This is a genomic window from Mycobacterium colombiense (genome assembly GCF_003284935.1).
Classification (GTDB): domain Bacteria; phylum Actinomycetota; class Actinomycetes; order Mycobacteriales; family Mycobacteriaceae; genus Mycobacterium; species Mycobacterium arosiense_A.
The window spans coordinates 1-49,055 of the sequence record NZ_QMEV01000041.1; the positions used below are offsets into that span (position 1 = coordinate 1).

The 49,055-nt window shown below is 65.5% G+C and carries 41 protein-coding genes and 3 pseudogenes; 18 read left to right on the forward strand and 26 right to left on the reverse strand.

Annotated features, from left to right (window positions below):
• Positions 1-455 precede the first annotated feature (455 nt).
• Genes DQP57_RS17610 through DQP57_RS17635 form a run of 6 tightly spaced genes read right to left on the reverse strand, consistent with a single transcriptional unit; the run spans position 456 to position 7,509 of the window.
• Positions 456-2,066: a hypothetical protein gene (locus DQP57_RS17610; RefSeq protein ID WP_231119560.1), complete on the reverse strand. Its 1,611-nt coding sequence runs from the start codon at positions 2,064-2,066 to the stop codon at positions 456-458.
• Positions 2,047-3,426 (reverse strand): type VII secretion-associated serine protease mycosin, encoded by a 1,380-nt coding sequence (gene mycP / locus DQP57_RS17615; RefSeq protein WP_064893214.1) that lies wholly within the window; start codon positions 3,424-3,426, stop codon positions 2,047-2,049. Before mycP ends, DQP57_RS17610 begins: the two co-directional genes overlap by 20 nt.
• Positions 3,426-4,841, reverse strand: a complete 1,416-nt coding sequence (gene eccD / locus DQP57_RS17620) for a type VII secretion integral membrane protein EccD (protein ID WP_064893125.1) — start codon at positions 4,839-4,841, stop codon at positions 3,426-3,428. Before eccD ends, mycP begins: the two co-directional genes overlap by 1 nt.
• A 3-nt stretch (positions 4,842-4,844) precedes the next feature.
• Entirely contained in the window at positions 4,845-6,422 is a 1,578-nt protein-coding gene (locus DQP57_RS17625; RefSeq protein ID WP_064893127.1) for a MinD/ParA family ATP-binding protein, read from the reverse strand.
• A 33-nt stretch (positions 6,423-6,455) separates the two neighbouring features.
• Complete coding sequence (locus DQP57_RS17630) at positions 6,456-7,304, reverse strand: ESX secretion-associated protein EspG (protein ID WP_225337319.1); 849 nt, start codon at positions 7,302-7,304, stop codon at positions 6,456-6,458.
• On the reverse strand, positions 7,279-7,509 hold the full coding sequence (locus DQP57_RS17635) for a hypothetical protein (RefSeq protein WP_081284089.1): 231 nt from the start codon (positions 7,507-7,509) through the stop codon (positions 7,279-7,281). The genes DQP57_RS17630 and DQP57_RS17635 overlap by 26 nt, the downstream gene beginning before the upstream one ends.
• 575 nt (positions 7,510-8,084) lie before the next feature.
• Between DQP57_RS17635 and DQP57_RS17640 the strand changes: the two genes are divergently transcribed.
• The 4 genes from DQP57_RS17640 to DQP57_RS17655 all read left to right on the forward strand — a co-directional run bounded on the left by DQP57_RS17640 (position 8,085) and on the right by DQP57_RS17655 (position 12,613).
• The gene (locus tag DQP57_RS17640; RefSeq protein ID WP_064893218.1) at positions 8,085-9,725 is read left to right on the forward strand and encodes a ParB/RepB/Spo0J family partition protein; all 1,641 of its coding nucleotides are present in this window, start codon (positions 8,085-8,087) and stop codon (positions 9,723-9,725) included.
• 78 nt (positions 9,726-9,803) lie between these two features.
• Positions 9,804-10,682 (forward strand): ParA family protein, encoded by an 879-nt coding sequence (locus DQP57_RS17645; protein WP_064893129.1) that lies wholly within the window; start codon positions 9,804-9,806, stop codon positions 10,680-10,682.
• A gap of 4 nt (positions 10,683-10,686) precedes the next feature.
• Positions 10,687-10,920: a hypothetical protein gene (locus tag DQP57_RS17650; RefSeq protein ID WP_051641681.1), complete on the forward strand. Its 234-nt coding sequence runs from the start codon at positions 10,687-10,689 to the stop codon at positions 10,918-10,920.
• 760 nt (positions 10,921-11,680) lie between these two features.
• Positions 11,681-12,613, forward strand: coding sequence for a ParA family protein (locus DQP57_RS17655; protein WP_036473497.1), 933 nt, complete (start codon positions 11,681-11,683; stop codon positions 12,611-12,613).
• A 945-nt stretch (positions 12,614-13,558) separates the two neighbouring features.
• Here DQP57_RS17655 and DQP57_RS17665 read toward each other — a convergent pair.
• A complete protein-coding gene (locus tag DQP57_RS17665) occupies positions 13,559-14,143 on the reverse strand; it encodes a hypothetical protein (RefSeq protein WP_112634088.1) in 585 nt (194 codons plus the stop codon).
• A 287-nt stretch (positions 14,144-14,430) separates the two neighbouring features.
• Between DQP57_RS17665 and DQP57_RS17670 the strand changes: the two genes are divergently transcribed.
• On the forward strand, positions 14,431-14,790 hold the full coding sequence (locus tag DQP57_RS17670) for a hypothetical protein (protein WP_051641682.1): 360 nt from the start codon (positions 14,431-14,433) through the stop codon (positions 14,788-14,790).
• A gap of 736 nt (positions 14,791-15,526) precedes the next feature.
• On the opposite strand, the gene DQP57_RS17675 is transcribed toward DQP57_RS17670, so the two are convergent.
• A protein-coding gene (locus tag DQP57_RS17675; protein WP_112634089.1) for an IS3 family transposase occupies positions 15,527-16,692 on the reverse strand; the annotation gives its coding sequence in 2 pieces (ribosomal slippage) (positions 15,527-16,405 and positions 16,408-16,692; 1,164 coding nt in all).
• 162 nt (positions 16,693-16,854) lie between these two features.
• Here DQP57_RS17675 and DQP57_RS17680 point away from each other — a divergent pair.
• The 4 genes from DQP57_RS17680 to DQP57_RS17695 all read left to right on the forward strand — a co-directional run bounded on the left by DQP57_RS17680 (position 16,855) and on the right by DQP57_RS17695 (position 21,846).
• Entirely contained in the window at positions 16,855-17,247 is a 393-nt protein-coding gene (locus DQP57_RS17680; protein ID WP_036473501.1) for a hypothetical protein, read from the forward strand.
• Positions 17,244-20,450 carry a hypothetical protein gene (locus tag DQP57_RS17685; protein ID WP_064893132.1) on the forward strand — a complete coding sequence of 1,069 codons (3,207 nt, stop codon included), beginning with the start codon at positions 17,244-17,246 and terminating at the stop codon, positions 20,448-20,450. Before DQP57_RS17680 ends, DQP57_RS17685 begins: the two co-directional genes overlap by 4 nt.
• A 233-nt stretch (positions 20,451-20,683) precedes the next feature.
• Positions 20,684-21,169, forward strand: coding sequence for a terminal protein (locus DQP57_RS17690; protein ID WP_231119562.1), 486 nt, complete (start codon positions 20,684-20,686; stop codon positions 21,167-21,169).
• A gap of 65 nt (positions 21,170-21,234) precedes the next feature.
• The gene (locus DQP57_RS17695; RefSeq protein WP_231119563.1) at positions 21,235-21,846 is read left to right on the forward strand and encodes a hypothetical protein; all 612 of its coding nucleotides are present in this window, start codon (positions 21,235-21,237) and stop codon (positions 21,844-21,846) included.
• Between the two features lie 420 nt (positions 21,847-22,266).
• Here the strand turns inward: DQP57_RS17695 and DQP57_RS26665 are convergent, their stop codons facing one another.
• Positions 22,267-22,722: a hypothetical protein gene (locus DQP57_RS26665; protein ID WP_133259260.1), complete on the reverse strand. Its 456-nt coding sequence runs from the start codon at positions 22,720-22,722 to the stop codon at positions 22,267-22,269.
• Positions 22,723-22,883: 161 nt separating this feature from the next.
• Between DQP57_RS26665 and DQP57_RS26895 the strand changes: the two genes are divergently transcribed.
• Positions 22,884-23,024 (forward strand): hypothetical protein, encoded by a 141-nt coding sequence (locus DQP57_RS26895; RefSeq protein ID WP_156035685.1) that lies wholly within the window; start codon positions 22,884-22,886, stop codon positions 23,022-23,024.
• A 1,131-nt stretch (positions 23,025-24,155) separates the two neighbouring features.
• On the opposite strand, the gene DQP57_RS17700 is transcribed toward DQP57_RS26895, so the two are convergent.
• Complete coding sequence (locus tag DQP57_RS17700) at positions 24,156-24,626, reverse strand: DIP1984 family protein (RefSeq protein ID WP_064893138.1); 471 nt, start codon at positions 24,624-24,626, stop codon at positions 24,156-24,158.
• Between the two features lie 45 nt (positions 24,627-24,671).
• Positions 24,672-26,232, reverse strand: a pseudogene (locus DQP57_RS17705) (hypothetical protein).
• A gap of 121 nt (positions 26,233-26,353) precedes the next feature.
• Between DQP57_RS17705 and DQP57_RS17710 the strand changes: the two are divergent.
• The 3 genes and pseudogenes from DQP57_RS17710 to DQP57_RS17720 all read left to right on the forward strand — a co-directional run.
• Positions 26,354-26,836, forward strand: coding sequence for a hypothetical protein (locus DQP57_RS17710; RefSeq protein ID WP_064893140.1), 483 nt, complete (start codon positions 26,354-26,356; stop codon positions 26,834-26,836).
• Positions 26,837-27,024: 188 nt separating this feature from the next.
• A pseudogene (locus tag DQP57_RS17715) lies at positions 27,025-28,098 on the forward strand (serine/threonine-protein kinase); the annotation flags it as partial.
• 357 nt (positions 28,099-28,455) lie between these two features.
• Positions 28,456-29,109, forward strand: a pseudogene (locus DQP57_RS17720) (sensor domain-containing protein); the annotation flags it as partial.
• A 102-nt stretch (positions 29,110-29,211) separates the two neighbouring features.
• Here the strand turns inward: DQP57_RS17720 and DQP57_RS17725 are convergent.
• Entirely contained in the window at positions 29,212-29,619 is a 408-nt protein-coding gene (locus tag DQP57_RS17725) for a hypothetical protein (protein ID WP_133259261.1), read from the reverse strand.
• Positions 29,620-29,864: 245 nt separating this feature from the next.
• Between DQP57_RS17725 and DQP57_RS17730 the strand changes: the two genes are divergently transcribed.
• Entirely contained in the window at positions 29,865-30,785 is a 921-nt protein-coding gene (locus DQP57_RS17730; RefSeq protein ID WP_231119564.1) for a DUF4333 domain-containing protein, read from the forward strand.
• Positions 30,786-31,181: 396 nt separating this feature from the next.
• Here DQP57_RS17730 and DQP57_RS17735 read toward each other — a convergent pair whose 3' ends face one another.
• The 3 genes from DQP57_RS17735 to DQP57_RS17745 are packed head-to-tail and all read right to left on the reverse strand — an operon-like array spanning position 31,182 to position 34,257.
• The gene (locus DQP57_RS17735; protein WP_064893148.1) at positions 31,182-33,038 is read right to left on the reverse strand and encodes a hypothetical protein; all 1,857 of its coding nucleotides are present in this window, start codon (positions 33,036-33,038) and stop codon (positions 31,182-31,184) included.
• A gap of 2 nt (positions 33,039-33,040) precedes the next feature.
• A complete protein-coding gene (locus DQP57_RS17740; protein WP_064893150.1) occupies positions 33,041-33,673 on the reverse strand; it encodes an RES family NAD+ phosphorylase in 633 nt (210 codons plus the stop codon).
• Positions 33,670-34,257 carry a helix-turn-helix domain-containing protein gene (locus DQP57_RS17745; RefSeq protein WP_064893152.1) on the reverse strand — a complete coding sequence of 196 codons (588 nt, stop codon included), beginning with the start codon at positions 34,255-34,257 and terminating at the stop codon, positions 33,670-33,672. Before DQP57_RS17745 ends, DQP57_RS17740 begins: the two co-directional genes overlap by 4 nt.
• Before the next feature lie 153 nt (positions 34,258-34,410).
• On the opposite strand from DQP57_RS17745, the gene DQP57_RS17750 reads away from it, so the two are divergent.
• On the forward strand, positions 34,411-35,832 hold the full coding sequence (locus tag DQP57_RS17750) for a peptidase (protein WP_196771086.1): 1,422 nt from the start codon (positions 34,411-34,413) through the stop codon (positions 35,830-35,832).
• A gap of 316 nt (positions 35,833-36,148) precedes the next feature.
• Here the strand turns inward: DQP57_RS17750 and DQP57_RS27255 are convergent, their stop codons facing one another.
• Positions 36,149-36,415, reverse strand: a complete 267-nt coding sequence (locus DQP57_RS27255; RefSeq protein ID WP_036473540.1) for a hypothetical protein — start codon at positions 36,413-36,415, stop codon at positions 36,149-36,151.
• Positions 36,416-36,422: 7 nt separating this feature from the next.
• Between DQP57_RS27255 and DQP57_RS27260 the strand changes: the two genes are divergently transcribed.
• Positions 36,423-36,992 carry a sensor domain-containing protein gene (locus DQP57_RS27260; RefSeq protein WP_254902468.1) on the forward strand — a complete coding sequence of 190 codons (570 nt, stop codon included), beginning with the start codon at positions 36,423-36,425 and terminating at the stop codon, positions 36,990-36,992.
• Positions 36,993-37,141: 149 nt separating this feature from the next.
• Positions 37,142-38,365, forward strand: coding sequence for a hypothetical protein (locus DQP57_RS17760; protein ID WP_064893157.1), 1,224 nt, complete (start codon positions 37,142-37,144; stop codon positions 38,363-38,365).
• 125 nt (positions 38,366-38,490) lie between these two features.
• Here DQP57_RS17760 and DQP57_RS17765 read toward each other — a convergent pair whose 3' ends face one another.
• Positions 38,491-38,883 (reverse strand): hypothetical protein, encoded by a 393-nt coding sequence (locus DQP57_RS17765; protein ID WP_064893159.1) that lies wholly within the window; start codon positions 38,881-38,883, stop codon positions 38,491-38,493.
• Positions 38,884-38,885: 2 nt separating this feature from the next.
• Complete coding sequence (locus tag DQP57_RS17770) at positions 38,886-39,464, reverse strand: DUF4333 domain-containing protein (RefSeq protein ID WP_231119565.1); 579 nt, start codon at positions 39,462-39,464, stop codon at positions 38,886-38,888.
• Positions 39,465-39,825: 361 nt separating this feature from the next.
• On the opposite strand from DQP57_RS17770, the gene DQP57_RS17775 reads away from it, so the two are divergent.
• Entirely contained in the window at positions 39,826-40,929 is a 1,104-nt protein-coding gene (locus DQP57_RS17775; protein WP_081284094.1) for an FHA domain-containing protein, read from the forward strand.
• Between the two features lie 57 nt (positions 40,930-40,986).
• Here DQP57_RS17775 and DQP57_RS17780 read toward each other — a convergent pair whose 3' ends face one another.
• The 8 genes from DQP57_RS17780 to DQP57_RS17815 form a co-directional block, all read right to left on the reverse strand.
• A complete protein-coding gene (locus DQP57_RS17780) occupies positions 40,987-41,526 on the reverse strand; it encodes a hypothetical protein (RefSeq protein WP_240631804.1) in 540 nt (179 codons plus the stop codon).
• Between the two features lie 75 nt (positions 41,527-41,601).
• Positions 41,602-42,396, reverse strand: coding sequence for an SseB family protein (locus DQP57_RS17785; protein ID WP_240631805.1), 795 nt, complete (start codon positions 42,394-42,396; stop codon positions 41,602-41,604).
• Between the two features lie 103 nt (positions 42,397-42,499).
• Positions 42,500-44,530, reverse strand: a complete 2,031-nt coding sequence (locus tag DQP57_RS17790) for a serine/threonine-protein kinase (protein WP_064893166.1) — start codon at positions 44,528-44,530, stop codon at positions 42,500-42,502.
• Between the two features lie 8 nt (positions 44,531-44,538).
• The gene (locus DQP57_RS17795) at positions 44,539-45,750 is read right to left on the reverse strand and encodes a DUF7373 family lipoprotein (protein WP_064893168.1); all 1,212 of its coding nucleotides are present in this window, start codon (positions 45,748-45,750) and stop codon (positions 44,539-44,541) included.
• Positions 45,747-47,024, reverse strand: a complete 1,278-nt coding sequence (locus DQP57_RS17800) for a DUF7373 family lipoprotein (protein ID WP_231119567.1) — start codon at positions 47,022-47,024, stop codon at positions 45,747-45,749. The genes DQP57_RS17795 and DQP57_RS17800 overlap by 4 nt, the downstream gene beginning before the upstream one ends.
• Positions 47,021-47,428: a hypothetical protein gene (locus DQP57_RS17805; RefSeq protein WP_064893170.1), complete on the reverse strand. Its 408-nt coding sequence runs from the start codon at positions 47,426-47,428 to the stop codon at positions 47,021-47,023. Before DQP57_RS17805 ends, DQP57_RS17800 begins: the two co-directional genes overlap by 4 nt.
• 87 nt (positions 47,429-47,515) lie before the next feature.
• Positions 47,516-48,205, reverse strand: a complete 690-nt coding sequence (locus DQP57_RS17810; protein WP_165821835.1) for a sensor domain-containing protein — start codon at positions 48,203-48,205, stop codon at positions 47,516-47,518.
• Positions 48,206-48,311: 106 nt separating this feature from the next.
• Positions 48,312-49,055: sensor domain-containing protein (locus DQP57_RS17815; RefSeq protein ID WP_205869153.1), on the reverse strand; the 744-nt coding region annotated here is incomplete at its 5' end.

The window sequence follows — 49,055 nt, forward strand, 5'->3', positions numbered from 1 at the left end:
TTGCCCACAGAAAGGTCAAAAATAAGCGCAGGTCGGTCACATGGTTGCGCCGTGTCTCAGCGGTGTAACCGCGAAAGACTCTCGTCTGGGCATACGCGGACAGCCGCGCGTCGACTCGGCGCTCCGGTGACAAAAAGATAGGGTCACCCGGCCGAACCCCAACCGATTCTTCGCGATTCGCGAGATTAACCCAGCCGGCTAACAGCCGCGGTCGCACACCCTGAGCTGAGGATGCACCCGGAACCCAGAAAACTCGCCAGCCCACCAAGCGAAACCCTCCCGCGACTGGTTTGCTGACCAGCCACCGCGCCATCCCCAGACTGCACTCAAAAAAACCCTGAACCTAGTCGACACGCCGACTCGGCAGGGAACGGTAACGCCGGCATCCGCTCAGGCAGCCCGACCGTATCGGCGAGGAATTCCTCTGGGGTAGTCGACATGACCTTTGACCTCGCTTACTCGTTGGGCACGGGAACAAGGCGCGTGCTAAGCCACTGACGGCCATGCGCGGTGGTGATGTAGAACAGGTCCGGGTGCCGGCCGTCCTGGGTGATGACGATCGTCGTGGCGGGAGCCTGAGCAGACTGCGGGCGGCGCAGTGTCACCGTGATCGCACCGGTGGGTGCATCGCTGCTGGCGTCGCTGACGACAATCGCGTCAGGCGGCGGTGTGGTAGGGCGTATCGAGAATTGTTGCGGCGCCGCGTGATTGGCCAGAGCGGTCCACTGGCGTGGATCGGCGGTGTAGAGGGCAACCGGCTGGCCTGATAAGGCGAGGCGGGCGATGATGCCGATGTGGAACTGTCGGGTGCCGGTCACCGTGATCCGCACCGGCTCCGGTGAGGCCAGCCCCAGATATACCGGCTGGCGTGCGCGGTTATAGCCGATCGGAACACCGATCGCCGCCGTCGGCCACCGCAGCGCCGCCAGTGTTGACGGCGCCACCTCGGTCGCCGGCAGCTCGACGTCGGCGCCCGCATCGATGCCGGTGGCGGCCAGCACCGGCGCGATGTGTCGATGCAATCCGTGAAACCCAGCAAGGCCCGGCAGTTGCCGGGGCGGCCGGCTGGCAGTCAGCGTGCCGACCACGGCTTCGACGGTGGCTGGTTGGCGGCCGCGTGAGCGTATGGTGACCGCCACCCAGGTGGCCTTGGTGTGCAGGGTGGTGAGGGTTTCCAGGACATCGGGCAGCGCTGCGGGATCCACGGCGTACACGGCGCGGAAGCCATCGGAATACTCTGTGCCAGTCCAGGTTTCCTTGCGCACCGTTGCCGACGACGGTACGAACCGAGGAAGTTCTTCCTCGTCGCTGAGGGTGGCCAGCCATCCCCGTTCCCGCAGTTCGGCGATAAGCCGGCGCGCCACGGTGTCGGCTAGCGCCGCGCGATGCGGTTGTGATTGCGAGGTGTCGTCGTCGGAGGGTACGCCGGGAGGAGTTCTCAGTGTGGTCCGGCGGGCGGTCAAGGCCCCCACGTTGTTTTCTGCGCGCAATGTGTAGCTCAGCCACGTGTCGCGGTGCTGGCTGTTGCGGCCGCTGAGCAGTGGCGCTGAGTCGCTGCGCAATCCGCTGGCCGGTGGGGTGCGGGTCACCGAGCAGATGGTCAGCGCGTCGGCGCGCACCCCATAACGATCCAGCCAAGCGGTGATGAACTCCCACGGAAGCTGGTCGCTGTGGTCGCCGGGGGCGCTCAGTGCATGCGGATGGGTGCGCAGGTGGATGACGATGCGGGCTTGCAGCGCGCTCTCCCGGGGCGTCGGCGGCGGCTGCGCCGGGGTTGCGCTGCGCCTGCGGTGATCGGTGCGTTGGGAGCGTTGACGGCGGTTATGCCACGCCATGGGAGTCCAGCGGGCCACCGTCGTCGACACGTGCTGGCCGTGCCAGGACCCCACGAATGCGGCGACCGCCGCGACCGCCGCGGCGTAGTGCCACCACTGGGGTGTTCGCCCTGGCGGCAGCAGCGTCGCCCACCCGAGCAGCAGCAGCGAGGCCAGTGTTGTCAGGCGCCGCCAGCTGGGCCACGCTGGGGAGAAACGAGACGACTCGCGGCTAGCGGGTGGTGCGACCACGGCGCATTCCAATCACGGTGACAGCGATGACGGCGGCGGCGATCGCCGCGATGCCTGCACCGAAGGCGATCAGGCGCGGCAGCCGATTATCCGGTGGCGGTGGTGCCGGCGGGGCGACTCGCACGATCGGCATTTGCGCCGGCAGGGCGTCACCTTGAGGGATGTCCCAGGTGAGCGCGGCTACCGGGTCGATGACGCCGGCCCCGACGAGGTTGGACGGTGCACGAGCGGCGTTGTGCGCCGAGGCGACCAGGCGGTTGACCACCTGACGGGAGGTCAAGTTGGGGAACTTGGAGCGGACCAGGGCGGCGGCGCCGGAGACGTAGGCTGCCGCGAAACTGGTCCCGTTGATGGCAACCAACGGCTCTTTGTTGGATGGCAGACCGTTGATGATGCCCGAGTTTGGGCCGTTGCCGAGGGAGACGACCTGTTCACCGGGTGCAGCGACGCCCACCCATGGGCCAGCCATAGTGAAGTTCGACGGCTGCCCTTCGGGGGTCAGGGAGCCCACTGACAAGACGTAGGGCTGCCAAAACGATGGGGTGGAGACGGTGGTGGCGCCGGCCCAGTTTCGGGAATCGTCAGGACGATTGGGATCGGTGAGCGGATTGCTGGTGCAGTTGCTCTCACCGGTGTTTCCAGCTGCGGCCACCACGACGATGTCCTTGTCGATCGCGGCGTAGCGCACGGCCGCGCCCAGCGCTGCTTGGTCGACCTGCTTGTAGACAGGGAAGCAGTCGATCAGCGAGAGATTGATGACGCGGACGCCGGGGATGTCGGCGGCGTGGCGGACCGCCCGCGCCAACGTGGCGACATCGCCGGCGGTCTTTGCTTGCTGGGCATCTTGTCCTGAGGGTGTCTTGGGTGCCCACTGCGCTGAGGTTTGTCGGATGGAGACGATCGCGGCCTCGGGGGCCACGCCGGCGAATCCGTCAGGGCCTTGCTGGGCTGCGATCAGCCCGGCGACCGCGGTGCCGTGTCCATCGCAGTCGAACAAACCCCCGGCGGGTGGATCGATGTAATCCCCGCCCGGGGCGAGGTTGGGCAGGCGCGGCTGTGGTGTGACACCGGAATCGATCACCGCGACCACCACTCCCCTGCCGCGTGAGGTTTTCCACGCTTCGGGCAGGTTGAGCATGGCCTGGCTGGGAGGCACCGCGGCCGGGTCGAACCCGGGCATTGCGCCGTAGACCTGGCATTGGCCGTTCTGGCGCATTTCTTGCCCTGGAGCGGGCGGACCGTCAGGGGGCAGCGCAGCTGGGTCGACGACGGGATATGCCAGCGCGGCGGCCTCAGGCACGGGGCTACACACCACCAGCACAGCGATGGTCGCGGCGAGTGAGGCCAGTCGGCGGATCATCACAGTATTCCTCGGTTGCGGATGAGGCTAATCAGGCCGATGAGCCACAACATGGCCGGCGGAATCGTGATCAGCAGGGCGTTTTCGAACAGGTCCAGCCAGCGGCGCTGCGGGATAGAAAGCTCGCGCGGTTTGATGGCTGCAGCGCCGAGCAGGACGAGCGTCAAAGCCACCACGGCGGCCGCCGCGTACAGGCCCGAGACCAGGTGGCCGGCGGCGGTGAACGACACCGTCAACGCGATCGCGGTCAGAAAAGGGGTCGCCAGAAACCACAGTGCGGGGATCGCTGAGTCCCAGATCCGCATCCGCAGCACGGTGACGGTGGTGGTGACCACCACCAGCCACCACGCCAACAGTGGCGGTGCGTCAGGCAACCACACCACCAACACCGAACCGATCACCGACAAGATCACCGAGGCCGCGATCAGACCGCTCTGGTAGGAGTTGCAGGTCGCGGTTTTACGGGGCAGATCTTCCAGTTCGGCCAGCGACGACGCGGCGGGTGTGGGCTCGCCTGGTGCAGGCACATTCGGTAGCGGGAAGCGCGCCCACATCGCTGACACCGTGGGGGCGTTGGAGGCCAACAGCAAGGACACCGCAAGGACTCCGCACCCCAGGGACAAGTACGGCAAGTGCCACAGGATGCGGGCGCCGGCCGCGGCCGCGACGGTGGCCGTCACGGCGACGACCGCGGTGTGGGTGGCCACCCAACTATTGGTGACGGCCAGCAGCAGCAACGACCAGGCGACCAGGAAAGCCGCCGCCAGGAAAACCCGCGGCGCCGCGGCATCACCCGGCACTATCGCGGCGCCGGCCAACGCCAGCGGCGCCGCGGCCGCGAGACCCAGGCGGCCGGCGGTGGCAAGCAGGCTGCGCCGATACAGCCAGATGGTGACGGCGACGAAGACGACCGCGAGCGCACCCAAAGCTGCAGCCGACCACACGCGGTAGCCGCGGTGCCAGCCATAGATCGCCAGGCCGCACGTTAAGGTCGCCGCGGTGACCACCACCGCTTGGGCGGCGGTGCGCAACATGGCGTGCTCGAAGGGCTTGAACTGGCTGGCCGAATGAATCGCCGAGGCGTCAGCGATGTCTTCGACCACTGGCGGCGCCGTGGGGCCCGGCGGCAGCTTGCACAAGATGAGCTGTTCACCGTCATCGATGTTCAGCGTGGCCAGGGTGGCGTCCAAGCTAAACGGTGTTCCTCCGAGAGGCGCTAGCGAGTAAGGGCGCAACCCGTCGTCGTTGACGGCATCGGCTGGCACGTCGTCGTCGTCGCGACCCGTGGCCAGTGTTGCGCGGATCCGCGGAATCAGTTCCCGAATGGCGAGTGTGGTCGGCAGGGCCAAGTCCACCGCGGCGTCTTCACCGATGATGGCGACGCGGACTTGGCCGGTAGCGGCGGCCGGATCCATCGGTCAGAAACCCCCAGTTTCAGTCGTTCGGTGCTGATGCGGCCCCCGGGCGGGATAGTGCTGGGCGATCGAGCCGGCCAACGCCATCAGGGCCTTTCGGGCTCGCGATTTGAGTTCCACGAAGGTGACATCGCGTCCCTCGGCGAGGTGGACGTCGTAGGGGATCCTGATCACGCTCACACCCGGGATCTTGGCGGTGAACTCCTGTTCGGCGTCATCGAGGTCCACCAACGGCTTGTTCTTGAACGTCGAATTCAACGCGATCACCGTGCGGGGCAACAGCCGCGCGAAACCGTGCGCCTGCAGCCACTGGATGGTGGTCCAGGCGCCGTTGAGTCCATCCGGGGCTTGAGAGGCCACCACGACCAGGCTGTCGACGTGATTGGCGATGGTGGAAAACAGCGGTGATGTGATCGCCGTGCCGCAATCGAGCAGGATGACGTTGTAGTGCTTCTTGAGAATCTTCATCGTCGCTTCGAAGTCTTGCGTGTTCAACGTGTACGAGGAGCGTGGATTGTTCTGAGCGCCAAGCATTTCGAGGCGGTCTTTGTTCTGCACGGTGAAGGTCGCGACTGTTGGATAACTGCTGGCGTCCTGCAGCGACGACAACGCCTCGATGTTGGCGTCGGCGCCGCCTTTTTGCTCGAACCGCGACGAGAGGTTGCCGAGATCGGTGTCGACGTCCACGGCGATCACCCGATCCCCACGCTCGCGGGCGATCGCGCTGCCCGCGGCGACGGTCATGGTCGTCTTGCCCACGCCACCCTTGGCGCTGACAAACGCCACCACGTAGACGTCGAGCAGCGGTGCGGTGATACTGCGGATGAGCTTGTCGTGCTCTTCTTGCTTGGCGCTGGGCCCGGGCGTGATGAGCCCGAAGGTCATTTGCGACACCAGCTTTCGCCAGCCCTTGCCTACAGGTCGGCGCCGCGAGGTGACGAACTGTTGGCTTTCGTCAAGCGCGCCGTAGCCGCTGGGCGCGAAGGCTGCCGGTGAGCTTGGCTGGTCTCCGAACAGCGGCTGGTGCGGGTCAGCGGCCGGCGGCTGCGAGGGCCCGGTCGAAGGCCAGCCCGCCGGCAGGTGCTGCTCATGCGGCAGCGGCGTGTCAGTGAAAAAGCCGTCAAGGCCTTGCTCGTGCTGCGGGGGCTGGCCGCGGTGCGCGGCGATCTGGTCGAGTGAGATCTCGGCGGTCTTGTCGTTAGACGTCTCCTCGACAGCCTGCCAAGCGGGATCCGGCTGGCGCGGTTCGGCATTGGGCCGCGCCGGTTCAGGCAGCTTGAACGTTGGCGCTCCGTGCGCTGCCGCATGTTGTGGCCGCGACGGCGGCGGCACTGGCGCGCGGGTCGGCGGAGGAGGCAGCGGCTGATGCGGCGCCTCGCCGCCGGGAGTAGACCCCTGCTGCGGAGGCGGTGCCGCCGGCCACCGCACACGCTGCCCTGGCCCGGTGTCTGGCCCGTTGCTGGGCTGCCTGCCGTCCTCCTGGGGGGCGGCCCCAGAAGGATAGGGGTAGCGCTGGTCTGAGGTGGGCTGTTCGTGGTGGGGGGTGTCGTCTTGGGGGAAGGAATCAGAAGGTGTGCTCATCGCTTCGGTTTCTACTTTCGGGTTGGTAGAGGGTCAGATACTGAAGTTTTCGTCGGGGAACCACGAGCCCGAGGGGAGGCGTTCGGTGAGGTCGCGCACCGCCATGGCGATCGAAAACGGTTCAGCGGGAGCGAAAATGGACACCCCGCCGGCACGAGGCTGCCCCGGTGTGGGGCTGACGAGGATCTGCCCGACCTCGGTGCTGATGATGTTGACACTGACATCGGTGTGATGGTGAGCGCCGTTGGTGGCCTCATGGGCGGTCAGTTCGACGGTGATGCGATCGCCAGCACGGGCCACTTCCATGATCTCAGCTTCTCGTTCGGGGATGCCCAGCTCGACGAGGGCTTCCATCAAGTCAGCGCCACGAGCGACACGGTCGTCGATGGCTTTGCCGGTGTCCATCGGCAGTGAGAACTCCTCGAAGCGAGCCGGCGGCTGATCGGGGGGCAATCCCGCGGTGATGATCGGCACGATCGCTTCGCTGTGGGTCAGCTGCAGCGGCGTGAGCGTCACCATCTGCGCATAGCGCAACGCGACCACGGCATCTGGCGGTGAGGTGCGCGCCAGCACCCCCCGCAAAATCTGCTCGGGATCGATCATCGTGCGCCATTCCAGCCACTGGCGCGGCTGGCATACGGTCTTAACCGCCTGCGCGACAGACGGTTTGATGTCCCCCTCTGCGTCAATGACGCCGGCCTCAGCCAGCTCCGCGAGGCAGCGCTGGTTGAATGGTTCCCGCTCCGCTGGATCGACATAAGGGGCGGTGATCGCCAGCATCCACGGATAGGCCCCCACGCGCAGGTGGTCGGCGAGAAACCAGGCCTGGTGCGCATCGACCTCGACCGCGTCGTACCTATTCGTCATCGGCACCGGCTCCATCGGTGGGCAGCTTGGCTTCCTCCAATTGGGTCAGCACCGGTTCCAGGGCGCGCTCGACGATGAACGACATCGATGTCGACCAGCGTTTCTCTTGAGTGCGAAGCCGTTTGAGGGTCCGCCGGTTGAGACGGAAGGTAGTCGGGACCTTGTCGTCCTGGGCGAGAACGCGGGCACTCAACTCCCGTACCAGGTCTGATTCAGCCATCGGTCACCCCTTTCGCAATGGGTCTTTTGCCCGCGCGCTCGCAGTAGAGCACATAAAGCGGACACGGCAAATAGATTGCCTATCCCGTTCGCCAATCATGCCCTCGCGCAGCCATCGCGAAGGTTCACACCCCGCAGAATTCGGGAAGCGAAGAAGTCAGCGCGACAACCGCGCGCACGAAAGCACAATGCGCGAGCCGCCGATGCCTGTATGCAGTCTGCGAGTATGCGCGAGGCGCATCGCCCGGTATGCGCTCGGTATGCGCTGTGCGTTTTCCCCGATGGCCGTAGGGCGCGCGGCCCATGTCTCGCCAGTGTCGCGAAGAGCTGCCATGATGGGGACCACGCGAGTGAACCCGTCAGAGTCTTCCAGGCCCGTACCGCGTGCTATCCACTCCCCCGCTCTCCAAATCGTCACGTGACACGAAGGATCTGTTTGCGGTGGCCTTCGAGGGTTGGTGATGCACGCTGCATCACGGCCGCAGCACCTTGGTCAAGCGTGCAAAGGCGCCAAAAGGCTTGCTGAGGCGCCGCGTGATTTATTACTCTAATACCGGTATTTAGAAAGGAGTGCTCGTGGCCCAGACGACAGCCCGCCCCGCCCGCCGAGCCAAGCCAGCCGGACGCAAAACCGCCAACCGATTCGCGGCCCTGGCCGGCGGAGACACCGCACCAAGCACAGACCCCTCCCCCGCTACCGACTCCGCGGCGTCGGAGGAAGAAACCGGCCTTATCGCGGGCATGTCAGCCATGGTCGCCAACGAAGCGCACCGGGTCGTCCAGATCCACGTGGCCGAGATCGCACCGCACCCGTTCAACGATCCCCGGCGATCACAGCCGCAGCCTGGCGATCCCAAATGGGAAGAACTCCTCAACGGGGTACGCGCCAGCGGCGTACGGCTGCCCGTGCTGGTGGTCACCCGCGAGGCGTTCATGGCGGCGCGGCCATCGGCCGCCGACATCGCAGCCAATGCGCGCTACGTACTGGTCTACGGTCACCGCCGGCGCGTCGCGGCGATCGAAGCCGGCAGAGACACCGTCCCAGCCGTCGTCGACGACGCCATCATGGTCGACGACGGCGATCTGGACGCGATGGCTACCGAAAACCTTGGCCGCCAAGACCTCTCCGACCTTGCCGAGGGCGAGTTGTATGCGCGCTACTCCGAGATTGGACTTTCCCAACGCGCCATTGCCGAGCGACTGGGCGTCGACCAAGCCACAGTGTCGCGCAAGCTCGCGCTCAAGCTACTGGCTCCCGAAGTCCGCGACGCCGTCGACGACGGCCGCCTACCCAGCGCCGAGGCCGCGGCCTTGGCCGGCAAGCTGCCCTATGGCCCGCCTCGGCGCTGGCAGAAGACCAAGGACCCCGACCAGCTCAGCGACCTGCGCCACGAAGAACAAACGCAGGCCCTGCACCTGATCCTCACGCGTGGGATGATCGCCACCCGCGCCGCCGAGCGAGTCATCGCCGAGCGCACTGCCCGCGCCAAGGCCGACGAGTTAGGGATCCCCCTCGTCGAGGACCCCCGCGCCGAGCTCGGCGAGAACTACCACCTCCACCGCGTCCCCGACTACGAGCCCGGCGCCGAGATCATCGGCGCCATCAACCCCGCCTCAGGGGCCCTAGATCTCTACGCACGGCCCCTGGCCGGCGAAGGGTTGACGTCGACGACGTCCAGCATCGGCGACGCGGCCGCCGCGGACCCGGCCGCTCAGCCGGGCGCGGCTGAAATTCTCGACCCGCCAGCCGAATCGAACGCACCCCCGCCTCGAGAAGAAACAGAGCAGGATCCAGGTCACAGTGACGAACCGTCTCCGGAAGCCGCCCAGCGACAGGCAGACGCCCAAGCCGCGGCCCAGGCCCAACGCGCAAGGCGGGAATTCTGCGCGGTACTGATCAATCAGCAGCCCTCCAACGCCGAGCTCCTCAAGATACTGGTGGCGCAATACCTGTCCGGCGTGGCCGCACGCAGCGCAACATCAGCGGTAAGCGCGCTGCTACGGGACTGGGACGCCACCGCTGACGGCCCAGCGGAGAAGGCGCGAAACGCACGGGCCTGGCACCGTGCGGTGGCCGCGGCTGAACTACACACCGCGGAACTCAAAGACAAGGCCTGGGACGACGACGCCGTCGCCCACGTCAACCTCCTCATCAACCGAGCCGGCTACCAACCGACTCCATGGGAACACCGCCAGCTCGAGACCGCCGGCGCTTAAACCATCCGCATCGACCGTCACAACCGCCTCTGGTGATGCAGGCTGCATCACCCGCCCCACGCTCAAAGGAGATTATCGATGTCCACCTACACCGTCGCCAACATGTCTGGCAGCGTCGGGAAAACGACGACCGTCGTGACCACCGCCATCCAGCTCGCAGGCTCTGGCCTGCGGGTGCGCGTCATCGATCTCGACCCCCAAGCAAACGCCAGCACCTGGCTGGGCTACCCCGACATCAGCGGTGTCACCATCGCCGATGTACTACGCCAGCAAGCCACAATCGACGACATCGAACGGCCCGCTCGCATCATCCAGGGTTTCACCGACGCCGGCGAACCCGAATACACCACCGACGAGGCCACCGAAATGCACATCGGCAACCTGACGATCGTGCCCGCCGCCCGCTCGACCCTGGACAAACTGATGGTCGAACTACCGGCCGTGACCGGAGGCGTACTGCGCCTGCGGGATGCCCTCGAAGCGGCCACTCCTGTTGACGTCACCCTCATCGACTCCCCCGGCTCCAACAGCGCACTAGTCACCACGGCACTGATCGCGTCCTCAGTCGACGAGGACGGCCCTTCCGGCGGATGGGGATTGATCACGTGCACCAAACCAGCAGGCAAGGAATCAGAAGGCATCCAGGCGCTCTTGCAAGAACTCGCGATCATCAAAAAGACCTTCAGGATCGACATCCCGCTTTTGGCCATCGTGCCGTGCGCCGTGCCAGGCACCGGCGGCGTGTACCGCGAACAGATGGAGTACTTACAGGAAGGCTTCGGTGACAAGGTCACACCGGCGGTCCGACGTAGCTCGATCGTGGATGAGGCCTACACCAACTACCTTCCCGTTCCGCTGTATGGATACCGAGCCAAAGACGTCAGCAAAGACTACGAGAACGTCATTGACCATATGAAGCGCCAAGGAATGTTCCGCCCAGCAGCCATCAAAGCCTAGCTCCGTGGACGGCCCCGCCAAATCCAGCGACCTCAGCAAGGTCAATGTCCCCACCGAGCTGCACCACAGGGCCCGCGCGGCTGTGCGCATCGTCGAGCGCGTCACAGGCCGCCGCTACACCATCACCCAATTCATCGAGGAAGCTATCGTCGCCCAGCTGCGCGTAATCGAGCACGACTACAACGAGGGCCGCGAGATCCTCCCCGACCCACAACCCCTCGAACCGGGGCGACGCTAAGGCGCGTTGACAGCCCCGCCGCTCCACGATGAGCCGTCGGGCTCATGCGGCGACGCCGCGTGCACACGATACTGAGGTCACGTTGCTGACCCGAGTGCGCACGCCGCCGCATTCAAGAATCCGGGCTGATCTCGCGTTACGTCATGAGACTCCGAAGCCGCGACTCAGTGCCCTGGCGCCGCATCGGACAGGAGGGGCGGTGAAAGGGTCCTCCCGCTCCACGACCAGGCTCCCCCACTGCCGCACCCATATAGCCCGTGTGACCTGCGATATCCGGGCGATGACCGTATAACGAGACGTGTGACTCGCGGGTATCGCACCGGATGACATGAGGGTCATCAACGGGTGACTGCCCGCCCTATGTGCGAATCTGCGTACGTGGCAGTGACGCCTGTGGTGCCGGGTCTAGCGCCGCATCGTTGTCGGCTGACCGACGCGTTGCCACACGCACGGACAACGCACGTATGCCCGTGTGGCGCAACGTCCAACGCCTCAGCCAACTACCCGTACGGCCCACCGCGTGGACACACGGCGGTCGCAACGCTCTAGCGACCACCCGTGCACCCACAACATGTCCCGGACGCGCAGACGTACGAATTGACGGCAGCACAGTGCCGCGACCACACGGGCCGATCGCCGCCCGGGCCCACGGGCGAAGGACCGTCGGTCGCAACGTCCAAATAGTGGGCTAGGTAACGGTTCGACTTCACGTCCGTGCGCCTACATGACATCTCGCGGGTGGGTACGTACGTTGCGACGCATGACAATGACTGGGCCCGATGCGCGGGCCATCCTCGTAGCGAATCAGAAAGGCGGAGTTGGAAAGTCAACGACCGTCGCCGCAGTGGCGGAAATGATCGCCGCCGCGGGAAAAAGGGGCCGTCGCGTGCTCGTGGTCGACGGCGACCCACAGGCCAACGTCACCGTCGAAGATCTCGGCGTCGACGGAGACCGCGGACAATCACTGGCCCAGACCCTGCAATTCGGTGCGCCCCTTGTCCCGGTGCGCAACGTACGGGCCAACCTCGACGTAGTCGCCGGCGGTCCACAACTTGCCGTCGTCGGCGCCGGCGCTCACCTGATGGCCGAGAACGGCATTGACATGGCCGCCAACCTGGAAAACCAGCTCGCCAAACTATGCGAAGACGAAGGCTATGACCTGGTCCTCATCGACTCAGGTCCAGGTGACGTACCGCTGCTCGATACCTATCTCACCGTCGCCAACTATCTGTTGATCCCCACCCGCGACGACCAAGCCAGCCTGGGCGGTGTCGAACGGTTGGCGCGACGCTTCTGGCGAGCACGCAAACTCGGTGCCTCCATCCAACTTCTCGGTGTGCTGCTGTTCGATGTCAACCCACGAGCGAAAAAGCGCAACCAGGACGTGTTCGATCAAGTCAGCGAAATGCTCGAAGGCAGCGGGACAACGCCGTTCGACATCACGATCCGCTCCGCACCCGCGGCCGCCGTCGACATGCGAACGCTCCACAAAACCGCCGGCGAACTCGTTGCGCTAGCCAACGACGACCGCCGAGCTCGACTGTCGAAGCTGCGCGACAACCAAAGTCCCGAGCGCGCCATGTGGACGAGTGACCCCACCGGCCTTGCCGCCGACTACCAAGAGCTCGTCCGCCAAATCGTCACACGGCTCGGCCGATACGAATCAGTGACGGCGGGGGAGCGGGTCGGATGAGCCCTTCACGCACCCGCGGCAAGCCGCTGTTCGACCCCGAGGCGCTCAATCAGGACCTGGACGAACTGTGGCCGGCCCGTCCACGCGCCGCTGCCGCGCCGACTCCACCGCCGGTTTCGCCACAACCGGCAGACACCGCTGTCAGTGCGGAACCGGCCCACTCTGACCCGCGGCTGGCAAGTGCCTCGGTTATCGAACCGGTACTCGCAAGCGCCCCCGCGACTGAATCGGCCAGCGCAACCACGCCAGCAACGACCAGCCCGGAACAGCCCACAAAACCGCGACAGACAACTACCGGACGGCCGAGCACAAGAACCCGTCCACCCGAGGTCTTGCTGTCAGCGGAAGTCTACGACGAGCTCTACCGAACCCAGATCGCCGAAAAGAAGGTACGCCGTGGACTCGCCCGAACGATGGGCGCCATCGTCTTGGACGCCATCGAAACCCACGCGACGAAACTGGCGACAACCTGGACTACCCAGCGATACGCCGTAGGGGAGGGCCAACTATTCGAACGCCCGTCCTCGCACGCAGTCCCGCGGCGGCGTCGCCACGCAACCGCTCCACGCACCGTCGTTCTGTCAGGAGTGACAGCCGCGAACGGTCAACGGCTTGACAACCTCGTCGAGGCCTGGGCCGCCGGCACGCGAAGCGCGCTCGTGGAACAAGCACTCAGATACGAATTTGGGCTCATCCCGGACTGATTCGCGCGGATTCGCCTGGCTGCGCGTCGCAGCGGGAACATATTGCTGATCGCGTCCTGATAAGTCACAGCCGTCCGTCGCGAGGAGCGGGAGCAGCTGTTGACCCGCGAAAGTCCGCTACGGTCAAGTACTTTGCGCGAGGGTGACTGTGATTATCCAGCGTGGCGTTAGTCCCGCGGGATCTGTTCACGTCCAGTCGGTTCGGGGAAATCTGGCGCTATTCACCGATTCCCATCGGCGGTCAGATCGCGTTGCGCCCGGGTGGAGTGGCGTCCTCTGTGGGGCCGACGCGCCGCACGCGGGTCCTCAGATCGGGGTCGCTCAAGAAGCCGTCGATGAGCGGAACCGGCCCGCCGACACAGGTCCAGTCGTCGTCCCACAGCGTGGACACCAGCCAGGACCGATCCACCGGGAACATCAGGTCCGGCAGGCGAGTTGACCGCGACGACCATAAGTCGTCGGACCGCCAGCAGGCGGCCTGTTCTGGTCCGGCCTGTACGAGTACATAAGGCCAGTTCGCATACAAGGTCACTCTTGGCGCGTCAGGGAAAACGACGTCCGCGGACCCAGTGTCGAGGTAACCAATCCACCACTGTTGATCCGGCGACTGTCTAGTGAGTAGTGCGACGATAGCCCGGTCGTGGCTCTGCTTTTCAGCTTGGGGCTTTGGCAGTAAGACGGTGGCGTAGTCATCGAATATCGGCGGGATCGCCGACGTGATTCTGACGCCGATCGAGGTAGCCGTGGTGATCCATGCGGCATCCGCGTGCGTACCAATCGGCCAACTCTTGCCGTCTCGGATGACCGGACTCACCGCGTCGACCAACGCCGATAGTGTGTGTGCACCAAAGCATTATCTGTCGGGACAGTGGAGGTTTGCACCCGAGCCGGCTGCGGGACTGATCTGATCGGTCGGTTTCGGGGGGAGATGTCACTCGGAGCACCGATAGTTAAGAGCAGAACCGAGAGGATCCGCAATTGGCCAATGAACAGTCCGCTGAGCCCACATCAGGACGCCATGCATGTTTCGACGCCGGTGTGCGCGCGCCCTACCGCGGGCTCGTGTGCGACCGACGTCACGGGCACTGATCCGGCGAACCGAGGAGCCCCCAAATGGTCGCCACGACCATCACGTTCAGCACCTCCCGCGGGGTCGTCTCGTGGAGTGCGCTCGAGCGGCGCGCAGTTGGGCCGCCCGGCGGGATTGCTGGCGGCTTACTTGGTGGTGAACCAGCCTTGGTCGCTATTGTGCGTGAGATCCTTGCCGGCAGCTTGCCGAAAACAGTGCGCGTGGCAGAGCCCAACCTCGACTATATGTTCACCAGGAACCGCGACACCGCCGCCGACGTGGCCGCCGCGATGCTCGTGGCCGGCAACGGTAGAGGACGGCTCTCCGATACAGGGTGGGAGGTACTGGACGCCGCGATGGAAAGCGACCGCGCTGACGAGGATTTCCGTGGTCTGACGACCTAATTGTCGAACCGGGGATTGATCAGCGACGGGGGAGGGGCATCGCCGGACCTACATGGCGGATAGATCGCGGGTGTGCGGGCTGTGGCGCGTTCTACGCATCATCATCGTGTGCGGCATGACGGCCATCGAAATTGGTGAAGGCGCACTGCGGGCCAGGGGTCGGCATGTAGACCGTGGCCGCGCATTGGCGGCAGTGAAAGCTGCGATGAACGGATCCGCAGGAACATTGTTGGCTGCCGACCAGAACGCGTCCGCCACCTCGCAGCCTGTGGCCGTTGGGGCACAGCGGTGGGGGCGGCGGTTCTTCCCAACCTCGGCGAGTACGGCGCAGACCACCCACGAAGGTCCATGGTATGCCTAGTTTCCCGCCGGAGGTGGTGCGACAAGGACTGCTCGCCGCGCTGACTAACGCGGCCGGGCCAATGACGACCGCTGAACTAAGGCGCGGTCTTTCAACTAGTTTCGGCGCGGACGTGGTTCACGAACGCATCTATCACAACTTGGAGATCCTCGAGAAACGCGGCGAGGTAATCCGCGCAGGCACGGTGGGTCGCCACACGACGTGGCGGCTCAGTATGGCGAACACAGTGATCGCACGTGGACTGACTAGCTGAAAGCGTTGAGTGTGACAAATAAGCAGTTTTGCGTCGTGCCTTTATGCAGGCCAGACCTGGACCAGGTCATAAGGGGCACAAGAAGCACTTGGGTCTGCTGCACGGATAGGTGACAGTTTCCTTCACGCGGCCTGGCTGGCCGGTGCGGTCATGATTGCTTCGAATTCGACAGGGGTCAACCGTCCAAGGGCACTCTGGCGTCGGCGGCGGTGGTAGGTGCGTTCGATCCAGGTGACAACGGCGATGCGCAGTTGCTCGCGGGTGTGCCAGCGGCGGCGGTCCAAGACGTTGTTCTGCAGCAGGGCAAAGAAGCTCTCCATGGCGGCGTTGTCGCCGGCGGCACCGACGCGGCCCATGGACCCGACCATGTCGTGGCGACCCAGTGCGTGGACGAATTTCCGGCTTCGAAATTGACTGCCCCTGTCGGTGTGAAGAATGCAGCCGGCGACGTCACCGCGGCGAGCGACAGCGCTGGCCAACGCCGTGGTGGCGAGGCGGGATTTCATCCTGGAGTCGATCGAGTAGCCGACGATGCGGTTGGAGAACACGTCCTTGATCGCACACAGGTAGAGCTTGCCTTCGGCGGTGCGGTGCTCGGTGATATCGGCCAGCCACAACTGATTTGGGGCATCCGCGGTGAAGTCGCGGCCGACCAGATCATCGTGGACCGGCGGCCCGGGCTTGCCGTTCTTGCCCCGCTTGCGCTTGCCGAACGCACTCCACCAGCCGTTGTCGGCGCAGATCCGCCACGCGGTGCGCTCGGCCATGGCTTGGCCGGCGTCTCGGGCCTCTTCGACCAGGAAACGGTAGCCGAACTCCGGATCATCACGGTGGGCGTCGAACAACGCGTTGGCCCGATGAGCCTCAAGGTATTCGGCGTCGGTGACAGGGGTGGCCAGCCACCGGTAGTAGGGCTGGCGGGCGAGCTTGAGGACCCGACACGTCACCGCCACGTGAATCCCGTTGGCGGCGAGCTCCTTCACGAGCGGGTAAAACCTTTTCCCGGCAGATTCGACTGCGACAAATACGCCGCAGCCCGGCGCAGCACCTCGTTCTCCTGCTCGAGCAGCTTGATCCGTCGGCGGGCCTCCCGCAGCTCCGCGGACTCACTCGTTGCGGTGCCAGGCCGCGAACCGTCATCGACCGCGGCTTGGCGCAGCCACTTCGACAACGTGATCGGATGCACCCCGAAATCGGCGGCGATCTGCTCGAGCGTCACGCCTTCATCGCGGTTACGGGCGACCCGCACAACATCGTCACGAAACTCCTTGGGATACGGCCGTGCCATGGTGACATCCTTCCAGCCCGCCCACGCTGGGCAAGCCATCTCAGTTGTCACCTATTCGTGCAGCAGACCCCTTGTAGACAAGCACAACGAATGCTTGTTGGTGTCACAGTTCGTGGATAGCATCACACCCGTGCTGAACGTAGCTGCAGAACGCAGGCGGCCATGACGACGACGGATCCTAGCGTCGCGTCGATTCAGGCTGCCGCGCAACGGGAATCGGCAAGCTTTGCCTCGAAGATGGCTGATTCATCTCTGGCGGCCGCAGTGGATGTCTGGCTGCGGCGCGTGGCCCGTCGCAAAGCTACACCTGCGCAACGTGCTCGACTGGTTAAAGCTGTGGAACGAGCTAGTGCCGCTGAAACCAAAGCGGTGCAGCTGACGCGCGCCGCGCTCTTACGCGCCGCCGGCCTCGATGAGCGACCCGCCGCCGCGGCGGCGATCGCGGCCGGTGCGACCTACACCGAAGTCGGTGCCGTACTCGGGATGACCCAGCAGGGGGCCAGCGCGCGCATCCGTCCGTACCTGGCCGCCCGCACGCCTGAAGGCCGCCTATGACGGACGCAAACACAGCGTCGCTAGTCGTTGAGCGTCACGTCGTGATTGTCACCGGCGCGGGTGCGTTCACGGTCGGCGGTGATGTCCTTACCGGGCCGGTGGACTCCGTCGACAAGCTTGAGAAGCTAATCGAGTGGGCGCACGGCAGTCGTGGCCTACTGCAGCCGATACCTGCCGGGGATGCCGATGCGGACCCTGCCCGGATATGGGTGGTAGGTGCGGGGTGTCGCCAGTTGATTACTCCCGACGCCGGCGCGGGGGATTCCGGACTGGTCGAGCAGCTGGGGCGGTCGTTGGCGCCGCTGGTGGGGCGCGGTTGGGAGCTGCGGCACGGAAAGGGACGTGCGGTCGTTCTGGCTCGGGGAGTTGGCGCGCAACGTGTTTCGGTCGAGATCGTGGCCGAGCTGCATCCCTGGTTAGTCGGTGAGCGCGACGATCTTGTCGAGGACGCGGCTGAATTGGGGCGCCGCCTGCACCGGTGGTCGGTCGTGCTGGGAGCGCTGCCCGCAGGCAGCGGAGCGGCCTCGGCGGCGGTGATCAATGACCGCATCATGCGGGCCCGCGCCGGGCGGCGGGGGGCCGTCGTGTCCGGGCCCGGGGTGCTGCCGGCGCACGTTATGGCCGAGATCCGCGTTCAGCCACCTTGGTGTGCGCCTGCTACGGAGGTCGAAGAGGAATTCGAGCACAGCGACCAGCTGGTGTGGCTGGCCCAGGAATGCCCTGAGCTGGCGGCCGCGGGAACACTGACGTTCGGATACGGCCAACCGCAGGTGCTGGACGCCACAACAGCAGCTGCAGCCAGCACCGGCCAGAAGCGGCCATTCGGACTGTGGAGGGTCACGCTCCCGCCGGCTGGTGACTTGCGGTTGCCTCAGATGCTGCCGCCGCCTCACCCACAGATGCGCCTTGATACGCCAACCCTGGCCTGGGTGACCACCGAGGATCTTGACGGGCTGGCCAAAGACGTCCGCGACGGCGGCGCCGGCCTGCCCGCAGCTCGGCTCGGCATCGAGCAGGCGATCGTGTGGCCCCAGCAGACCCGCCTCTTGGAAGCCTGGTCGACGCGGCTGCGCGAAGCCCGGGAAGAGTTCGCCAACGATGCGCCACTACGTGCGCTCGTCGATTCGGCTGCCGCGGAATATCTGCAGGCGCTGGCCGACCCCGAACCGTGGGCTGATCCAGCGTGGCGACAGCACTTCCAGCCAGCCTGGGCCGCGGCGATCGCCGCGCGTGTGCGATTCCGTGGCCGGCGGGCAGCGATGCGGATCTCGCGCGAATACCGGCTGTGGCCGGTGTATGCGCGCGATACCGCGATGATCTATGCGACTGGCCTCGACGAAGCGACGGGTGAGCCAGTTGATCTGTCCGACACCCATTCCCGACTGGGACGCATGACGGTGACCCACCAAGCGGCGGTGACTGACGAGCTCATCCTCGAGGTCCTGACCGCTGAGAACACCGCCGAGGTCGCCGTTGCGCTGAGCGCTGCACTCGAGGGACCCGGCCAACGAACGCCCATCGCCGTCGCGCCCAAGCTGGAAGCCAGCAATCCAAGAGGTGTGGAGAGCCCGGCATCGGAAACCGCTGCTGTGGATGCTGACCAGGGGCCCCTCAACGGGGCGTCGGTACCGGCTAAGGGATCGGCAGCCAAGGACGATGTGACACCGTCGCCGACGACGGCCGGGACCCAATCTGGCCGCGCCTCGAACAGGGCCGTATCTGGCGGCGCACCGGCCGCGGTGTTGCACACCGATGGGCTCTGGCTGGCCGATGGCACCCGGGTCGAACTGGGCCCACCGATCGTGCACGTGGGTCAGGTCGCCGAGCTTGCCTATACGCACCATCTCGGGTACCGCCTCACCGCGAAATACAATGAGCCAGGACAAATTTGGATCACCGAAGCGGCGTGCCAGGAATTCGGTATCGACGTCGCTGCCATCAGTCGCCGCGATCGCGCCAAGTCGCTGCGCCAACTCACCGAAAACATCGACTTCGTCACCGGCGCGGTCAACGAAGGATGGAGCCTGGGCGGGGCGGGGGAGGACCCTAACGCTCACCGGCTGGGCACCTGGACCCGCGTCTATCGAGACGACAAGCGCGGTGTGATGATCGCGCTCATCCCCGGCATGGGTACCGGCGCGGATGAGATGCCGATCTTGTCCGATGAACCGGCGCCAGCTCAGATCGCCAAGCGGCTGCAGCTATTGGCTGACGCGTTGCGGTTCCCGTGGAAAATCAACGCCGGTGTTACCGCGGTGGACTTGATGTTGCAGACCAGAACCAAGACGTGGTCCCCACAGGAGTGGCGCGACGTCGTCTTCGCGCCGTCGACAACCGCGCCGCCATTCGGTATCGGAGATGTGGAATCGGACTTCGATTGGTCACGCCGACCCACCAGCGACGAACGCCAACGCCGCTACATCCACGCCTATGACCGTGGCGGCTCCTATGTGGCCGGCATCGCCGGTCTGGAGTTGCCCATCGGCGACCCAGTCCACCACCCCGATGGGGCACCATTTAACGCCAAGACACCGGGCTACTGGCTAGTCGACATCCCCGAAACCCCCGACTGGCGGCTGCCCTTTGTCCTCAACCCGAGAGGACTGCAGTTCACCGGCCCCAAGTGGGTATGCACCCCGACGTTGGAGCGCGCTATCGAGCTCGGCTACCAACCACAAATCCTGCAAGCATGGCTGTGGTCGCGCCACGGCCGAGTGCTACTGGGCTGGTACGAACGGTTCCGCGACGCCAGTGCGATGCTGGACCTCGACGATCCCGACGCTCAAGCCGCGCGTGATCAAGCCAAAATCATCCGCACCCACGGGATCGGCATCATCGGCTCCGATGAGCACCTCAAAGGCAAACCCGCCTACAGCCCCGAACGGCGGCTGCACGTACTCGCCAAAGCAAAGGCCAACATCGTCTACCGGCTACACCAAATCGGTGAGAAGACGGGGCAGTGGCCCTTGGCGGTGGCCACCGACACGGTCCTCTACGCCTCCGATGACCCGGATCCGGTGACAGCCTGGCCTGGTGGGCCAGAGTCGTTTGGCCGCGGCTTCGGGCAGTACAAGCCGGAAGGCTCTGGGCTGCTCGACGAGCACCTCGAGCACCTCAACGGACGTGACTACCGCGGCAAACGAGACTTGATCCCCGCCCGTGAGTGGCGCGCCAATCTGTGCACTGACGCTGAGGGCTGCTGATGGCGCGCCGAGGCAGACGACGCAGCCGAATCAGTGCCAGCGATCTGGCGGGGTACGGCTCGGTCGCTAACGGAACGGTCGACGTCGACCGCGCCGCACGGGGCTTGGGTGCATCCAAACGCGATGTCCGCCAAGCGATCCGGCAAGCACAAGCAGCGCAAAGCAACACGTTCTTGCGGCGGATCTCAGGCCGGCGTGAGGCCGACTCCGCAGAGGGCAGCAGCATGCGAGGCATGTTGCAGGCAGTGTTCGGCCGGGGCCCGCGTGGTGGGGCAGTCAACGCCAGAGCCGCCGCGCAATCACTCGGAGTTTCCCAGGGCACCGTACGGCGCTGGGCCGCTGGCACCCAACAACCGTCGAAGGGCCGACTGGCGTCGATCCGGGCAGCGGCGCGGCGCGTCACGACGACCAAACGGGGTCGACGGGGGGCCACGGCGGACTTCCGCAGCAGCTCACAAGGCAGGCAGGCGCTTCGCACTGGCAGCAAAATCTGGGTCAGCGGTGAGCAAGGCGTGGGCGGCTACGACCAGGGGTATGCGCGCGATCGCCGCGTGGCCAACGACATCAGTCCCGAGGAGATCGAGGCCCTGTTGCGGGCTTATGAGGACGGCGGCGATGAGGGCCTTCGAAAGTGGATGAAAGAGTTCTTCGACGACAAGTACGTCGCTGGCTGGGACTTCGTAACTATAGACGATTTCGGTATCGGTACCCCCGAATGAGCCTGCAAGCCAAAGCAATACGGCCCAACGCTGGGCCCCGGTGGAGCCGCAAAAGACTCATCGACATGCTGCTCGACTGTTACGGCGCCACCCCCCGGAACACCGTCGACGCGGCGGCGGTCGCCGCGTATGCCGGTGTCACACCCTCCACCGTTCGCCGCTGGATCTCCAAGCGGCACCCGCCATCTCGGCGCATGGCCATCCCGAAACATCGGATCGCCCAACTGCAACGCGGTCCCGCCGATGTCGAGCGGCGCAACGACCAGCAGTATCGATACGCGCTCAATGCGCTCGCATCGATCGAGGACGAGAGCGCAATCCTGCCGGCCTGGCGCGAACAAGGCTGGCTCGACCCGCACACCGTGGCCATCATCGCCATTCACGCCAAGCCCTGGCTGCAAGTCGCCGTCACCAACGCCAGCACACGGGCATTAGGGGAACTGCGACGCCGGGGAACGCTAGTGGCCAGCCGGACGGTGCCGACACGATTCCACGCCCAAGTCCTGGCCCACGCCGTGATGGTCCGTCAACAAGCATGGCGAGTCCACCCCGCACCGCGCTATCTTGCTGCCGGCCGTACACAAGCCTGGATGGCAGACGCGCCCCCGATCGACCTCGCCACGCTGGCTGCTGACCTGGGAATAGTGCACCCGGCCTCCGACCAGAGCGCCGGTTAGGCTTAGCAAGTGGTCCTGTTCAGGCGCTTCGCCGCGCGGACTCGAATCAAACGCGCCTCCGCCGAAGCCTTGAGTCAGCCGCTCTTTGGCATGCGGCGCCAGAGCTCGATCGACTCATCGGCGATCGACTTGCCATCAGGGACGGCGCCCCCCGTCGCAGCGAACCAGGCCGGGGCCCCCGCGCCGCGCTCAACGGCGGTGGCGGTGGCCGCTGAGCCAGTCAGTGAACGCCAGCATCACGCCGGTGCTGTCGTCACGCTCGAGGCATACGGGCTGGCAGATCCCTATCGACCTGAGGCCTATGCGCAGTGGCTTCCTGACTGCCCGAACTGGCGTTTGACCCGCCGTGCGTACAGGCGACAACGACGCCGTCGACGACGAGTGGGCGCGGCCTGAACCAGTGTCTTGCTCGCCGGAAGGTCAGCGCGAAGCGGACTGCGTAGCTTTGGGCGCCAACGTGGGCAACGTGATTGTTGTCAAAGGATTCTGAGTGGGCGTGGTGGGGCTGTGGTGGCTTTCTTTGCTGGTTGCTATGGCCACAATCAGTGCGACAATCAGTGGAATCATAATGAGCGGCAGCCACATCCACCATTTGGTGTATGCCGGACGGGTGGGTGGAGGCGCCCATACATGGATGTGGCGGCCGCCCGCTTGGTAAGTCGCCCACCATAGCGCGTAGTCGTGCGCTTGACCGGCTTGGCGGCGCAGCACTGTGCGGGCGCGCGCGTTTCGCGCCAACGAGATCGGATTCCACACCAGCGAGCCCATGCTCCACCAACCGGCCAGCATGCAGTGCTGTTGAGCAGCATCGATCGCGGCCTCGCACTGCGCATAGCTACCGGTGGTGATGCACGGCTGATTCAGCCACAACATCACAGCGCCAGTGTGTTTGAACGTGCGCACCTGAAACGTCGGCTCCACTGGCGGCGGTGGATATGCCGCCGGAGCCGAGCTTGAGGGCGCTGGATAACCCGGCGACGCTGGCGGCAGATAACCGGGTCTCGCGCCCCCGGCGCTAGGAGGATAACCGCCCGGTAGTGGCTGCGGGTTCGGCTGCGACACCCTTCGACCTCGATCTCTCAAGACGCGTGAATCTTGCAGCAATCAAAGTAGCCGAGTTTCATGACGACACGAAGCTCTTGGTGGTGCTGGTGCCGTCGCTGTGGTTGCTGGTGTAGCGCGTGCTGGCGGTATCGACTGCGCAGGTGCTGGACCACGTTGTTGGCGTAGGTCAGACTGTCGCCCGTGGGCAGCGGGATGCATCCGGCCGCACCGGTGGATTCGCGGGTGACGCCGTCGGATCCCACGCGCTGCGCGCTGAGGAATTTTTTCGCGTGTGGTCTTCGAAAAGCCACTTGGGCTCGTGGTCGTGATCCGCATGGTTGGCTCCCTGAGCGGGCAAGCGTCTCAGGGTTCGACCCGATCTGGATGATGCATGACCCTTCCGACCCAACAGCTGTGCGATAGGCTCGGCTCGTCGGTCAAACTCCCTGCCCGGAAAGAGCTTTCGATGCGCATTGCCAGCGGGCCACGGTGGGGGTGGGCCGCATTCGCCGCGGTCTGCTTGACCGCATGTTCGTCCCAGCCTTCGTCGTCGGCGCCGACCCTGGCGCCATCCACCAAGGAGCCCATACCAGCGCTGAACGGAAGCTACACGTTCACCACTGACGGCGCGCGACTCACCGTTGACGGTCAGCCACGCGCGGGAGGCGTCGTGTCCAAGACGGTCTGGGAGATCAATGCATGCGGGCCTGGTTGCGCTCATGTGCAGTCCTCACTGGGCTGGACGGCTGAGTTACACCTTGTCGAACACACATGGCAGGCAACGCGGAAACTGCCCGCCGACTGCGCCGCGGAGCCCTCCATCATCAGCTACTCGCTTGACGCCCAAACATTGACGGGGACCGCCACCAACTCCTTACCGTGCGCGCAGCCTCCGGGTGTCGCCGTGGTCCCAGCAACCCTCACTAAGAACTGAGGCCACGGCAGGCCCAATCCTGTTCGCGGGCACGACATGCCACGAGCGGCTGGCGTGTTCTGCGCCTCGACGAGAGTGTTTCGCGAGACACTGGTGGCGGCCTACCGCGAGGTGTATGCCCCATGCCCACCCTCATCGTCCCGGATCTGCACGTGGTGATGTGCTGTGTGCCGTGCCCTGTCACCTGTGCGCGATGCTGGGCTGCGATGTGAAAAGGGGAAATCGAATCCCCCGCACTGCCCTTCGTGCGCCAGCAGAGACCGGGCTTGGCCCGCCGGTCAAGGCTTGTGCACGCCTCCGCGACAACTACCTGCTACACCTCGGGGTCCTGTCACTCCTGTAGGTCGACCTCCCAGTTCGATCGTTGAATCCGCACGTCGAGCTCACGAAGCTCGCGGGCAACCTGATCGGCCCGGGCCCGCAAATCAGCGACCGCCACCGCAGACAGCATCTTGAGCTCTGAGCGCAATTGCCGCGTGTAGCCCTGCTGATTCTTCCCGGCGGCCGCGTCCGCTGCGCTGGTCAGAACATGGTGACGCCACCGCAGCGCGTCCCGGCGGCCCAACGCGTCGGTCAGCGTGCCGTCCGAGCTGATCGTCGTGGCGGCGTTCGTACGGTTGATCCGCTGGATGAGGATTTGGAACTCGTCGATGACGCCGTCGACTTCGGCGAGCAGGGCCGCAGCATCCTCGGCTGGTTCTTCGCCCTCCTGGTAGCGGGCGTTGCTCACGATGCGCGTGCGCAACTGTTCGATCTTGCGGACCGCATCCGCCCGCAGCGACAACGCCTCTGCCAATTTCACAGCTACTCCTTCACAGCTTGCCCAACCATGATGGTCCAGCACCGGTTAGCCGGCAACGCCTTTTCGGCTTCGCGCGGTGCCCTCAACCGCATTGGTCGATTCGAGATCCCGCCGCGCGGTCAGGTAGCTCTTCGACAAGGCGAGCGCCACGCTAGCCGCGGCGACGAGAACGTAGACCGGCAGCAGGTGCATGAAATCGGTGTAGCCGATGGCGAAGTGGACGATAAGGACCGGCGCGGTCGCGCACGCACATCCCAACAGCAGAGTCCACCACACCGCGCGCTGGCCCCGACGCCAACCCCACATGCTGATCAACAGGACCGCCAGCCCCGCCCCGATCAGGGCGCCGCCGAAGCCCGCCCGATCATGGGCGATGAACGGCAGCAGATGCGCGTCAGCCGCCTGCAGATGATGGGCGCAGGTGCCCATGAAGCCGAGGTCGGTGGGCACAAACACCGAGGTGAATCCGACGACGGAGATGACCACGCCGGCCACCGTTAGGCCTGCGCCGACGCCGACCATCAACAGCTGCCCGAATAGCGCCCGGCGGCGCTGCGCCTCAGGCCCTTCGACCACCGGCGCCCAATGCGCCCCGGTCGCCCGCCGGCACACCGCCATCACCAGCGTCGGGAACAACACGACGACGACCACCGTGTGCAACGGTTCCACGAACCCGCCGGTGCCAAGGAAATAGAAGTAGCTGCCGAAGACAACCACACCCGAAATCAGCAGAACACGACGCGCCCACCGGTAGCCTTGGCGCATCGCCGCAGCCACGCCGAGATAGAGGATCCCGATGCCGATCATGTTGCCGGCCATCGTGATTCGATCATGCTGCCAAAAAGCCGACCAGATGTGGGTTGAGCCGATGCAGATCGGCCACCGTTGCACCCAGATAGGCGCGGTCATAGCCCAGTAGCACCGGGCCCAACGCGATCACGCCCGCACCCAAGCCGGCCACGATCAACCCCAGCCCGGTCAGCGAGGCCCAGAACCAATCGGGCCAGCGGCGCGGACCCGCGGCGAGGCTGCAGCGCGACGACGGCACCGGCGAGGTGGGGGTAGCCGCTTCAATTACCCGGTTGAACCAGCCCGGCCCCGCCTCGAGTAGCACTGAGGGCCGGGCCAGCACCGTCGTCGACGCATCGGTGAGCGCAGACACCGCCGGCGCCAAATCCGCGCCGCTCAACCGCACAACGGGGCCGTCCGGATCGCCGACGCTGACGGCGTCGACGTCGCCGGCGATCGCTGCACATGTTTGCGCGTTGTCGGCCACCACGGTGACCCGGCACCGGCGGCCGGCCGCCGCGCGACGCGCGGTCGCGACATCATCGACACCGACCGGGTTGATCTCGATTACCGAGGCGCCTTGCACAGGAAGAACCGCGATGGCCTCCCACGCGATCCGGGGTGGGACCGAGGCGCCGAACCGGCCGGCCCACTGCGCCGGCACAGCCGGGTGATCGAACACCAGAGGAATCCAGCGTCGCCCGCCGGTGTAGCGAATCAATGCAGCGAGCAACCGCAGTGCCCAAACCTGGCTGAGGCGCTCACCGAGCAACAACGCCGCAGGCCGACGAAGCGGCACATAAGTCCAATCCGGCACAGCCCGGATTCTGACACGCCTCGGTGTCATTGGCGCAAGGCTCAAGGCGCGCTGAAATGGCACACAACTGTGTTAGATGTGGACGAATGCAGACCAGAACCCAAGCCACGGCTACCTGGGCATGACCCGCGTACTGATCTGGTTGATGCCGCTCTACGTGCTCGCGTTCACGGCCCTCGATGCCATCTTCGGCCCCCATCGCCAGCACGGCCCTGTACCGACAGCAGCGGTAATCGCAGCCGGCGCCGGGGCCCTGCTGTTTTTCGCCGCCGGCATACACCTGGCCGCCTCCTGGGAACGGCAACGACGAACCGCAGTCCAAAACGGGCGCAGAACTGGTGCGGCCCAAGCCTTCCTAGACCGCCACCCCCACCTGTCGGAACTGCTGGTGGTGGCAGTCGGATCCCCCTCAAATCAGGCACTGGGCTGGCTGACCGGCCTGGCGCTATCCGGCGGCACCAGCTACGGCCTTACTCTCGCGCTGACGGCGGCGTTCCACGGAGCCCCTATTGCGTTGCTGGTTTCGGTGAACATCGCCAGCTACACCGTGCTGGTGGCCACCGCGACTTACCTCAACAGCCGCACGACCGCCCCTGACATCTGAGCGCCGGCGTGAACCGTTTTTCGCAGCGGTCGGACCTCGGCCGCCGACAGCCGCGAGCTGAGCCCCGGGGTCCCCGAGTACTCAGTTCTTAAATTCTCCCGTCGGGACCGACGGCGGCTCATTACTCTCAGGAGCCGTGAAACCACAGCTGGCCGGCCCGCAATGACTGCGGGGAGGACGTCAACGCTATGCCATTGACGACCGGCCAGACGTTCGCCGGGTACACCATCATTCGCTTGCTTGGGTCGGGCGGAATGGGCGAGGTGTATCTCGCCCAACACCCACGGTTACCGCGCCGAGATGCCCTCAAGCTGCTACCTCGCGAGTGGTCGGCCGACGACGAATTCCGGGCCCGCTTCAACCGCGAAGCCGATCTCGCGTCGACGCTGTGGCACCCCCACATCGTCGGTGTCCACGACCGCGGGGAAGAAGATGGTCAACTCTGGATCTCGATGGACTTCGTCGACGGACTTGACGCTGCCCGGCTCCTGGCCGATCGATACCCCGCTGGAATGCCCCCCGAAGACGTCGTCCGCATCGTCAGCGGCGTCGCCAGCGCGCTAGACCACGCCCACAAGCAAGCTTTGCTCCACCGAGACGTCAAGCCAGCCAACATCATGCTCACCCATCTCGACGACAAGGGTGAGCAACGAATCCTGCTGACCGACTTCGGGATAGCTCGTAACGTCGACGACATCAGCGGGCTGACGAAGACCAACATGACGGTGGGCACGGTGGCCTACTGTGCACCGGAGCAGTTACTCGGCGAAGACCTCGATGGTCGTGCGGACCAATACGCACTGGCTGCCACGGCTTACCATCTGTTCTGCGGCTCGCAGCTCTTCCACAATTCAAACCCCGCGGTTGTCATCAGCCGTCACCTCAATGTGCCTCCACCAGCTTTGGCTGACCTGCGACCGGCACTTGCCAAATTCGACCCCGTGCTGGCCGCCGGTCTCGCCAAACGTCCCGAAGACCGCTTCGAACGTTGCTCCGATTTCGTGCACGCCCTGGCCGAACAACTCGATTCTGCCAGTGCCTCAACACCGTCGGCTCCTACCGTGTCAGCGCCGCGGGCTACCCCTTCGGTCGATGCCGAGGCCGGGCCATCGCGGCGACGGCGGGTAGCCGTAGCCGTCACCGTCGCTGTTCTTGTGGGCGCTTCAATCAGCGCGGCCGCGTTGCTGATGCGGCAGTCCTCGCACGACCAATCCGCGCCGAGCACCGCAACTACCGCGGCGCCGGCTGCGTCACCGGTCACGTTCGAGAACATGCGGGATTTCGTCACCAGCTATTACGGGGAGCTCCCAGCTCATCCCACAGACGCGTGGACAAAACTCGATAGCAATGACCAAAACCAAACAGGGCAACGTGAATTCGTTGATTTCTGGGCGACAATACAGTCGGTGACCGTTCTTTCGGTCAGCCCCCGCGACGCCAGCAGCGTGGTTGCCGAACTCAAGTACGTCCGACCAGACGGAACATCAAGTACCGAAACCCGTTGGCTCAAAGTGGTGTTGGTGAACGGCGTGATGCTCCTCGATGGATCTGATCGCGTCGGATCAGTCAGTGGATCGCCGACGTCACCAACGCAGCCGTTATTCTCGCCAAAGGCGATCGATCAAGTCTTGCTGACTGCTGACCAGCTAAGCAAGGTGCTCGGAGTGACCGTCGCCAGCACTCCCGCCGGTGATGGGGGCGGCGGCCTTGCCATTGAAGCGTCGTCGTACGGGATGTCGGATCATTCAAGCCAAGTCACGCCACGATCATGTGTTGGCGTGGTGTTCACCGGTGAGCATGACGTCTATGCCCCCTCCCAGCCCACCGAAATCAAAACTCAAACCATTGGTCACGTGTACCTCGGTTCGCCGGGCCCGCACCTCATCGAACAAACCGCAGCGGTGTATCGCTCCGCGAAAGACGCTCAGGATTTCTTGAATGCGTCGCAGGCTCAATGGAATACCTGTGCGAAAAGTGAAGTCGATGCCTCCCTGGGCTTCGAGAACGGCGCCGGTTATGTCTTGGGCCTAGTGCAGCGGCAAGGAGACCTCATCACCGTTTCCATGGCCACAAATAGTGGGGAGAACGGGCCAGATGCATGCCAGCAGGCAATGGGAGCCCACGGGAACGTCATCGTCGAAACGCGCAGCTGCCAGGTCCCGAAGATCGCTTCAAACTACGACCCCGCTCAGGGATGGCCGCGGGATCCTGCATGGGCTGTCCCCGATGCCAAACGGGTGGCCACTGCAATGCTGGGAAACGTCAAGCCGTAACTGCTGCAGCCGTACTAGTGCAACTTCATCCGGGAACCGGCCGGTGCGCGGGCCCAGATCGGCAACCAGCCGAAAGCCCGCCCTGACGCCCGAGCGGATAGGTCAATCCATCCGGCGCTCACGAAGCCGGAAGATGAGTCTTTGCCGCCGGTTCGCGCCCGGCCCGGATTTCAGGAGCTGGAATTGAGAGCCTGAAAGCCCGCTCGGGCTGCCTTCCGGATCAGCCCCCGTGATCAACACTGGACCCCGCAGCAAGGGCAGGGTGAATGCCGACATCGTCGCAGCGGCAAGGAGATTGAGTGTCGCCATGCGATTAACCGGCGCATTTCGGCCGGTATGGCCGAGCCAAAACACCACGCCGCCACGAGCGGTGAGCGTTTCGACTTGCTTGCCGATGCAATCGGTTACGACGTGATCGCTGATCGCGACCAGGTGCATCCGTTCCTCAGCAGTGACGACGATGCCCAGCTGGGCCTGCGTCCAAAGTAGCGCCTGCTCGTAGGGATCCATGGAGTCGCCCTTGCTCAGCGGAATCGTCCCCACATACCCGTATTTGAGCACACCAGGGGCAGCCATTTGTCGGGGTGGCCGCGGCCCGACGCGGGTCGCGAGCGCGATCGCCGCATGCGGCGACGACCGGCGAGAGGACGGCAGCCGCGGATCCCGGCACCTCCCGCTTCTCCTCGACCTTGCCCGGCAAAGGAGCTGCGCGACGCACCTTTGCGTAACATCATGAGCCAGGCGAGGGAGTGATGATGAACAGTCCGGAGGACGGAAAGACCACCAGCGCCGCGGGGTCATTGGCGCGAGAAGGCGGCGAAGAATCCCGCCTGGTCGCACCGCATGATGATCCGGAGCGCACGGTGGTCGCGCCCCGCGGGCACTCGCACGACGACGAAGAACGCACCGTCGTGGTGCCCAACCCTCAGCAGTTGGTTGACGACCCTGAGCGCACCATGGTGGCGCCCCCGTCGCTCGAGCCGCGACGCAGTGAAGACGCCGACGTCGCAGATGACAGTCGACGAGGTAGGCCTTTCCAGGCCGCTTCCGATGGACAGTACGGACAACGTGGGAACTGGCAGCCGATCCCGAACCAGGAAGCCAGCCCGCCATCTGGGCCTCCGCCAATGGCGCCGCCGCCGCAGCATCCGAGGCCTGCCCCTGCACCGGGCTATCCGCCTGCTGCGCCCCAGAACGCATCAGCGCCGGTGGTTCCCCAGCCGGGTTTCGTTCCCCAACCACTGCACTATGGGCCGGCCAGCCAGTACAGCTTCCCGCCGCCCGGGCCTTACGCCGCCGCGCCCTACGGCCCGGTTGCACCCGCACGCCCCAGGCGCCGTCAGCGGTCCAAGGCCCTGTTGTGGGGTGGCCTGGGACTGGCTGGCGCGCTCCTGGCGACAGCTGTGGCTATCGGTTTGTCCAAGCCCAGCTTCCTAACCACCAAGAAACTCGACATCGGGGCTGCCGAAGCCGAGGTCCAACGCGTACTGACCGACGAGGTCACCGGCTACGGCGACAAGAACGTTTCCGACGTCAAATGCAATGACGGCGCGAATGTTCCTGTGACGCAGGGCGCCAGTTTCACCTGCCGCGTTAGCGTCGACGGCACGCCTCGCCAGGTCACCGTGACGTTCTTGGACAACAACGGCAACTACGAAGTGGGCCGACCCGACTAACCCGTCGGCTCCCGGGGCCCGACCGTATGTGTCTGTAGTCTGCGCGGCATGGCCGATGAGACTGCGGTTGCGCACCACGAGGCGGGTTACCTCTCGTAGCCGAGCGCCGCGACGATCAGCGGTACCGACAGCAGCAATGAGAGCCGTCGCTATCCGGCACGAATCTGACTGCGGGACAGCAGGAATCCTCCGCGCCTCTCAGCGCGTCGCTTGAGGATATCCGTTGCAGGTTGCCTGCCAACCGGAGAAGGAGTCGATCCTTTGGGCCCGGATCGCTGGGCGAGGCTTATGTTGCAGTGGGTCCGTGCCTCTTAGAATGACCCGTCGATCCTACGAGCCCGGATCGCTGGGCGAACTCATCTCAGATTGTACCCGGCGCCGCGTTGCGCCGCCGGGTCAAGGCTGCACCGGTGGTTGCGCCGCTCGAGCGAGCATCAGCGCCGTCGCTGAAAGATCGGGGTCATAGGTGCGACCGCACCCGGCGCAAATGATTTTGCGGCGCCGCCGTCGGCTCTCTACCCGGTTCTCATATCCACAGCCGGCGTGGATTCGGCTCAACCCCGCAGCGGGCACCACTATCACCGGGACGCCGTCGCGGGTGGCTGCGGCGACCATGCTCGACCGCAGAGCGCCTGGCGCTGCATGATCGCGGCGGCGATCGATTTGGCGCTGTAGATCGGCGGGAATCCTAGTGTGCTCCATGGTGTTTCGGATCACGGCGGAGATATTGGTGTCATCCACGACCAGGCGCCCGCACTGGCTGACCAGCGCGCTTGCAACCCGCCGCCACAAGTCCGTGCGGTGGCCGAGGGCTCGTGCACGGCCGTGCGCTTGCTGTTGCCATAACAGTTTGTCGGCCCGCCGCCACGCTTCAAGCGGTTGGGCGATCTCGAGGTCGGAGCCGCGCAAGGCGAGCGCGAGGGCGGCGAATCGAGCGGGGGAGCGCCACCGCGCAGCATCGGCGGCGGTGATCTGTTCGTCGGGCCGGATCGGATGAGGCCGCGGTCCGTGGTCGGCAAGCCACGTGCTCAGCCGGTCGCGGATGTCGTTCAATGCCGCATCGCGAGCCGAGGCGATCTCGGCGTAGCGCTCTAGCCGGGTCCCGATGGAGCCGGGCGCGATGATGCGGCCCGAGATTCCCTCGACGATGGGCACGATCACGTCGGCCAGTTCGGGTGGGATCGCCACTGGTCGGTCTGTGCGCCAATGCGCGACCACGACGCCCTCATCGATGGCATGCCAGCCCAAATGTATGGCCAGGGTGGGGAGATCGCCGCGGCGGGGGACAGTCGGATGGGGGAGCCGCGCGGTGATCGAAAGCCGCGCCCGCAGATCGGCGCCGAGTCGGGTGACGGTGAGTTTGGCGCGGGTGATATCGGCGTCTTGGGGCAGCCAGCGGTGGGCTTGGACCGGCAAGTCAATCCACTGTGGTTGGCCCCCAAGGGATCCGCATCGCATCCGCACCGTAATGCGTCCTGCGTGGCGCTGCTCGGCGCGGGTCATGGATGCCCATTGGTCGGGGTCAACCCACGGCAGGTGCAGGACGTTGTGGTAGCGCCCGGCGGGATCGGCGAGCAGCATCGGAGTCCGTGGCGGCGCGCCGGCGGTTCGCTGCAGTTGGACCGCGAGGGTGCCGGTGCCGTCAAAGCGGTGGTGGCGCAGCGCAGCTGGGCGGCCTTGGGCGCGCTGTTGCTGGATTCGGCGTACCGCCGCTTTATGTTCGTCCATGACGCTGTTGAACGTCGCCCAGAACAGCGTCGGGTCGCCGTGTTGGCAGTAGGTGCGGTAGAGGGCTTTCTGCTCGGCCGCCAGTTGTGCGCCGCGGTCGCGGCGGCGCTGCGCGGCGTCTTGCCTCACGTCGGCGATCGCTTCGCGGCGGGCGTGGCGTGCGGCTTTGAGTGCGGTCCTGGCGTCGTGTAGTCGCTCGGTGATCGCGGTGTTCACGCGTTTGCCTCTGGCTGCGGAGCGGGCAGCCTTCAGTGCCTCGTTGGCCGCGATGGCCTCCGCTTCGGTCGCCGCGACGTGAGCTTCAGCGGCCGCTACCGTCGGATACGACGACCAGATCGCCTTGATGTCTTCGTCGTAGGCCAGTTGCAAGGTGACTAGATCCTCGCGCAGGCTATGTGCGAGCCGCAGTTGCTGGCGGACCACCTCAGGAATTTGCCACCGGTAGTGGACGCCCATCGTGTGAACGGTGATAGCGCCCTCGGGTGTCATTGGCCCCGGCTGGATGGGCTCATCATCGGGGGCCATGGTCATAGGATCGTGTAGCCAATCTCGCCAGCTGCTGCTTGCGTGATCGACCAGACGAGCGGGTGCGCGAGCGGGCGTGAGAACGCCGGCATCATCGGGATAGAGTCGGCGGCCGCGGTCCACAGCACAATGTTGGGCCGCCCGGTCATCGTCGACGGGACGTAGAGCCCGTCCAGGTCAGGCCAGGTCGTGTAGATAGCGCGGGCCCAGCGCCGGCATACCGAGCGTGGCGCGGCCAGTAGTGCGGTCGAGGCGCTGTTGCGCAGCAGCCAAGTTGTGGACAAGTCGAGCAGGTGCAGTGGCCGCTGGGGGTGCCAGGCGGTCAGGGTCGGAGTGCCTGCGCGGGTGTCGATCACGCGCGTTGTTTGGTAGACCTCGGCCAGGCTGGTTGCGAGATCGGCTGCGGCATACAGCACACCGTCGCTGCGTGCGCCAGGTGCAGGGCCCGGGTGGGGGTCCCACCGCATCGATGGCAGCGGCCCGTAGGTGCGCAGTTGGTTCCACGGCAGTACGTGCTCGCCGGCGGTGCGGTGGACCCGCCATAGCGTGCCGGTGTAGTCGATGGTGTCTTGCGGTTCTTGGACGAGCTGCGCGGGGGGTGTTCGGGGCGCTTTCGGTTTGAGCTGGGGGCTCACCAGCGTCCGAGATCCTGGAGGAAGCCGGCGACCAACTCGGGGTCACCGCCGGCGGCCAGATGCTCGATCGGCGTGCGGTTGTCAAAGTCGGGCTGCGCGGTGTGCATGAACGCATCCAGGACCGCGGGGGTGGCGTCGCGTGGTATCGCAGGCACGATTACGTCCAAGCCCGGAAGCAGCTCCTTCCCGAGGAACTGCCAGCGGGGGATGCGTCGGCTTCCCTGAAGATCGAAGGCCCATAGCGCTTTTCCGGTGATCCGCCGTGACACGCGCGACCGATCGACACCCAAGATCGCGGCGGCTTCTTTGATGCTGACCGATCCAGAAAGCGCGCCGGTGAGTTGCCGCAACGCAACACGGGCGCGGGCTTGGCGCTCATCGTCGGCCGACCATGTCTCGATGACTGCCTCGGCGCTGGGTTCGGCGTGGGTGCGAAGAAAGTCCACCTCCGTCTTCGACAGCGTGGTTGCTCCCGGGATCGCCGCAAACGCGGAATCTAGCTCGTTGAGAACCTCCTCCACCGAGAGGTCAATCCGGTGCTTGGCCAATAGGGCTCCCAACGCGGGCGCCGCCGAACCGTTCATACGCACATACTAGCACGCATGTGCTGCTCTGTGCGGACCACGCGTGGGCCGCACAGAACGGGGGGCGCGCGGATCTTGCGACGATAAGGTTGCCTCGTGAATAGCCGACTGCGCGGTGCGGTCGCTGCGGCGACGGCGGTCAGCGTCGTCGCGATGATCGCCGTTGCCGCCGCGGGGTGCACCACCGTCATCAAAGGACACGGCGCCTCGATGCTCTACGACCCTTTCCACGTCGGGGGCCTGCTGGCGGTCGACGGCCCAAGCGGACCTCGCAGCGACGCACCCCAACCCACCGGCACAGTGGAAAACACCGATCATGGTGACGACGACACTTTGGTGCTGTTGTCGGTCAACGACATTCAAAGTTTCTGGCGCTCCAACTACAGCAAATTTTTCAGAGGCGAATTCAAGCCCGTCGACGAACTCGTCTCCTACGACTCCGAGGATCCGGCTAGCCCTGCCGTATGCCATCACCGAACCTACAAACTGATCAACGCGTTGTTCTCGCCGCGCTGCAACCTGATCGCCTGGGACCGCGGGGTGCTAATCCCCACCGGCAAAACATATTTCGGATCGATGCCGGTCACAGGCATCTTCGCTCACGAGTATGGTCACGCCATTCAGGACATGGCCAACATCGCCCCCCGCGGCACCTCGACGATCGTGCTAGAACAGCAGGCGGACTGCTTTGGCGGTGTCTACATGCGCTGGGTTGCCGAAGGCAAGTCGACGCGCTTCACCCTCAGTACCGGTGACGGGCTCGACCATGTACTGGCCGGCCTGATCACCCTGCGTGATCCGATCCTTACCCCCGACGATCGGGAGCTGATCGAAGAAGGCCACGGCACCGCGCTCGACCGTGTCAGTGCTTTCCAGATGGGTTTTGTCTCAGGCGCCTCGGCGTGCGCCGCGATCGACGACAACGAGGTCAAGCAGCGTCGCGGGGATTTGCCGATCGCGTTGACCTACGACCAATCCGGTCGCTTAGAGACCGGGGAAGTGCCGATCACCGAGCAAACCCTGTCGTCGCTGATGGACACCCTCGGGGCGATCTTCGCCCTGAAAAGCCCCCCGCAGCTGTCCTATACCGCCGCCGGCTGCGCTGACGCCCAAGCCAGCCCGCCCGCCTCATACTGCCCGGCCACCAACACCATCGCTGTCGATCTCGCCCAGCTCCAAAAGATGGGTGCGCCCGGTAATGAGCAGTCCGGTCATGTGCTTGTCCAGGGTGATGACACCGCGATGTCGGTGGTGATGTCGCGGTATGTCCTTGCGGTGCAACACGAACGCGGCCTCAAGCTCGATTCACCGGTAAGCGCATTGCGGACCGCCTGCCTTACCGGCCTGGCGCACCGCAAAATGGCTGGCCCGGTGTCGGTGCCGTCGGGCAATGCGCTGACCCTGACTGCCGGGGACCTCGACAAAGCTGTTGCCGGACTGTTGACCAACCACCTGGTGGCCAGCGACGTCAACGGGCAGACCGTGCCGGCGGGGTTTACCCGGATCACCGCATTTCGCTCCGGGGTCGTCAACAGCAACGACGACCTGTGCTACCAACGTTTCACCGACGCCTGAACAGAGCCGCACGCAGGTGCTGGATCAGTGCGGGCGCGGTAAGCGAGCAGCAACACGGTGCGACGACAGCCGCTCGCCGGCGAGGCATTGGATCCGCAATCCCACTGAGGATTTCACCGTATTGAGGCAGGGTTAGAGCAATGAGCACCGATTGGGGGCCCGGGCAGGGCGATGAGCCGACGATGAACCTCCCGCAGCGCCCGCCAGCGCCGCCACCGACGCCGGGGGGAGGATCCTTCCCGCAACCCGGCCCGGCCTGGCAGTCGCCTCAAGCCCCACCACACTGGCAGGGGCCACCGGGTGGGCCGCCGTATCCCTACCCCGTGGGCGGTCCGGGCATGCCGCCCATCGGATACCCGCCGCCGCGGCGGCGCCGGCGTTGGCCCTGGTGGGTTGCCGGTGCGATCACCGCCGTGATCACGGTAGTGGTGATCACGCTGGTGGTGGTGGGCGGCAACGATTCGACGACGACGTCGAACTCGGCGGCGCCGTCATCGACGCGGGCACCTGCCTCGAGCTCGAGTAGGCCGGCGCCGCCGACACCGTCACCGAGCGCTTCGCCGGCGGCGCCGGCGCTAGACATCGCAGCGCTGCCGAGCCTGCTGGCATCTGCCGACCAGGTCGGCAATGTACTCCACGACGTGCAGATGCGACCGCGTGAGGTGGCGACGTCGCTTGCCTCAGACGTGTCGATAGACCCGGCCAAGTGCGCCAGCGCCGTGGCCCCGGCGTTGGCAAGCACCTACACCGGGTCGGGGTATACCGGCGTGGCGGTCCAAGGACTGATGGAGGCCAGTCCGGGACGCCACAAGGTGATTCAGGCGGTGGCGGCGTTCTCCGATGAGGCTGCCGCGCAACAGTTTTACACCCAACAGCTCTCGGCGTGGCGAGGGTGCCGACTGACCGGCGTCACCGTTTCCTTCACCAACGGCCAACCCGATGACCACGCCACGATCACGATCATCAGCGAGACCGACGGCATCGCCAGCACGGTGTTGCTGCCCGCCGGGGCGAGCGAACACCAAGGCAGTGAGTGCGAGCGCGCGATGGGTGTGCGGCGCAACGTCGTGGTGGATGTGCGCGCGTGCGGGCAAAACACCATCACCACGGGCGCATCACTTGCTCGCGTGATCAATGACAACATCACCCGCCACTCATAACCGGCCAGCAATGCCCCCCTGCGGCGGTGGGAGTTTCACGGGGAAGTCAGCGCATGCTACGAAACCTTCTGCAGCACAGCGGCAGTGGGAATGATGACACGGGTGATGGCTCGGGGTGCAGACCCGCAGGGCACGATGAAGGTTTGGGGATGAGTGCGCGGGAGTTTCGCGACGATGATGCGGGCTATCAAGCCTGGCTGACTGACCACCCGGATGGCTTCGTGATCAACATTGCGCGCAGCCACACTGCCACCGGCGCCCGTGTGCACCGTGCCAGGTGCCGAACGATCAACGGGACGAACCCACGCGCCGGCAGCTGGACCGGACCGTACGTGAAGGTCTGTGCGCAGCATTCGGCCGAACTCGAGCGGTGGGCGATCAAAGAGGTGGGGGAGCCGCTTGCGGTGTGCGCGATCTGCCACTCGGGCCCGCGAAACCTGGAATCCACCACGACGGGGCGGAGCCGGCGAACAGGCCCACGCCGTGAGTATGAGGGTCGCAGCGTGGTCCACGGGCCATTGCCGGGGCGTGCGGTCGTCGAGGCCTGGGCAGATGCCTACATCCAGTCTGGGGACCGGCGTGTCCGCCAGAAGAACCTAAGCAGCGAGATTCAGGCTCGCTGCAGGCAGCTCAAACCCTCGGATGGCCAGGTGCTGCACGCCACGTTTTTCGGAGCAAAGCCCGACGGTGCTGACGTGGAAAACCTGTTGCTCTACAACATTGGCTCGTTTGCGATCGCTGGGTGTAACGGGATTCGCTTCGAGCACGGTGCTGTCGTGCCAGCCCCTCCGGATGGTGGCGAGTATCCGTTCTGCTACCGCTATGCGCTGGCACCGCGGTCGGCCTCCTTCACCGACTGGCGGCAGGGCCGACTGCTGGCGTCGTTCGACTGGACGGACCTAGGCGCGTTCTCTGGCGAGAAGAAGCTGGAACAAGTGTGGCTAGCGCTCGCGCGCGGGCCGGTGAAGGTATTCGAGCCAGAATGCACGCCCCATACACCTTTTGGTGTCAGAGTCCGGGTCCGGCCGCCGCGCGGGGGTCGACCACCGGTGTGGGGTGCTGGTTTGGTAAAAGGCATTTTCGATGGCGTCATCTCGGTGTTCGCCACCCATGCAGACGCGACCGTGCTTGCTGAAGTTGTGGCGCGGCTTGCGACAAAGCTGGCGGCCGATGCCGCCGAAATCGAGGCGCACCTGCTTGATCAACGCCGCGGCGTGCTCGGCGCTGTGCCGCGGCTTGTCAAGCCTTTCGGTGCCGGGGGTGTCCAGTGGAGCCCTGGAGACGATTGGTGTGTGGCCGGTGAGCTGCTGGCCGTTGAACCCATCGGCTCGCGGTGGGAAATCAGCGGAGAACTCGTCGAGCTCTCCCGCTGACACCGCGCGGATGGCAGCCCGCCAGGAGGGACAATGGATCCCGGTGGGACGATCTGATCCCATCTGCAATCGCACGAAACTTCGCGGCGCTTCGGGACGGAGAATTCCCGTCCTCCCGAGGAGGTTTAGAAGGCAAGGGCGTAGCAGAACAAGAGCAGCAGTAGCAGCGGGATCAGGGACACCAGGGTCAGCACGGCGACCACCTGGAGAAATGGGTGCGGGCGTACGGCCACGGCGCTCGCGGCCAGGCCAGTCGCGACGACGATCAACCCGGTCGAAGTGAGGACCCCGATTCGTGCGGAATGCACGATCGTCGCGGAATTGTCGGGGAAATAGCCCTCTTCGAGTTTGACCCCGAACACCGGGCTGCTCAACTCGTTGAACAACAGCAGGATCACCAGCGCCAGCACCACCATCGCCAGCAGCGCTAGGCACGCCCCTAACAGGTTGCGGTTAGGCGGCTTTGGCGCCGGGCCGCAGTGGATTCGTGCCGGCTGGCCCATGTCGTCCAAGCGCATGGTCAGATTTTTGTTCCCTTCGGGGCGCTGACCTCGTAGCCACCCGCGTCGTCGGTGAAGGTGACCGTGAACTGGTGTTTGATGTGGTCAATGGTGGCCTGGCAGGTGAAGGTGGCTCCCTTGAGAACGGTGGGGTTGTGGCCGTCGTTGCAGGTGACGTCGCTGACGTTCTTGGCGGCGTAACCGTTCGGATCGGACAAGACGTGCGTGACGCCGGCTGCGACAGCGCGGACGTCGAGTTGTTTGGTGACGAGAAAACCGGGTGCTACGAGCCCCGCGAAGAGCACCGCCGCGGTGATCGCGGTGAGCGCGCCGCCCAGGTAGAGCGGAAGGTGTTTGCCGCGCAGGCCAACTCGGGGACCACGGGCCGTGAAGGCGGTTGGTGCCCAGGGGTTCGCGCCTGGTGGTAGGTGAGGATGCGGGTAGGGGAAGGGTCCGGCCTGGGGCGTCATCGGGAAGGCTTGTGGGCGGGGCAGTGGCTGGATAGGCGGTTCGTAGAAGCCCTGGGGAGCGACCGGCGGCATGCCCGGCGCGTACGGGTGGCGCGGTGGCGCCAGGGGCGGCTGCTGTGCGTGTTGCATCGGCGACCTTTCTCTGTGCGTGGCCGAGGGAAGCAATGGCATCGTGCCCGAACAGTAACCCAAGCAGTCCCCATAGCGCAATGGTTTTGAAACCACAGCACGCTTGTGAGGCCGTCCCACTTGCGCGTCATGGGCCCGGTGAAGCAACCGCGTCAGCAGCTCACTATAGGGTGTCTACCTGGATTAATGTGGTGAGTCGCCCATCGGTACGCACGACGCGAGAATCGCAGAACGCCGCAAGCCCTCGACAGCGGCGCTGTGCTTTCCAGCCCATCTTTACGATTCGGATGAGGTAACATTTAGCCGAGCGCTTTGTTTAACAGCAGAGCGTCAGTGCTTCAACCGGGAAAGGGAGCGACGATTGATTGCCAGCCCAGTGACGACGCCCGCGCTAATTGTGCGGGTCGGTCGCGCGACGCACACTCTTCACGCCGCCGCGGGCGCCGTATTCATCGGCAGAGATCCTGAGGCGGCGGTCGACATCGATGATGAGCGGGTCTCACGGCGCCATGTTGTCCTCGAACCCCACCCCGATGGTTGGTACGCCGTCGATGTCAGCACCAACGGAATGTTCGTCGACGGAGAACGCCGCACCCCGGTACCCATTACCGCTACCACGACCCTGCACCTCGGGGCCCCAGATGGGGTGGCCGTGACCCTTACCACCGACGTGACTCAGGATGAGTCGACCCAGGCACTGGGGTCAGCTCAGACCGAGCACCCGTCGCGAGCCGAGAAAATCGCCGCGGCGGGGCGTCTGCGCGCTGGCCAAGCGGTCCGTGCGCGTCGTGAGCAGTTGGGGATCTCCCAGCGGGGCCTGGACAACGACGGGATCTATAACCAGTCCGCTCTCATCAATTTCGAGCTGGGTCGCAGCTGGCCGCATCCCAGCACGCTGGCAAAACTGGAAAAGAAATTGGACTTGCCCGCCGGGTACATCGAGGCGCAGCGACGCGAGGGCGAGCTAGCAGCAGCGGCCGTCCCTGAGGCTGGTAGCGACGAGGCGACCGAGGTGTTGACCGACTCCATTCACGCGCCGACTATTTCGCGCACGGTCGAGCTCGCTCTGCAAGCCGTCAGCGTGACCATCGCGGACTTGCCTGAACCGAACGCCCCGGACTTCACCGCCAAAGCCACTGCGATCCTGGCTGATCTGCGCAGGCTCGAGGGCCTGGCGTTGACTGCTGCGCGCCAGCCCACTGGGGGCGCTGCGGCCATGAAGGCATTGAGCCGTGTGCGGCGCACCTACAACGATGTGATGATGCGCGCCGCCGCCTCCACGTCGGCGACGTTGGGGCAGCGGCTTTACGGGGCCCGCCACCGGGCGGAGCTGAGCCTGGAAGAGGCGGCCATCGGCTCCGGGCTGCCCGCCTCAGCCCTTGAAGACGCCGAAGCCGAACGCCCCGTAACGCCCGATGTCGCCGACGCAATCGAGCTCCTGATCGCCGACCTGATAGACAAATAACCGATCACGATGTGAGCGAACGATGCTGTCGGGGCGCTGCGCGCGTCTTGGCTGTCGTCAGAAGACGTGACTGTGGGGAGTCGCGATCACGAAGCCATGGGTTTGTGGACCGCTGTTGTCGGCACCGATGGCCTTCGGCGCGTTGAGCCTGCACACCAGATCCACCGATCGCGGCACCCCGCAGACCAGCGATTGGGTGTTCGAGAACGCCCAGAACACGATTTTGTGCCCCGCTGGCAGCAGGACCGGCGCCTGGCCCGTGGTGTCGCCGAAGAATCGTTCGTGCGGGGTGGGCAGAAACCGCGCCGGCCCGTTGGCCTGGGCGTAGACCGTGGGCAGTGTCACCACCCGGGTCCCCGCCGACGCCCCGGGCAGATCACCCGCGCACGTCACGTCATGCATCACCTTGACCACGGTCTTTTTGCACAGCAGGCCACTAGGGGTGGTGAACAGCAGAACAGGTAGTGCCGTGAGGTCGCGGGTCTGTTTGGGCAGTGGCCCGCCGTCGTCGATCAGTGCATCAATGTCATCGGGCGCTGCGGTCGCATGCAGGGGCAGACCGACCAACGCCGGCCAGGCAAGTGCCAGCGCGATCAATATGAGCGATCGTTTCGCAGCAATATCCTTGAGCCGGGCTCTCGGCGCGTGAAAGATGTTGGCGTTCTTCATTTTTCAATGGGTGATTTCGGCCAGCGAGACCCACAGGTATGGGCCGGCCGGGTTGATGACGATCCCGCTGTGGCCTTGCGCGCGAGCCATGTTCACCACTTGTTCGACCGTGAGGGGCCCGGCCGCATCAGCGGGGCTCCAAGCTAGAACTTCTGGGCCGCTGGTGAAGCCGAAGATGCTGGAGCTGCCGTCGGGATGTGTGGTGTTGCGAACGGCGATCTGCGCGTCGCCTTGGGAATCGTCGGCGGCGATCGCCAACGGTCCGTTCTGGCGCACCACGTCGACGACGGTGTGCCTGTCGATCTTGCCGGCAGCGTGATCGGCCAGCGCCCGTTTGAGCGGCTCGTTATTCGGATTGCGCAAGGCGAAATCGATTTCGGCGGCCGACAATGCACAGGTGGGGCCGGCGGGGTCGATATAGAGCCAGTCGTTGCCTTGGCTTTGGGCCAGCTCCAGGGCCCCGGTAGCCGACTGCACCAATGACTGCGTGCGCGTACCCGGCGGGTGCAGGCGGGCGATCTCCTCATGACGGGTATAAGCGAACAGCGCCGACCCTTTGCCATGGGGGCCTGTGCCGCCGCGGATTTGGAGGCGAGACCCGGCCGCGAACGGTGTTTGGCCGGTAAATGCATCGGATCCGGTGATGTCGAAAAGCACCTCACCGAACATGCACAAACGGAGTACCTCGAGCGCCCCGCGCTGGTTGGGTTGTGCGGCGAAGGCGGCGACGGCTTGTCGCAGCGCCACATTGTCGACCAGGGTGGCGCGGTTTCCGTTGTCCTCGGTTGGCATTGCCATACGGATTCCCCTGACTGCACAGATAGCGTGATTCAACGATGGCCTGGTTCTTAACGCGCGTGCGCTGCAGCCTGAACGCGGCGCGCGGTGTCTCGTTGGCGGTTTAGTGGATTTGGTTGCCAAGTTTGGTGACCAGCGCGGTGTTGAGGTAGGTAGTGGCTGCTGGGCCGCCGGCGTTGAGGGCGGCGATTGTGGCGGGATCATCGACGATGACGAGCGTGCCGCCGAAACTGCTGTATTTGGCGGGCAGGCCGCCGTATCCGCCGCCGCCGGCGCCCGGGTCGGTGCGCAGCAGCAGCATGACGTCGCTGCGTTGAGCGATGTAGTCGACGTCGTCGATGTTGAACGGGACGGTTGGTGGGCCGCCGGGGGCGCGTTTGTAGTGGGTGTTGTAGGTAAACCCGATGCTTTCCAGGTAGCTGCTCGGCGGTGATGGGACCGCCGCCGCGGTGGTGTTGGTCCCGGTGTAGTTGACCGCGACGATGGATTTGCCGCCGAAACTTCGATGCTCGGAGCGGATCTGGTTCTGCTCGGACTGCGCCTTGTCGACCAAGGTTTTGGCGGTGTCGGTGCGGCCCAGCGCGGTGGCGATCCAGTTCAGCTGGGCCTGCCAGTTCCAGTCTTGGGTGTTGTCGGCGGGTTGGGTCAGCGTGGGGGCGATCGCGGCCAGCGAGTTGTAGGTGGTCTGGTCGATGTTGTCGGTGTCGATGATGAGGTCGGGTTTGGCAGCGGTGATGGCGGCGGTGTCAGCGGCGGCGAAAACCGGTGGGGTGGAATGGATGAGCGGCTGCAGCCAGCTCGGTGTGGTCGCCCCGGGCGCGTTCATCACCACTACAGGGGCGCCGAGTGAGAGCACGGCATCGGGGTCGCCAGCTCCGAGCGCCGCGATGGCCATCGGGCGGTGCTCGAGTTTGAGGGTGCCGAATTTGGTGTTCAGGGTCTGCGGTTGGTATGGGCCCAATCCGGTACTGGTGGTGCCGAACAGGTGAATGCCCACCACTGTCGCTGCGACCAACGCGGCAACCACGATGGTTGCTCCCACGATCAGCCGGGTGCGGTTGCGGCGCTTGGGTTTAGGACCGGACTCGGTTGGGCGACCGGTCGGGGTTGAGGGGGTCGGTGCGCCCGTGAACGGCTGCGGCGCCGCTCCATTCGCGGATGCTGCGCGGGGATCATAGGCCGGCCACACCGGTGCGGAGCCCGCCGGTAGGGAAGGCCCGGTAGGTGGGTAGGTCAGGGTGGGATTGGTCGGCTGGGAGGGACGAGGCCCGGTAATGGTTGGCGGTGCCGGATTGTTAGTCAGCGCCGCGGTAGTCGCCGCAGCCAGTTCGCCAGCGGTCTGGAAACGATCAGCTGGATTTTTGGCCAGCGCGCGAGCCATCACCTCGTCGATCTGCGGTGGCAGCGTGGGGTTGATGTCGCTGGGGTGCGGGACAGGCCGCATCAGGTGTCCGACCAATATGGCCTCAAGGGACTTGTTGGAGGGGTCCTCATACGGGGTGCGGCTGGTCAGCAGCCGAAACAGGGCACACCCCAGCGAGTAAATGTCGGTGCGGTGATCGGCGGGTCGGCCTTCGATGGTCTCCGGCGCGGCGTAGGCCGCGGTGCCGACCATCGAGCCCGTCGCGGTCAGGGCGGTGGCATCGTCGAGAGCGCGTGCAATGCCGAAGTCCGCCAATAACACTCGTTCACGCTCACTGCCGGGCGCTGCGACGAGGAAGTTGCCGGGTTTGATATCGCGGTGTAAGACGTGCTGTGAGTGGGCGTAGTCGAGTGCGGCGGCGACGTCGGTGATGATGCGCACGATACGGGCCGGGGTGAGGTTGGCGCGGTCCAAATCATTGGCCGCGGTTCCTTTGACGTATTCCATGGCGATCCACAGGTGCCCGTCGGTTTCGCCTCGGTTGTAGACCCGCACGATGTTCGGGTGGTCCAGGCTCGCGGCCAGGTTGGCTTCGCGGATGAAGCGCTCCCTGAATTGGCGGTCTCCGGACAGTTCGCCGGACAGGATTTTCAGCGCCTCGCTGCGGGGCAGCGTCGGGTGGCGGGCCAGATACACCGTGCCCATCCCGCCCTGGCCCAGCACGCCTTCGATGCGGTAGCCGGCGATGATAGTTCCTACATCAAGGGGCATTCAGCGGCTCATTTCCCTGTCAGCATGCGGTATTGGGCGGCCATCATCTGGTGCAGAGCGTGTTCTTGTTCGTTTTGCATCTCGAAGGCGTAGCGGTCGGCGGGCGCCACGCACCAGTAGCCCAGGGTTTCGTTGAAGCATTTCGCCTTGGGCATGCCGCTGATCCCGCCGACCTGGTTGGGCCCGGTCTCATCGGCGACGAGGCGCGCCGCGGAGGCCGTGTCGGGGGTTTGGTAGACCCGGGTTTCAAGGACGTAGGAGACCTGTTGCACGCCAGCGGATTTGAACATCGCCGCCAAGTGGACGGGGTCGCCGGTGGCCAGGTGCAGCGCCCCATGGGCGTCATAGATCCCGTCGCTGATCGATTCGTTTTCTTGGCGGGGGGCCACCGTGTGGGCCATCAATCCATCGGGGTCCAGCGGCAGTTGAGCCATCTGATCCGGCGGGGTCGGCTTGAATTTGTCGACCAGGGGCTGCTGCAAATCCAGTGTGGTGGCGATCAACCCGGCAGCCGTATCGGGTTTGTCAGCCGACGTCGCTGTTTGTGCCAGCACGTATTGTCCGTGTGCGGTCAAGGCGGTCACCGAGAACCGCGGGCCGGGGTCGGGGTATTGCGCTGTCCACTGGTAGGTCAGTGCCGTCGTAGCTGGGTATCGGGGAATCGAGAACGGTTGCGTCGGGATGGGTTTGGTGTCAAAGGGCATCGTCAGGGCAGCGCCTTTGGCTGCCATCGCGGTGATCGCGGCGCTCGCATCAGCCGGGCTGGCCAGTTCCAACACCGTGGTCAGCAGGTCCTTGTAGGGGCCCTTGTCGGTGTGACGGGCGCTGGAAAACCCGGCCAGCAAGTTGTGGCCGTTAAGCGCCTCCCCTAGGGGGGCCCCGAGCAGCGCGTTGACCGCATCGACGTCTTTGACCACGCCGGATTCGATTTGCGCATAGTCGATCAGGTCGGCGTCGACCTCCCACGGGCCCACCACCACGCTGGCCAGGCGGCGCCCTTCGGCCCAGCCGCCGCGCAGCGCGTCGCCGGCCACCCCCAATGGGGCGCGGGGGGTGGTGGGGAAGTTCCCAGCATCGAGCAACGCCAGATTCACACCGTCGGGCCTGGCCTCTCCGGGGGCTTTGACCGCGCTGCCGGCGATCGTGGTACTGCAGGCCACCGTCAGCGCCGCGACTCCGACGGCCGCGGCGCGCAACCAGGAACGGATGCGCCCGGTCATGGCGCGGTCAGCATCAGGTATTGGGCAGCCATGATCTGATGGGCCTCAACCTCTTGGGCCGCAGTGGCTTTGAACGCGTAGCGCGCCGCGGTGGCGATGCACAAAAACCGCACCGCCCCCAGGTCGGTGATGTCGGGCCCGCGGTCAAAGCAGCGCGCTGAGGGTAGACCGTTGATGCCGGGGGCGGAGTGATAGCCCAGGAACGGCACGTCGATGCGGGCAAGCCCATCAGCGGCGCGCTGGGCGCCGGTGGTATCGACGGCCTCGTAGATGGTGGTGCGGTCGACGGCGACGTGGGTGATGCCGGCGTCGTTGTACATCGCCTGGGTGGCAACCGGGTCGGATCGGAAATGTAGTGAGCCGTGCGCGGAGTAGACCCCACCCTGGTTGACGTTGGGGTCGGTGGCCGGCACGGTGCGGGCCAGCAGACCGGTCGGGTCGGCCGGCAAGCTGGCCAGCTGATCGACCGGGGTGGCTTGAAAGTGGTCAGCGGCCGGGCCTTGCAAATCCAGGGTTTTGGCGATCATGTCGGCGACCGCCGCGGAGCTTTCCTTGGATCCGGCGAACTGGAAAAACACGTACGGGCCGTGCGCGCTGAACGCTGAGGCTTCAAAACCTCCTGACAGCGGGGCCACGTAGGCCCGCGTGTTGGGATAGTTGGGGATCGCCAGCCGGGTCGCTGGGATGTTGCCCGGGCGGATGGTGCCCGCATCAGCGGCGGCCATCGCCGCAGCCGCATCCGTCGCGTCTTGGGGGCTGGGGAACCGAAACACCCCGTTGTCCAGGATCTTGGGCTTGTCAGCGCCGGCCTGTCCCTGTGGCGGTGGCGGGGTGGCGCGCCCACTGACGAAACCGGCCACGAAATGATGCGCGGCGGCGATCGCGGCGATCGAATCCCCACGCACCAGCGCCGACAGCCGTGTGGGCTCGGGAAACGCTGTCGTGGGCGCGATTTCGGCGTTCGTCGGGCTGATCAACGTGGCGTCGATCTGCCACGGTCCGGCCACCATGTCGGCCATCCGCTGGGCCTCGACGCGGCGCCCGGCGGCGTCATCGGCAACGCTGCCCAAGGGGGGCCGGGGCCGGCGCGGATAGTTACCGGGGTCGAGCAGGGCCGCGTTGGCCGCCGCGGGCGCCGGGCCGCCGGACTTGACGGCTACCCCCGTCACCTGGTTCGAGCAGCCGCTGCCCACGAAGACCACTACGGCGAGGCCTAGCAGCAGCGGCGATAAGCCCCGGCGCGCGGCGACGATGCTTGTGTGTCGGATCTTCACCGGGCGGCTTTCGCTGATCCGCTCCGGCGCCTGTTGGGCCGTTTGCCCGACCAGCGCCGCAACGCCATGCGGTCGATGAAGATGGCGCTGGCCGCCCGCCGTTCCGAGACAGCCTTGTCGGCCACCGCCATCACCGCGAGTTGGCGCACTCGGGCACCGAGTCGCTTCTCCTGGTCGCGAATGCGGTGCCATTCGGCACCGTCAGCGTCCAGGTCAGCATTGTCGTTGAGATAGTCGATCGCCGCGTCGACCGCGCACTGCTGTAAGTCGGGATTGTCCGGATACAACAGTGCGGCCTCGCGCGCGACGCGGTGCAGGCGGTTCCGCGCCGCAGCATCCAGCTGGCGGGCGCGCGCGCTGTTGAGCAGCGTCGCCATCGGCCCAGCCGCCGATTCGTCGCGCACGTCCGATCCCTCCTTTTCTCAGCTCCCGCGGCCGGCCTGTGTGCGCCGGCAACGATGGGGAGAATGGTAGCCGCTACTACCAGGGCGTCAGCTTCGATCGCTGATTTTGCCCATCATCGCCCTGGCCACATCGCTGGCGTCCTTGCCCGGCGCGGGCGCCACGTCGCGGAAATAGACCGCCTCGACCTCCACCAGGCAATTGCCCCGCACACCGAGCGCGCGCACCCGCCGCAGTTTCGTGTGCAGGTCTACCTCTTCCACGGTGGCTTCCACGACTGAAGCACCGGCGTGCACCTCGGTGATCTCATTCTGAAATCCCAGGCCGCTGTCGAGATGCTGACCGGCGCACCGCGACCACTGCGAACCGAATTTCTCAAACAACGCATTGGCCGCCCCCGCGTTCGGTAACGCGACCACACCCTCGACGAGATCGATCACCGTGGGAAATTCGCCGACATCGGCGGCCCACCACTGTTCGTGAGCAACGTTGACCACCTGCGCATTACGGTAGGCCTCGCCCATCAGGATGTGCGCCAGCGAGGCGCAATCGCTGCGTGAAGCGCCCGGCCAGTCCCAGTACATCTCTGCCGGGCCGCCGAACTTCGGCGGCATACTGTCATCGAGTTTGAACGATTGACCGAACACGTGGGACAACTCAGCATCGGTCAGCATCGCCTGCTTGATGACTTCGCCGACCAGCGGGCGCGGTTTGAGGTCCGGCGCCGCGCGCACCGTGCCGCTGACGACATCAGCGCAACCGGCCACCAGCGTGATCAATGCCGAGGACACCAGCACCAGGATCAGCCGAACGACATTGGGCGTCAAGCGCATCCAAACCATGGCCGCTCCACTCTTCTCACGCGAGTAGCAACGGTGGGTCTGGTCAGCGGGGGTTGACACGATCGGCCATCCGGGTCGCGATCTTGAGGCCCTGATCGGTGCGGTTATTACCGCAGCTGCGCACATCGATGACGATGTTGTTGCGGGCGGTCATGGCCCGTTGGCACTGCCAGCCCCCCGCACCTTCCTGGGTGTTGATGATGCTGAGCATGCCGTCACGGTTGGCGACCGTGCTGGCCATCCAGATGCTGTCTGGTTGACCCCGCTCGAGCAGGCGCAAGGTGGCGCCGTTGCATTTCGGCCAGGCCGCAGCCTGCTTGGCCACGAAGTCGCTGGCCGCCGTGGCGGTCGTGAAGTAGATCGCGGCGCTGTTGTCCAGGTGCTCAACGACTTTCGGGTCCTGCAGCGACTGGGTGCGTATCCCTACCCAACCGGTGCCCTCAAGTTCGGACTCGAGCGCGGGGATTTGGATCTCGCCGCATTCGGGCCGGTCGGTATTCACGCCGCTGTAGGCCACGTCGTCGCTACCGGCGTCCGGTGTTGGCGCGATGTTCGTCGCGCCCTCGATGCTGCTGATGGTCGCCACATCCAGCAGCAGCCCGGGCAGCGCCGACAACGGCACCGTTGCCGCCGCTTGCGGCGTTGGGCTCGGGCTGGCCTGCGTCGAGGACGGGCGGGGGGAGCGAGTCACTGCCACGCTGCCCATGTCATCGGGGCTGCTGGCGACGTTGATCACGATTCCGGCGGCCACTATGGCGACTATGACCGCGGCGGCGGCGCCGATCCG

Excerpts from the sequence above, each read along its gene's own strand:
- DQP57_RS17625 (WP_064893127.1), bottom strand. The coding sequence starts at position 6,422 with ATGAGCACACCTTCTGATTCCTTCCCCCAAGACGACACCCCCCACCAC.
- DQP57_RS17680 (WP_036473501.1), top strand. The coding sequence starts at position 16,855 with ATGACGACGACGGATCCTAGCGTCGCGTCGATTCAGGCTGCCGCGCAA.
- DQP57_RS17635 (WP_081284089.1), bottom strand. The coding sequence starts at position 7,509 with ATGGCTGAATCAGACCTGGTACGGGAGTTGAGTGCCCGCGTTCTCGCC.
- DQP57_RS17790 (WP_064893166.1), bottom strand. The coding sequence starts at position 44,530 with ATGCCCCTTGATGTAGGAACTATCATCGCCGGCTACCGCATCGAAGGC.
- DQP57_RS17735 (WP_064893148.1), bottom strand. The coding sequence starts at position 33,038 with ATGGCCCCCGATGATGAGCCCATCCAGCCGGGGCCAATGACACCCGAG.
- eccD (WP_064893125.1), bottom strand. The coding sequence starts at position 4,841 with ATGGATCCGGCCGCCGCTACCGGCCAAGTCCGCGTCGCCATCATCGGT.
- DQP57_RS17655 (WP_036473497.1), top strand. The coding sequence starts at position 11,681 with ATGACAATGACTGGGCCCGATGCGCGGGCCATCCTCGTAGCGAATCAG.
- DQP57_RS17710 (WP_064893140.1), top strand. The coding sequence starts at position 26,354 with ATGACCCGCGTACTGATCTGGTTGATGCCGCTCTACGTGCTCGCGTTC.
- DQP57_RS17795 (WP_064893168.1), bottom strand. The coding sequence starts at position 45,750 with ATGACCGGGCGCATCCGTTCCTGGTTGCGCGCCGCGGCCGTCGGAGTC.
- DQP57_RS17785 (WP_240631805.1), bottom strand. The coding sequence starts at position 42,396 with ATGGCAATGCCAACCGAGGACAACGGAAACCGCGCCACCCTGGTCGAC.
- DQP57_RS17630 (WP_225337319.1), bottom strand. The coding sequence starts at position 7,304 with ATGGAGCCGGTGCCGATGACGAATAGGTACGACGCGGTCGAGGTCGAT.
- DQP57_RS17730 (WP_231119564.1), top strand. The coding sequence starts at position 29,865 with ATGAACAGTCCGGAGGACGGAAAGACCACCAGCGCCGCGGGGTCATTG.
- DQP57_RS17670 (WP_051641682.1), top strand. The coding sequence starts at position 14,431 with ATGGTCGCCACGACCATCACGTTCAGCACCTCCCGCGGGGTCGTCTCG.
- DQP57_RS17685 (WP_064893132.1), top strand. The coding sequence starts at position 17,244 with ATGACGGACGCAAACACAGCGTCGCTAGTCGTTGAGCGTCACGTCGTG.
- DQP57_RS17725 (WP_133259261.1), bottom strand. The coding sequence starts at position 29,619 with ATGGATCCCTACGAGCAGGCGCTACTTTGGACGCAGGCCCAGCTGGGC.
- DQP57_RS17765 (WP_064893159.1), bottom strand. The coding sequence starts at position 38,883 with ATGCGCTTGGACGACATGGGCCAGCCGGCACGAATCCACTGCGGCCCG.
- DQP57_RS17750 (WP_196771086.1), top strand. The coding sequence starts at position 34,411 with ATGATCGCCGTTGCCGCCGCGGGGTGCACCACCGTCATCAAAGGACAC.
- DQP57_RS17690 (WP_231119562.1), top strand. The coding sequence starts at position 20,684 with ATGTTGCAGGCAGTGTTCGGCCGGGGCCCGCGTGGTGGGGCAGTCAAC.
- DQP57_RS17770 (WP_231119565.1), bottom strand. The coding sequence starts at position 39,464 with ATGCAACACGCACAGCAGCCGCCCCTGGCGCCACCGCGCCACCCGTAC.
- DQP57_RS17760 (WP_064893157.1), top strand. The coding sequence starts at position 37,142 with ATGAGTGCGCGGGAGTTTCGCGACGATGATGCGGGCTATCAAGCCTGG.
- mycP (WP_064893214.1), bottom strand. The coding sequence starts at position 3,426 with ATGATCCGCCGACTGGCCTCACTCGCCGCGACCATCGCTGTGCTGGTG.
- DQP57_RS17745 (WP_064893152.1), bottom strand. The coding sequence starts at position 34,257 with ATGAACGGTTCGGCGGCGCCCGCGTTGGGAGCCCTATTGGCCAAGCAC.
- DQP57_RS17645 (WP_064893129.1), top strand. The coding sequence starts at position 9,804 with ATGTCCACCTACACCGTCGCCAACATGTCTGGCAGCGTCGGGAAAACG.
- DQP57_RS27255 (WP_036473540.1), bottom strand. The coding sequence starts at position 36,415 with ATGTCTAGCGCCGGCGCCGCCGGCGAAGCGCTCGGTGACGGTGTCGGC.
- DQP57_RS17695 (WP_231119563.1), top strand. The coding sequence starts at position 21,235 with ATGCTGCTCGACTGTTACGGCGCCACCCCCCGGAACACCGTCGACGCG.